Genomic DNA, 57,001 nt, shown 5'->3' with positions numbered 1-57,001 from the left:
TGTTCAGAACAGGAGGTGACGTATGAAACCAGTACCCAACAGTTTCGAACGCAAGATCACGCTCAAGGCGCCGCGTTCGCATGTCTGGCGTGCGTTGGTCGATGCCGAGGCGTTCGGCCAGTGGTTTGGGGTGGCGCTGGAGGGCCGGCGGTTTATTGCCGGTGAATGGACGCAGGGGCAGGTCACGTATCCGGGTTATGAACATGTGTTGTGGAATGTCCTGATCGAACGGGTCGAGCCGCAACAGTTGTTTTCGTTTCGCTGGCATCCGTATGCGGTCAATCCGAAAATTGACTATTCCCAGGAGCCGACCACGCTGGTCAAGTTCGAGCTGCAGGATTACGAGGACGGCACCTTGCTGAAGGTATCTGAATCGGGCTTCGCGCACATTCCCGACATTCGCCAGAAAGAGGCCTATTACATGGACAGTCGTGGCTGGGAAGAGCAGTTGAGCCGGCTTGAACTGTTTCTTGCCGAGAGCGCCAAGGCCCGCGAGCGTGACGGTGGCTGACATTTTCGAACCTTGGCTCAAGCGCTGGGCACTGCTACCGGATGGCGCGCCGATCATCACGCCCGGCAGCCGTTTGTTGCCGGTACGCCTGAACGACAGGCCGGCGATGCTCAAGGTGGCGCTGGATGTTGACGAGAAGTACGGCAATCGGCTGATGACCTGGTGGGACGGTGATGGTGCTGCGCAAGTGTTGGCGCATCACCAGGATGGTCTGCTGATGGAGCGCGCCATGGGCAGCCGATCGCTGATGCACATGGCAATGAATGGCGAAGACGACGAGGCGAGCCGGATTCTGTGTTCGGCGCTGGCGCGATTGCATGCACCGCGTGAAACGCCACCGCCGCCGCTGGTGGAGTTGTGGCCATGGTTTGCTTCGCTGCGCATCGCGGCTGCACAACATGGCGGTCTCTACGCTCTGAGCCTGCAAACCGCGGAGAACTTGCTCGCCAACCCACAGGATGTCGTGGTGCTGCACGGCGACATGCATCACGACAATGTGCTGGATTTCCAATCGCGTGGCTGGCTGGCCGTTGATCCGAAACGGGTCAAGGGCGAGCGCGGTTTTGATTACGCCAACCTGATTTGCAACCCGGACTTGCCGACAGCCACCGATCCCCAGCGCTTTCGCCGGCAGCTGGATGTGATTGTCGAGGCTGCCGGACTTGATCGACGCAGGCTGCTGCAATGGGTGCTGGCGTTCGCCGGTTTGTCCGCAGCCTGGTTTTTGGAGGATGACGCGCTGGAACAGGCCTCGGGGCAACTGAAAGTCGCGCAAATCGCGACTGCCATCCTTGGTGCCTGACACAGCTAGGGGTTTTCGGAAGGGTTGCTATGGCGAATGTCTTACACGCACTGGTAGCTTTTACGACTATTGCCGATTGGATCCACTGCGTAATCTACACACATCAACTGAGACACAGGGAGTGTTTCAGGATCAAGGATGATCGACCATTTGCAAGGATCGCTGCCGACAGGGAGTCGATAATGGTCTTGGGAAAAACCCGCTTCGGCGGGTTTTTTTTCGCCTGCATGTAGGAGCTGCCGCAGGCTGCGATCTTTTGATTTTGCTTTTAAAAGCCAAAGGTCAAAAGATCGCAGCCTGCGGCAGCTCCTACACTGGTTTGTGAGTTACGAGGCGATCAACTGCCGCAGGACGTAATGCAAAATCCCGCCCGACTTGAAGTACTCCACCTCATTCAACGTATCGATCCGGCACAGCACCTCGATCTTCTCTTGGCGCCCGTCCTCACGGGTAATCACCAGCGGCAGATTCATCCGCGGTGTCAGCTCGACCCCGGTCAGACCCAGAATCTCAAACGTTTCCTTGCCGGTCAGGTTGAGGCTCTTGCGGTTCTGATCAAGCTTGAACTGCAGCGGCAGCACACCCATGCCCACCAGGTTGGAACGGTGAATCCGCTCGAAGCTTTCGGCGATCACCGCTTTGACCCCCAGCAGATTGGTGCCTTTCGCCGCCCAGTCACGGCTGGAGCCGGTGCCGTACTCTTGCCCGGCAATCACCACCAGTGGCGTTCCCGAAGCCTGGTACTTCATCGCTGCATCGTAGATCGCCAGTTTCTCGCCAGTGGGAATGTAGATCGTGTTGCCACCTTCTTCGCCACCGAGCATTTCATTGCGGATGCGGATATTGGCAAAGGTGCCACGCATCATCACTTCATGATTGCCGCGCCGTGAGCCGTAGGAGTTGAAGTCCCGTGGCTCGACGCCTTTTTCGCGCAGATAACGCCCGGCCGGGCTGTCAGCCTTGATGTTGCCGGCGGGGGAGATGTGATCGGTGGTGACCGAATCACCGAGCAGGGCCAGCACCCGTGCACCTTTGACATCTTGGATTTCCGGCAGCGGCCCGGAAATATCATCGAAAAACGGTGGATGCTGAATGTAGGTCGAATTGTCCTGCCACACATACGTTGCCGCTTGTGGCACCTCGATCGCCTGCCACTGCTCATCCCCGGCAAACACTTCGGCGTATTCCTTGTGGAACATCGCCGTGTTGACCTGACTCACCGCGTCGGCGATCTCTTTACTCGATGGCCAGATATCGCGCAGGTACACCGGGTTGCCTTGCGGGTCCTCGCCCAGCGGTTCGCTGCTGATGTCGCTGCGCACGCTGCCGGCCAGGGCGTAGGCGACCACCAGCGGTGGTGAGGCCAGCCAGTTGGTTTTCACCAGCGGATGTACGCGGCCTTCAAAGTTACGGTTGCCGGATAGCACCGATGCCACGGTCAGGTCGGCTTTCTGGATAGCTTTCTCGATCGGCTCCGGCAGCGGCCCGGAGTTGCCGATGCAGGTGGTGCAGCCGTAACCGACCAGGGAAAAGCCGAGCTGATCAAGATATTGCGTCAGCCCCGCAGCCTTGTAGTAGTCGGTGACCACTTTCGAACCCGGTGCCAGCGAGCTCTTGACCCACGGTTTGCGCGTCAGGCCTTTCTCCACGGCTTTTTTCGCCAGCAGGCCGGCGGCCATCATCACGCTCGGATTGGAGGTGTTGGTGCAAGAGGTGATCGCGGCGATCACTACCGCGCCGTTTTTCAGGCGATAGGTGTGGCCTTCGTATTCGTATTCGGTTTCGCCGACCAGATCGGCATTGCCCACCGCAACGCCGCCACCGCCCTCACTCTCCAGGCGCCCTTCTTCCTTACTGGTGGGTTTGAATTGCAGATCGATGAAGTCGCTGAAGGCTTGCGGAACATTCGGCAGCGAGACGCGATCCTGCGGGCGCTTTGGCCCTGCAAGGCTGGCTTCGACGCTGCCCATGTCCAGCGCGAGGCTGTCGGTAAATACCGGCTCTTGACCGGGCAGACGCCACAAGCCTTGAGCCTTGGTGTACGCCTCGACCAGTTTCACCACTTCCGGCGGTCGGCCGGACAGGCGCAAATATTCCAGAGTCACGTCATCGACCGGGAAGAAGCCGCACGTCGCGCCATATTCCGGGGCCATGTTGGCGATGGTCGCGCGGTCGGCCAGCGGTAGATCAGCGAGACCGTCGCCGTAGAACTCGACGAATTTGCCGACCACGCCTTTCTTGCGCAGCATTTGCGTGACGGTCAGCACCAAGTCGGTGGCGGTGATGCCTTCCTTGAGTTTGCCGGTCAGCTTGAAGCCGATCACTTCCGGAATCAGCATTGACACCGGTTGCCCGAGCATCGCCGCTTCCGCCTCGATCCCGCCGACGCCCCAGCCGAGTACGCCGAGGCCGTTGATCATGGTGGTGTGCGAATCGGTGCCGACCAGCGTGTCCGGGAATGCGTAAGTGCGGCCGTCCTCAACCTTGGTCCACACGGTGCGGCCGAGGTATTCGAGGTTGACCTGATGGCAGATGCCGGTGCCCGGCGGCACCACGCTGAAATTGTCAAAAGCGCTCTGGCCCCAACGCAGGAAGGCGTAACGTTCGCCGTTGCGCTGCATTTCGATGTCGACGTTCTGCTCGAACGCGCTGGCGGTGGCGAACTTGTCGACCATCACCGAGTGGTCGATTACCAGATCCACCGGTGACAACGGATTGATTCGCTGCGGATCGCCGCCGGCCTTGGCCATCGCTGCGCGCATGGCGGCGAGGTCGACCACGGCGGGCACGCCGGTGAAGTCCTGCATCAATACGCGGGCAGGGCGGTACTGGATTTCGCGGTCGGAGCGGCGCTCCTTGAGCCAGGCGGCAATCGCCTTGAGGTCGGCGCCGGTGACCGTTTTTTCGTCTTCCCAGCGCAGCAGGTTTTCCAGCAGGACTTTCAGCGACATGGGCAGCTTGTCGAGATCGCCCAGGCTTTTGGCGGCATCCGGCAAACTGAAATAGTGGTAGGTCTTGTCGTCGATTTGCAGGGTTTTGAGCGTTTTCAGACTATCGAGGGACGGCATTACAATCACTCCTTTGAATCCGCACGGCTACGGATCGGGGGACGAATAGAGCTTTAAACCTAGCCCTGTTTTAGGTAGCTGGCTAATAACTGGACTCTATGAGCGGAACCAAGGTTCCGACATCGGCTATCATGCGCCGGTTTTCGTGACAGGCGTTGCTTCAACGCAAGGCCTGAGCATCGCGCAGCGGCCGAATGATCGCCCGCTGCCCAGGAGTAAGAATGAACACCCTATTCATGCATTGCCGGCCAGGCTTCGAAGGCGAAGTCTGTTCGGAGATTTCCGACCTCGCCGCCCAACTCAACGTGGCCGGCTACGCCAAGGCCAAAGCGGCCACTGCGTGTGCCGAGTTTGTCTGCACCGAAGAAGACGGCGCCGAGCGCCTGATGCGCGGTCAGCGTTTCGCCGAACTGATCTTCCCGCGCCAATGGGCGCGCGGGGTTTTCATCGATCTGCCGGAAACCGATCGTATCAGCGTGATCCTCGCGCACATGGCCGACTTCCCGGTGTGCGGCAGCCTGTGGCTGGAGGTGGTCGACACCAACGACGGTAAGGAACTGTCGAACTTCTGCAAGAAATTCGAAGGCCCGTTGCGCAAGGCGCTGACCGGCGCCGGCAAATTGGTGGATGACGCGAACAAGCCGCGCCTGCTACTGACCTTCAAGAGCGGTCGTGAGGTGTTTCTGGGTATGGCCGATGCCGGTAACTCGGCGATGTGGCCAATGGGCATTCCGCGTCTGAAGTTCCCGCGTGAAGCGCCAAGCCGCTCGACGCTGAAACTGGAAGAGGCCTGGCACCACTTTATCCCGCGTGATCAGTGGGAAGATCGTCTGCACAGCGACATGACCGGTGTTGACCTCGGCGCCGCGCCGGGCGGCTGGACCTGGCAACTGGTCAATCGCGGCATGCTGGTGACTGCCATCGACAACGGTCCGATGGCCGAAAGCCTGATGGACACCGGTCTGGTTCAGCATTTGATGGCCGACGGTTTCACCTTCAAGCCCAAGCAACCGGTGGACTGGATGGTCTGCGACATCGTCGAGAAACCGGCGCGTAACGCCGCGATGCTGGAAGAGTGGATCGGCGAGGGGCATTGCCGCGAGGCAGTGGTCAACCTGAAGTTGCCGATGAAGCAGCGTTACGCCGAAGTGAAGCGCTTGCTCGAGCGCATTGCCGATGGTTTCAAGGCGCGCGGGATCAAGGTCGATATCGGTTGCAAACAGCTGTATCACGACCGCGAGGAAGTAACCTGCCACTTGCGTCGTCACGACACCAAGAAGCCCAAATCACGCTGACACAACACATAACCCCTGTAGGAGCTGCCGCAGGCTGCGATCTTTTGATCTTAAAAAGCAAAGATCGCAGCCTGCGGCAGCTCCTACACAGGGTGTGGCGTAACTCCACAGATGACCGAATACCCGGCAATGCGCGACAATGCCGGCCAGTTTCAGGAGTGAATCATGAGTGAAATGATCGATACCCCGGTCGACGGCACCCTCGACGCCACCGGCCTCAATTGTCCGGAACCGGTGATGATGCTGCACCAGCACATCCGTGATCTGGTGCCCGGCGGCCTGCTCAAGGTGATCGCCACCGACCCCTCGACCAAACGCGATATCCCCAAGTTCTGCGTGTTTCTCGACCATGAACTGGTGAGCCAGCACGAAGAGGCCGGTACTTACCTGTACTGGATCCGCAAGAAACACGCGTAACAGCGGCTACACCCAAAACAATTGTGGGAGCCAGCCTGCTGGCGATAGCGGTAGTCGATTCAACATTGCTGTTGACTGACTGTCCGCCATCGCCAGCAGGCTGGCTCCCACATTTTTTTGTCTTGCGTTAGGGGCTCAACCTGCCGAGCGACTGATCCGAATACGCTTGCGCGCACTGCGCGTCAGGCGGATCGACAGCATCAGCGCCGCACAGCTCAGGCCAACGATCAGACCTTGCCACAAGCCGCTCGGGCCGCGTGGCTCACCGAGCCAGTCGGTCAGGCCGAGGGCGTAACCCACCGGCAAACCAATGCCCCAATAGGCAAACAGGGTCAGGATCATCGTCACCCGCGTGTCCTGATAGCCACGCAGCGCGCCTGCAGCGGTGACCTGGATCGCGTCGGAAAACTGAAACAGCGCCGAATACACAATCAGCATCGCCGCAATGTGAATCACCGTCGGGTCAGCGGTGTAGATCGCCGCAATCGGCTCACGCAGCATCAGCATCATGCTCGCCGACAGGCAGGCGTAGGCCAGCGCGGTGCCCATGCCGACGCCCGCGGCAAAGCGTGCTTCACGTGGCTCTTCGCGGCCCAATGCCTGACCGACGCGCACGGTAACGGCCATGCCCAGCGAGTAGGGAATCATGAACACCAGCGAGCTGACGTTGAGTGCAATCTGGTGCCCGGCCACTACGGTGGCGCCAAGGCTGCCGATCAACAGGGCGATCACGGCAAAAATGCTCGACTCGGCGAACACGGCGATGCCGATTGGCAGGCCAATCGTCAACAGACGCTTGATCACCGCCCATTGTGGCCAGTCGAAACGGCTGAAGATTTCGCTCGAACGATAGGCCGGCGCCCAGCGTTCATAACCGGCCAGCCCCAGTGCCATCACCCACATCACGATGGCCGTGGCCCAACCGCAACCGACGCCGCCCATCGCCGGCACACCGAAGTGGCCATAGATGAAGATGTAGTTCAGCGGAATGTTCAGCGCCAGACCGCACAGGCCCAGCACCATGGCCGGGCGGGTACGACCGATGCCGTCACTGGTGCAGCGCAGCACGTGATAGAACGCCACTGCCGGCAAGCCGCTGGCGATGCCATGCAGGTATTGCATGCACGGGCCGATCAGCTCGGGATCGACGTTCATCAAATGCAGCACCGGCTCGGCGGCCACCAGCATGGCGGTGGCGATCAGTCCGACCACCAGCGCCAGCCACAGCGCCTGCCGCACTAGCGGGCCGATTTCGCTATGGGTACCGGCGCCGAAACGTTGGGCGACTTTCGGTGTGGTTGCCAGCAGAGTGCCGGTCATCAGCAGGAACACCGGCACCCAGATCGAGTTGCCCAGTGCCACGGCGGCCAGATCCTTCGGCCCGACGCGGCCAGCCATTACCGCATCGACGAAGCCCATGGCCGTGGTCGCCAGTTGCGCGATGATGATCGGCAACGCCAGGGCGAGCAGGTTCTTGAACTCCAGGCGAATCCGCGCGGGGCGGGTGAGGGAGACGGCGACAGGTTGATCAGTTACAGAATTCACGGGCAAAACGTCCACAGGTGTTGATGCGCAAGGCGCCGCATTCTACGCCGCTGACGCCTTGGTCAGGAAAAATCCTCTGTTGCGGATTTGTAAGCGCAAAGCTTGCTGGCCCGGCGACCGATCTGCACCTAAACTGCCGATCCGCCAAAGGAGCCCGCCATGCTGATTGTTGCCGACGAAAATATCCCGCTGCTCGATGCCTTTTTTGCCGGTTTCGGCGAAATCCGTCGGGTGCCGGGCCGTTCCATCGACCGAGCGACGGTCGAGCAGGCCGACGTGTTACTCGTGCGCTCGGTGACCAAGGTCAACCGCGCGTTGCTGGAGGGCAGCAAGGTGCGCTTCGTCGGCACCTGCACCATCGGGACTGATCATCTGGATCTCGACTACTTCAATGAGGCCGGCATCACCTGGTCGAGTGCACCCGGCTGCAATGCCCGGGGCGTGGTCGATTACGTGCTGGGCAGTCTGATGACCCTCGCCGAAATCGAAGGTGTCGATCTCACCCAGCGGACTTACGGTGTCGTTGGCGCCGGTGAGGTGGGAGGGCGCCTGATCAAGGTTCTGAAAGGGTTGGGCTGGAACGTCAAAGTCTGCGATCCGCCGCGTCAGGCTGCCGAGGGCGGCGATTACGTGAGCCTGGAGCAAATCATCGAGCAATGCGACGTGATCAGTCTGCATACGCCGCTCACACGCAGTGGCACCGGTGCGACCTGGCATTTGTTTGATCAGCAGCGTTTGCAGCAACTCAAGCCCGGTGCGTGGCTGATCAACGCGGCGCGGGGTCCGGTGGTGGATAACGCCGCGCTGCGCGAAGTGCTGCTGGAGCGTGAAGACCTGCAAGCCGTCCTCGATGTCTGGGAGGCCGAGCCTGAGGTTGACGTGACGCTGGCCGAACTTTGCGTACTGGCCACGCCGCACATTGCCGGTTACAGCCTCGACGGGAAACAGCGCGGAACGGCGCAGATTTATCAGGCTTACTGCGCATTCATCGGCCAGCCAGCAAGCATTCAACTCAGTGAGCTGCTGCCGGCGCCGTGGTTGTCGCAAGTGACCCTGCATGGCGACAGCGATCCGGCCTGGGCGCTGGCGATGTTGTGCCGGGGCGTGTACGACCCGCGCCGCGATGATGCGGATTTTCGCCGCAGCCTTGTAGGTAATGTCGGCGAGCAGCGGGCGGCGTTCGATGTGTTGCGCAAACAGTATCCAGTGCGGCGCGAGATTGAAGGGCTGAAGGTGCGGATTGAAGGGGATTCGCCGGCGTTGGCGAGGATTGTGGCGGCGCTGGGGGCGGTGGCTGTCTAGCACCCGAGTTGGCCCCTTCGCGAGCAGGCTCGTTCCCACTGGGGATTCTCAGTGAATGAGAGATCCATGTGGGAGCGAACCTGCTCGCGAAGGTCGCGCCAAAAGTCCACGGATCTGCAGGCAGAAAAAACCCGGCCAAAGGGGCCGGGTCAGGAAGACGGTGGCTTTATCACTTTTGTTCGACAGGCTTGACCAAGCGCTTGTCCAGCTCGCGGCACGCGTCCTGGATCATGTCTTCAGTGATCGGTACTTCACGCCCATCCTTATCGATAATCGAGCAACCCAGAGGTTGGCCGGGCTTGGTGCGGATCACTTCAATCTTGTCTTCGCTGCTGTGTTGCAAGGACATGGCCTGTCTCCTCATCAGGTTGTTTACCCAGATTAAAACCGCCACATGACCAGGCTGTGACAGCGCCTGTCGATCCGTCATGAGCGGCCATTCCAGTCCAACAGAAATGACCGTTCGTCTCAACCTTGACGTTAGACCGATAGCAACTATGGCCTAGTCTTTGGGGGCATATTTAACCTGACTCATTGTGATTTACAGAGTTCCACCCCCAAAGAAGGTTTACGCTAGCCCTTTCATCAACACGGATGTGTACCTGAATGACCCCGAAGCTTTCTTCACGACACCGTCGCGCGCTGCGTCTGACCAGTCGATTTCTGGCCCCTTACCGCTGGCAAGTCATCGCTGCGCTGCTGGCGCTGATCGTCACCGCCGCCGTCACGTTGTCGATGGGGCAGGGGATCAAACTGTTGGTCGACCGTGGCTTCATGACCCAGTCGCCGCACCAGCTCAACCAGAGCATCGGTATCTTCATGCTGATGGTGCTGGGTTTGGCCGTTGGCACTTTTGCCCGGTTCTACTGGGTGTCGTGGATCGGCGAGCGCTGCGTGGCCGACATCCGCCGCGAGGTGTTCAACCATCTGGTCTATCTGCACCCCGGCTTTTACGAGAACAACCGCAGTTCGGAGATCCAGTCGCGGCTGACTGCCGACACGACGCTGTTGCAATCGGTGATCGGCTCGTCGCTGTCGATGTTCCTGCGCAACCTGTTGATGGTGATTGGCGGTGTCATCCTGCTGTTTGTCACCAATGCCAAACTCACCAGCATCGTGGTGATTGCCTTGCCCTTCGTGGTCGCGCCGATCCTGATTTTCGGCCGGCGCGTGCGCAATCTGTCGCGGCTGAGCCAGGACCGGGTCGCCGATATTGGCAGCTACGTGTCGGAAACCCTCGGCCAGATCAAAACCGTGCAGGCCTACAACCACCAGGTCCAGGATGAGCGGCGTTTCGCGACAACGGTCGAAGACGCGTTCGACACCGCGCGCAAACGCATCTTTCAGCGCTCATGGATGATCACCATGGTGATCGTGCTGGTGCTCGGCGCAGTGGCGGTGATGTTGTGGGTCGGTGGCATGGACGTGATCGCCGGGCGCATCACCGGTGGCGAACTGGCTGCGTTTGTCTTTTACAGCCTGATTGTCGGCAGTGCCATTGGCACCTTGAGCGAAGTGATTGGCGAACTGCAGCGCGCGGCCGGAGCCGCCGAGCGCATCGCTGAATTGTTGGGTTCGGAAAATATCATCCAGCCGCCCACCACCGGGCTGGTGACTCTGCCGGAGCGCGTGCGGGGTGAATTGCAATTGCAGGACGTGCGCTTTTCCTACCCATCGCGTCCTGAAAGCTACGCGGTCAATGGCTTGAATCTGACCATTCGGGCCGGCGAGACGCTGGCGCTGGTGGGGCCGTCCGGCGCCGGCAAGTCCACGGTGTATGACTTGCTCTTGCGTTTTTATGACCCGTTGGAAGGACAAATCCTCATCGATGGTGTGCCGCTGACCCGTCTCGACCCGCTGGACCTGCGCCGTCACTTTGCGTTGGTATCGCAGTCACCCGCGCTGTTTTTTGGCAGCGTTGAAGAGAACATTCGTTACGGCAATCCGGGGGCGACGCTGGAGCAGGTCAAGGACGCGGCAAAAATTGCTCATGCTCACGACTTCATCGAGAAAATGCCCAACGGTTACCAGACCCATCTCGGCGATGGTGGACTCGGTCTTTCCGGTGGTCAGCGTCAGCGTCTGGCGATCGCTCGGGCGTTGCTGGTCGACGCACCGATCCTGCTGCTGGACGAAGCCACCAGTGCCCTTGATGCGCAGAGTGAGCATCTGATTCAGGAAGCGCTGCCGAGCCTGATGCAGAACCGCACCACGCTGGTGATCGCGCATCGACTGGCCACAGTTAAAAACGCTGACCGGATTGCGGTGATGGATCAGGGCAAGCTTGTGGCCATCGGTACCCATCAGGAACTGATTGCCAGCAATCCGCTGTATGCGCGGTTGGCGGCGTTGCAGTTCAATGATGGTCACGCGGTGGCTGTGTAGGAGCTGCCGGAGGCTGCGATCTTTTGATGTAAAAATGCCCGCATGAAAATGCGGGCATTTTTGTTTGAATCAGAATCAAAAAGATCGTCCGAACGCGGCCCGAACCTTCGGCAGCTCCTACTTAACCGGCGTTACCGGTTACTGATCATCAAAATACCGCTCATGCCAGTCCACCAGCGGCTGTGGCGAGTTGAGCTTCTGGCCATAGATTACCGAGTACGACAACACGTTCTGCACATACTGGCGGGTTTCATCGAACGGGATGCTTTCCACCCAGACGTCGAAGCTCAGATGATCGGCGCCCCGCAGCCATTGACGCACGCGTCCCGGGCCGGCGTTGTAGGCTGCTGAGGCGAGGACACGGTTGCCGTTGAACTGACTGTGCACCTGGCTCAGGTAAGCGGCGCCAAGCTGGATGTTCTTGTCCGGATCGAGCACCTGCTGCGGTGAGGCCAGCGGGATGCTGAACTTGCGCGCGGTTTCCTTGGCGGTGCCGGGCATCAACTGCATCAGGCCACTGGCGCCGACGCCGGAACGGGCGTCGTCCATGAAGGCGCTTTCCTGACGGGTGATGGCAAACACCCAACTGGAATGCAGGCCACGGACCTTGGCTTCACGCACGAGCGTTTCGCGGTGGGCCATCGGGAAGCGGATATCCAGATCGTCCCAGTATTGCGCCTGACTGATGGTGCGGATCGCCGGGAAATACCATTTCAGGTCGTAAGCGAGTTTGGCCTGGGCAACCATTTCATCGCGATTGAAATGGCGGCTGACGTGATACCACTCGCGACGACCGTCGACGATCTGCCCGCGGGCATGGAATTCCAGCGCGCGGCGTACGCCCGGCGTGTTGCGCACTTTGTTGATCAGCGCCTGGCTCAGCACCAATGGCTTGTTGTTGAGCGAGTAGGGCGACTGCGAGCGGTCAGCGGCGAGGAAACCGTAGAAGTCCCGTTCCCGCGCCAGGTTTTTGTACAGGGTTTGCGCTTGCGGGTTCTGCGGCTGGGCCAGTTCAAGGCTACGCGCCTGCCAGTAGCGCCAGCGGTTGGTGGTGGCCAGGTCTTGCGGGAGACGCTTGGTCAGTTCGTATGCGTCGTCCCAGCGAGCGAGGCGCAGCAATAGGCGCAAACGCCATTCCGAGACGGTGTTGTCGCGCAACTCCGGGTCGTATTTGGTCATCACGTCTAGCGCGCGGCTGTCGAAACGGCGAGCGAGGGTCAGGCCGATTTCCCGGGCAATCGCGACTTTTTCGTCACGGGAGAAATGCATGCTGCTGGCGTAACCGTCGAGCAGGGCCATGGCCTTGTCCGGATCCTGACGTGCCAGTCGGCGCAGGCCGAGGCTGACCACATCGGACATCGGCTCATCGGCCGGGGTGAAGCGCGAAGGCTGATTCAGCAACTCCGGTTTTTGCGCCACATCCACCAGCAAACGACCGCGTGGGGCGAGGGTGGTCAGGCCGTTGACCAGGCTGTTGGCCAGTGGATAGTTGCGTGTCTGCGCGGCGAGTTTGGTGCGCTCCCAGCGTTTTTGTTCGGTGAGCTGGCCGTCGGCGGCCCAGATGCCGAACAGCGCGTCACACGCGGCGGGTTGCGATTTGCCGGTCAGCCACAGTTTGTCAGCGTTGGCGTAACCCTCGGCCTTGTGTCCGCTGCTGATCTGGTACTGCGCATTCAGGCAGTCCAGTTCAGTGAAATTGAGTTTCGGGTCGTAATATTTAACGAAGGTTGCCCAGTCGCCACGGTCGGCGAGCCAGCGCAACCAGCGCAGTTTCATCCAGTTGGCCTGGGGCAGGTCGCCGTGTTCGGCGAGGAACTTCTCGATTTCCGCATTGCTCGCGGTTTTCAACCGCGCGGTCAGTTCGTCGTAGGCCAGGTACGGTTCCAGCGGGTAATCGGCCAAGGCCTGGCTGTAACGGAAATACGGGCCGGTATCGCCCTTGGCCAGGGCGCGCTTGGCTTCATCGTAATACTGACGTTGGGTGGACAGGTCCACCGCCTGGGCGGATTGAGCGGCAGCGGCGGTAAGTAGCAAGCAGGACAAGACACTGAAAAGGCGACTGCGCATGAGACATCCGGGCAGAGAAATCATGACAAGTGCCGACCTCGATCAGCACTGAATTGTCTGTAGCTTAGCCTTTTGCCAGCAAGCGGCGAAAGCTTTGCGGGCCTCGCAGCACAAGTTCGCAACAATTGTTATGCAGAGTGCATCGACAGACAAATTGCCGGCCTGCTGAAGCCCTAACTCAGGTAGAATGCGCGCCCGGTTTTTGGAGAAGCTCATGACCCTGCTCAAATTCAGCGATGTGTCCCTTGCGTTCGGCGCTATGCCGTTGTTGGACAAGGTGTCCTGGCAGATCGCCCGTGGTGAGCGGGTGTGCATCATCGGCCGCAACGGCACTGGCAAGTCCAGCATGATGAAACTGGTCAAGGGCGACCAGAAGCCCGATGACGGCTCGGTGTGGCGTGCCCCCGGTCTGAAAATCGGCGAATTGCCGCAAGAACTGCCGGTGGCCGACGAGCGGACCGTATTCGATGTGGTGGCTGAAGGCCTCGACGGCGTCGGTGCGTTGCTCGCCGAATACCATCACCTGAGCCAGAACATTGTCACCGACGCCGATCTGGACAAGCTGATGCACGTTCAGCACGACCTCGAAGCCCGTGATGGCTGGCGCTTGCAGACCCTCGTCGACAGCACCCTGAGCCGCCTGCAACTGCCGGCCGACAAGACCCTCGCCGAACTGTCCGGCGGCTGGCGTCGTCGCGTGTTGCTGGCGCAGGCGCTGGTGTCCGAGCCGGATCTGCTGCTGCTCGACGAACCGACCAACCACCTGGACATCGGTGCGATTGCCTGGCTCGAAGAAGCCCTGAAAGATTTCCAGGGCGCCGTGCTGTTCATCACGCACGACCGTTCCTTCCTGCAAAACCTGGCCACGCGCATCCTCGAACTGGATCGTGGCGGCCTGATCGACTGGAACGGCGACTACGCCAGTTTCCTCGTGCACAAAGAAGCCGCGCTGGCCGCTGAAGAAACTGCCAACGCGCTGTTCGATAAGCGTCTGGCCCAGGAAGAAGTGTGGATCCGTCAAGGCATCAAGGCCCGGCGTACCCGTAACGAAGGTCGCGTCCGCGCCCTGAAAGCCCTGCGCGTTGAGCGCAGCGAGCGTCGTGAGCGCACCGGCAAGGCCAACATTCAACTGGAAACCGCCGACAAGTCCGGCAAGCAGGTGATGGTGCTCGAAGATGTGAGCTTTGCGCATCCGGGCGGGCCGTTCCTGATCAAGGACTTCTCGATGGTCCTGCAGCGCGGCGACCGTATCGGTCTGCTCGGCGCCAACGGTACCGGCAAGACCACCCTGCTGAAACTGATGCTCAGCGGTCTGCAACCGACCAGCGGCAAAGTGGAAGAGGGCACGCGGATCGACGTGGCCTACTTCGACCAGTTGCGTCATCAGCTGGATCTGGAAAAGACCGTGATCGACAACGTCGCCGAAGGTCGCGACTTCATCGATATCGACGGCCAGAGCCGTCACGTGCTGAGTTACCTCGGCGACTTCCTGTTCAGCCCGCAGCGTGCTCGTACGCCGGTCAAGGCGCTGTCCGGTGGTGAGCGTGCACGTCTGTTGCTGGCCAAACTGTTCAGCAAGCCGGCGAACCTGCTGGTCCTCGACGAACCGACCAACGACCTCGACGTGGAAACTCTCGAACTGCTCGAAGAAGTGCTGCTGACCTTCAACGGCACCGTGCTGATGGTCAGCCACGACCGGGCATTCCTCGACAACGTGGTCACCAGCACCCTGGTCTTCGAAGGTGAAGGCAAGGTGCGTGAATACGTCGGCGGCTATCAGGACTGGATCCGTCAGGGCGGCTCACCGCGCCTGTTGGGCGTGACTGAAAGCAAATCGGGCAAGGCTGACCTGAATTCGGCTGTGGTCACCGCTGAGCCTGCTGTGGTTGCTGCGCCTGCCGCTGCAGCCCCGGCTGCCAAGAAAAAGCTGAGCTACAAACTGCAGCGCGAGCTGGAAGCATTGCCGGGCGATATCGACGCCAAGGAACAGCAGATCGCTGCGGTAGAAGCCGAAATGGCTGAAGGCGGTTTCTATCAACGTCCGCCGGCAGAAACGGCCAAGGTGATTGCTTCGCTGGAGCAGTTGCAGGCTGAGCTGGATGCGCTGGTGGAGCGTTGGGCCGAGCTGGATGCCTGATTGATCCGGTAACGAAAAAGCCCGGCCTCATTTGCGTGAGGCCGGGCTTTTTGTAGGAGCTGCCGAAGGATCAGCGTTTGACCAGGTGTACCGCCAATACATCGCATGGCGCGCCGTGCAGTACGTCGTTCGCGGTCGAGCCGAGCAACAGCGCCAGACCATGACGGCCATGGCTGCCGACCACGATCAGATCGCAGGTGTTTTCCTTGGCGAAATGATGGATTTCCTGGCGTGGCTGGCCATAGGTCAGGTGGCAGTTGGCACCTTCAAGTTCTGCATATTTGGCTTTCAAGCGCTCAAGTCGTTCCTTGGCCTGATCGAACTGCTGCTGTTGCAGTTGTGACAGATCCATCGGCACGTCGCCGCCGAACGCCATGGCCATCGGTTCGACGATATGCACCAGCGACAGCTTGGCGCCATTGCTCGTCGACAGCTCGCGGGCGCGGTGAATCACAGGGTCGCACTCTTCGGTCAGGTCTACGGCGACCAGGATATGGGTGTAGGGCATGAGGTGCTCCTCGTGACGGTTCGATATTGTTAAGTATGGCTGGTTTCAAGCGTATTGGTTCCAAAGTGACACAATGCGCTCACCAAGAATTGGGAATAGAGATATGACGGTCTGGTTAGTGGTGTCAATCCTGCTGGTGGTTTTAAGTCCCCTGGCGTGGTTACGCCCATCGCGTGCGCAAAGCGGTCGCATCGCGCTGCGCATGGAGGCTCGACGCATGGGGCTGGCCATGCAGCTGGCACCTCAGGAGTGGCCGCACTGGCTGGCACAGGAGCCGCCGAACCCGTGTGCGCAATATCATCGGCCGCGCCGCGGTAAAGAACCTGCCTGCTGGACTTACTGGCAGAAAACACCGGGTGTGTGGGTCAATCAGTGGCAGGAAGTCTGTGAGGACCGTGCGCTGCTCAATCATTTCGAAAAGTTGCCGGGCAACGTCTTCAAGATCGAGGCCGACAAGCAGATGATCGCCTTGTACTGGGGCGAGAAGGGCGAAGCCACGGTTTTGCAGGATATCGACGCGACTCTGAAAGCGCTGGCGTAACGCGCGGACTTTTCGCACTGCAACGGTGTGAAACGTCCGGCAGACGCGCAATAAAAAGCCCGACATGATTCATCGGGCGGGGTGGCCAGGCAGGCCGGAAACCTTTTTTTATGCTGACGGGGTCGGCACATCTCTCGGTAGTCCACCCAGCGTAGCCCTTTAAACAAGGGCTGCCGCGAATTAGGGCGACTTTTCTAACTATTGATTCTATGAATGGCTTCACATGCAGACGCGTGTTGCGGGTCTTCGTCTTACAGAAATGACCGCAAAGTCGCATTTCAACCCGTATTTTGGGCGATTGACAATTGTCGGAAATTCCGTAAAGGTGACGTACCCAAATCAAACGGGCGTATGAATTGAGCGTTTGTCTTACAGACCGCTCCTACAGAATCCCGACTATCGCGTTGGCGGGTGTGCCGGGTGGATTGGCGTTAGCATCGACGAAAAAGCGTCCTGCCGAGCCATTCGCCTGCGTCCGACGTGTACTGTTCAGCTTCCATATCGTGGAGATCAGTTGATGATTTACGAAGGTAAAGCCATCACGGTTAAAGCTCTTGAAAGTGGCATCGTCGAATTGAAATTCGACCTCAAGGGTGAGTCCGTCAACAAGTTCAACCGTCTAACCCTGAACGAACTGCGTCAGGCCGTAGACACCATCAAGGCAGATGCTTCGATCAAGGGCGTGATCGTCAGCAGTGGCAAGGACGTGTTCATCGTCGGCGCCGACATCACCGAATTTGTCGACAACTTCAAGCTGCCGGATGCCGAGCTGGTTGCTGGCAATCTCGAAGCCAACAAGATCTTCAGCGATTTCGAAGACCTCAACGTCCCGACCGTAGCGGCCATCAACGGCATCGCGCTGGGCGGTGGTCTGGAAATGTGCCTGGCGGCTGACTATCGCGTCATGTCGACCAAGGCCAAGATCGGTCTGCCGGAAGTCAAACTGGGCATCTACCCAGGTTTCGGCGGCACCGTGCGTCTGCCGCGTCTGATCGGTGTCGACAACGCCATCGAGTGGATTGCCGCTGGTAAGGAAAACCGCCCTGAAGACGCCCTGAAAGTCAGCGCCGTCGACGCCGTAGTTGCTCCAGAGAAGCTGCAGGAAGCTGCCCTTGAACTGATCAAGCGCGCCATCTCCGGCGAGTTCGACTTCAAGGCCAAGCGTCAGCCGAAACTTGAAAAACTCAAATTGAACGCCATTGAACAGATGATGGCTTTCGAAACCGCCAAAGGTTTCGTCGCCGGTCAAGCTGGCCCGAACTACCCGGCGCCGGTTGAAGCGATCAAGACCATCCAGAAAGCCGCAAACTTCGGTCGTGACAAGGCGCTGGAAGTCGAAGCCGCCGGTTTCGTCAAGCTGGCCAAGACCTCTGCCGCGCAAAGCTTGATCGGTCTGTTCCTGAACGATCAGGAACTGAAGAAAAAGGCCAAGGCCTACGACGAAATCGCCAAAGACGTGAAGCAGGCAGCCGTACTCGGCGCCGGCATCATGGGTGGCGGTATCGCTTATCAGTCGGCTTCCAAAGGTACGCCGATCCTGATGAAGGACATCAACGAGCACGGTATCGAGCAGGGTCTGGCTGAAGCCGCCAAACTGCTGGTTGGCCGCGTTGATAAAGGTCGCATGACCGCTGCGAAAATGGCTGAAGTGCTCAACGGCATTCGTCCGACCCTGTCCTACGGCGACTTCGGTCACGTTGACCTGGTGGTTGAAGCAGTTGTCGAGAACCCGAAGGTCAAGCAAGCCGTGCTGGCTGAAGTCGAAGCGCAGGTCAAAGAGGACACCATCCTCGCGTCCAACACCTCGACCATTTCCATCAGTTTGCTGGCCAAGGCCCTCAAGCGTCCGGAAAACTTCGTCGGCATGCACTTCTTCAACCCGGTGCACATGATGCCGCTGGTGGAAGTGATCCGTGGCGAGAAGTCCAGCGAACTGGCCGTTGCCACCACCGTTGCCTACGCCAAGAAAATGGGCAAGAACCCAATCGTGGTCAATGACTGCCCGGGCTTCCTCGTTAACCGCGTACTGTTCCCGTACTTCGGCGGTTTCGCCAAGCTGGTCAGCGCCGGTGTGGACTTCGTCCGTATCGACAAGGTCATGGAAAAATTCGGCTGGCCGATGGGCCCGGCATACCTGATGGACGTGGTCGGCATCGACACCGGTCACCACGGTCGTGACGTGATGGCTGAAGGTTTCCCGGACCGCATGAAGGATGACCGTCGTTCGGCCATCGACGTGCTGTACGAAGCCAAGCGCCTGGGTCAGAAGAACGGCAAGGGCTTCTACGCCTACGAGGCCGACAAGAAAGGCAAGCAGAAGAAAGTAGCCGATCCATCGGTGCTGGAAGTGCTCAAGCCGATCGTTTACGAGCAGCGCGAAGTCACTGACGAAGACATCATCAACTGGATGATGATCCCGCTGTGCCTGGAAACCGTGCGTTGCCTGGAAGACGGCATCGTTGAAACCGCCGCCGAAGCCGACATGGGTCTGGTCTACGGTATCGGTTTCCCTCCATTCCGTGGCGGTGCGCTGCGCTACATCGATTCGATCGGTGTTGCCGAGTTCGTTGCCCTGGCTGACCAGTACGCTGATTTGGGCGCGCTGTACCACCCGACCGCGAAGCTGCGCGAAATGGCCAAAAACGGCCAGAGCTTCTTCGGTTAAGCGCCCCCAACTAGAGTGAGAGTGAACTTATGAGCTTGAATCCTAGAGACGTCGTGATTGTCGACTTCGGTCGTACTCCGATGGGCCGCTCCAAGGGCGGCATGCACCGCAACACCCGCGCCGAAGACATGTCGGCGCACCTGATCAGCAAATTGCTGGAACGCAACGCCAAGGTCGATCCTGCAGAAGTCGAGGACGTGATCTGGGGCTGTGTGAACCAGACCCTGGAGCAGGGCTGGAACATCGCGCGCATGGCGTCGCTGATGACGCAGATCCCGCACACTTCGGCCGGCCAGACCGTCAGCCGTCTGTGCGGCTCGTCGATGAGCGCGCTGCACACCGCTGCGCAAGCGATCATGACCGGCAACGGTGACGTATTCGTGGTTGGCGGCGTCGAGCATATGGGTCACGTGAGCATGATGCACGGTGTCGATCCGAACCCGCACATGTCGCTGTACGCGGCGAAAGCCTCGGGCATGATGGGCCTGACCGCTGAAATGCTTGGCAAAATGCACGGCATCACTCGCGAGCAGCAGGACGCTTTCGGCGTGCGTTCCCACCAGTTGGCCCACAAGGCAACCGTGGAAGGCAAGTTCAAAGACGAAATCATCCCGATGCAGGGCTACGACGAGAACGGTTTCCTGAAACTGTTCGACTACGACGAAACCATTCGTCCGGAAACCACCCTGGAAAGTCTGGCGGCCCTCAAGCCTGCCTTCAATCCAAAGGGCGGCACCGTGACTGCTGGTACTTCGTCGCAGATCACCGATGGTGCCTCGTGCATGATCGTGATGTCGGCGCAGCGTGCGCAGGACCTGGGTATCCAGCCAATGGCGGTTATCCGTTCGATGGCAGTGGCGGGTGTGGATCCGGCGATCATGGGCTATGGTCCAGTTCCGGCGACACAAAAAGCCCTGAAGCGTGCGGGTCTTGGCATCAACGATATCGACTTCTTCGAACTCAACGAAGCTTTCGCCGCACAGGCCCTGCCAGTGCTGAAAGATTTGAAAGTGCTCGACAAGATGAACGAGAAGGTTAACCTGCACGGCGGCGCGATCGCCCTGGGTCACCCGTTCGGTTGCTCCGGTGCCCGTATTTCCGGCACCTTGCTGAACGTGATGAAGCAGAATAGCGGCACCTTCGGGGTGGCCACTATGTGCATTGGTCTCGGCCAAGGCATCTCCACCGTCTTCGAACGCGTTTAAGCGTCTCGTCGATGGAAGCCGGGGCCAAGTGCCCCGGTTTTTGTTTTTGTGGGTTTATTTTGTTTTTATTTTTGAAAAAATTTGAGTGAGGGCCGAAGCATGCCGATACAACCTGGGCTCTACCAACATTACAAAGGTCCGCAGTACCGCGTATTCAGTGTTGCGCGGCATTCCGAGACCGAAGAAGAAGTGGTCTTTTACCAAGCCCTGTATGGCGATTACGGCTTTTGGGTGCGCCCTCTGAGCATGTTTGTCGAGTCAGTCGAGGTTGACGGCGAGCAGGTGCCACGCTTTGCTTTGGTGCAAGCCGAACCGAGCCTTTTTTCCAAGGCATGAGGCGAGTGCGCACAGAACCCTGTGCTTGACCTCACCTTGTATCAACTATATATAGCGGTGCCGCGTCAGGCGCCAACCGCCTTTCACTTCTAGAATTCAGGAATTTTCTGATCCATGGGCAAATCGCTGGTCATTGTGGAATCCCCGGCTAAGGCCAAGACCATCAACAAGTATCTGGGTAACCAATACGTGGTGAAGTCGAGTATCGGCCATATCCGAGACCTGCCCACCAGCGGTTCGGCTAGCGCCAGCAAAGAGCCAGCCGCCAAGCGCGGCAAGGCTGCCGCGGGCGAAGGTCCGGTGCTCACGCCGAAAGAGAAAGCGCGCAAGCAGCTCGTCTCGCGTATGGGTGTCGATCCCGATCATGGCTGGAAAGCCCAGTACGAGATCCTCCCGGGTAAAGAGAAGGTCATCGAAGAGCTGCGCCGGCTCGCCAAGGATGCTGACACCATCTATCTCGCAACCGACTTGGATCGCGAGGGGGAAGCCATTGCCTGGCATCTGCGCGAAGCCATCGGTGGTGACGACAGCCGCTACAAGCGCGTGGTGTTCAACGAAATCACCAAGAAGGCGATTCAGGAAGCTTTCTCGGAACCGGGTGAGCTGGACATCGATCGCGTCAATGCTCAACAGGCGCGTCGCTTCCTCGACCGTGTTGTGGGTTACATGGTCTCGCCGCTGCTGTGGGCGAAGATTGCCCGTGGCCTGTCTGCCGGTCGTGTGCAATCGGTTGCCGTGAAGCTGGTGGTTGAGCGTGAGCGCGAAATCCGTGCGTTCAATCCGGAAGAGTACTGGGAAGTGCACGCCGATCTCGGCACCACCAAAGGCTCGACCGTGCGTTTCGAAGTAGCTCGCGAGAAAGGCGAAGCTTTCAAGCCGCTCAACGAAGCCCAGGCCATGGCCGCGCTGGAGAAGCTCAAGTCTTCCAGCTACAGCATCGTCAAGCGCGAAGACAAGCCGACCAGCAGCAAGCCTTCGGCGCCGTTCATCACGTCAACCCTGCAACAGGCTGCGAGCAACCGCCTGGGCTTCGGCGTGAAGAAAACCATGATGATGGCCCAGCGTCTGTACGAAGCCGGCTACATCACTTATATGCGTACCGACTCGACCAACCTCTCGGCTGATGCCGTGGCGATGGCGCGTACTTACATCGAAGACGAGTTCGGCAAGAAGTACCTGCCGGAAACGCCGAACGTCTACAGCAGCAAGGAAGGCGCACAAGAGGCTCACGAAGCGATTCGTCCTTCTGACGCCAACACCACGCCAAGCAAGCTGGCGGGTATGGAGCGTGACGCTGAGCGTCTCTATGAGCTGATCTGGCGTCAGTTCCTCGCTTGCCAGATGCTGCCGGCACAATACCTGTCGACCACCGTCAGTGTAGGCGCGGGTGACTTCGAGCTGCGCGCCAAGGGCCGTATCCTCAAGTTTGACGGTTACACCCGCGTCATGCCGCAGATTGCCAAGCCAGGTGACGACGACGTTCTGCCTGACATGGCGCAAGGCGACGTGATGAAACTGATCAAGCTCGATCCGTCGCAGCACTTCACCAAGCCACCGGCCCGTTACTCGGAAGCCAGTCTGGTTAAAGAAATGGAAAAGCGCGGTATCGGTCGTCCTTCGACGTACGCCGCGATCATTTCGACCATTCAGGATCGCGGTTACGTGACCCTGCACAACCGTCGTTTCTACTCGGAAAAGATGGGCGACATCGTCACCGAGCGTCTGTCGGAAAGCTTCTCGAACCTGATGGACTACGGTTTTACCGCCGGCATGGAAGAGAATCTCGATGACGTGGCGCAGGGCGAGCGCGACTGGAAAAACGTACTGGACGAGTTCTACGGCGATTTCAAAAAGAAACTCGAAGTAGCCGAAAACCCGGACAGCGGCATGCGTGCCAACCAGCCGGTCATGACCGATATTCCGTGCACCACTTGTGGTCGTCCGATGCAGATCCGTACCGCCTCGACCGGTGTGTTCCTCGGTTGCTCGGGCTACAGCCTGCCGCCGAAAGAACGCTGCAAGGCCACGGTCAACCTGGTGCCGGGCGATGAAATTGCCGCGGACGACGAGGGTGAGTCCGAGTCGCTGGTCCTGCGTGGCAAGCATCGTTGCCCGATCTGCAGTACGGCGATGGACGCTTACCTGCTCGACGAGAAGCGTAAGCTGCACATCTGCGGTAACAACCCGGATTGCGCCGGCTATGAAATCGAAGAAGGCAGCTATCGCATCAAGGGCTACGAAGGTCCGAGCCTGGAATGCGACAAGTGCGGCAGCGAGATGCAGCTCAAGACTGGCCGTTTCGGCAAGTTTTTCGGTTGCACCAACCCGACCTGCAAGAACACCCGCAAACTGCTGAAGAGCGGTGACGCGGCGCCGCCGAAGATGGACCCGGTGAAGATGCCTGAGCTGAAATGCGAAAAGGTCAACGACACCTACATCCTGCGCGACGGTGCGTCCGGTCTGTTCCTGGCGGCCAGCCAGTTCCCGAAAAACCGCGAGACCCGTGCTCCGCTGGTGATCGAGATTCTGCCGCACAAGGATGAGATCGATCCGAAGTACCACTTCCTGTGCGAAGCGCCGCAGAAGGATCCTGATGGTCTGCCAGCGGTGATCCGCTACAGCCGCAAGACCAAGGAGCAATACGTGCAGACCGAAGTCGACGGCAAGCCTACCGGTTGGAAGGCTTACTACGACGGGGGCAAGTGGACGGTTGAAGACAAGCGTACGAAGGCCAAGGCTGAGTAAGCATTAGCCTGAAACTGAAAGGCCGCATGAGCACCCTCGGGTTTTCATGCGGCCTTTTTGTTTTGTACTTGCGGTGTTATCGGCTGATCCACGACACTGTCCGGCCCGTGTGAAGCAATTATTTCGTAGTGGAGACTGCCGTCATGGCCCACGAACTCTATACCCGCACCAACCAGAAGATCTATTTCGCCGGCCTGTCGCTCGAAGCTCTGGCTCGTGCTGAAGAAGGGCGTGCGATGAATTCGCTGGCGTTGATTCAGGCTGGGCGTGAATCGGCGTTGTTTCACCTGTATGGCGCCTTGCTGGGGCTCTGTCATGAGATCGCTGGTTTCTATCGTCTGCCGCAGGCCAATGCACCGCGCGCCGAGATGCTGCTAACGCGCGAAGTCCTCGAGTCGATCGCGATTCCAGAGTTGGCCGAGATGGTCGAACTCGCGGGTAACTCTGAAACCTGGCTGGCAAAACTGCTGGCTGCGCACTCGGCGCTGTTTCAGCCGCCACGGGTGCCACACAAGCCCAAAGGGGATGTGACGCAACCGCTGATTCAGGCGATTAACCTGGATGAAGAGGAGGCGCCAGAAGAGTTGAGTCGAGAGGAGCTGGAGAGCTGGCGGCAGAATCTGAAAGGCTTGGCGATTCGCTTTCGCGAAGGCTTGAACGAGTGCTGAGGACGATTGACACGGTGGCAATCTGAAACATGCTGCTGGTCAAGATCTCGAGCGAAGCCTGAATGATGTCTATATAATCCCTGCCTTTCGTGGAGAACAGACCTTTATGCCAACGTCCTTTCTAGAAATTGTCGAGTTACCAGACGGCCGAATCGAGCTGCGCAGGGCTGAGGACGAGGGTTCTTTGGTGACGCTGGATTTCTCCGAGGATGCCAAGGCGTTCCTGCAAGGTCAGCATGTGGAAATCGCCAAAGCGATGTTGAGCGTCGGCGTGCAGATGGCCGGTCGAATGGTCGAAGGCGAGTTTGATAAGGAAGAGGGGCCGCGGGTTCTTCATTGATCCCCGCCTTTCTGCTTTTTGACGTGACCGCTTCAGATCGGCTTCTCTGTCCCTGGAGAAGCCCTGCGCTTCACACAGCGCGTATACCAACCATCAACCCAAACGAATGTTCAGGCTCTGAGCTTCGCCCGTGCGTGCGGCGCTGATCAGTTGTTGCCGCGAGTTGGCGTTTAGCGGATTGAGCCAGGTGACCACAGTGTGACTGCGACCCAGCCGTAGAGCTTCGCACGCCAGTTGCTGAGCGCTTTGGGCGCCCCGTGGTTGCAGTAGCAGAATACGTTCGCGGTTCAGGCCGGCATCCCGCAGCCAGGTCTGGGTCAGGCTGGCAGGTGGTGCGATCAATGTCAGCCAGCGCGCGTCCTGGTCTTCACTGAGCTCGCGAAGAATCGGGGCGAGCAGGCTCAGGCAGTTCCCGGCAGCACCACGCAGTGACAGCTCACTGAATACTTCGGGTTCGGCATTCCAGGGGCGTTCGACCACGTCTTTCAGGATCGGCGCCATCGGTTGCGCCAGAAACGCTTCGAATAAAGGCAGTTGTGTTTGCTGAGGGGTGTGTGGGAACTGCATAAAGCCTCCAATTAGCGGCGGATGACGCCGACACTCAAGCCTTCGATCACCAGTTCCTGATCTTTCAGGTCGACTTCGATAGGGGCGAACTCGGGGTTTTCGGCAATCAGCCAGACCTTGCTGCCTTCACGCTTGAAGCGTTTGACCGTCACTTCGTCGCCGATACGGGCAACGACGACCTGGCCATTACGTGCTTCGCGGGTGGTGTGCACGGCGAGGAGGTCACCGTCGAAAATGCCGATGTCCTTCATGCTCATGCCATGTACGCGCAAAAGATAGTCGGCGCGCGGATGGAAGAAGGCCGGGTTGATATTGCAGGACTCTTCGATGTGCTGCTGGGCGAGGATCGGCGCGCCGGCAGCAACCCGACCAATGATTGGCAGGGTAGAGTCGTCGGCCTTGGCTTCAAAGCCGGGTATGCGAATACCGCGAGAAGCGCCCGGTGTCATCTCGATGGCGCCTTTTCGGGCCAGTGCCTTGAGATGCTCTTCAGCCGCGTTCGGCGACTTGAAGCCCAGTTCCTGAGCGATTTCCGCACGGGTTGGCGGGTAGCCGTTGTCTTCTAGGCAGCGTTTGATAAAGGCCAGAATCTCGGCTTGGCGTGGCGTCAGCTTTAGCATATTGATCGCTCTGTCTTTTTATACAGTGACTGGGATTATATACAGTGAAGCGTCCTTGGCAATGCCCGTTTTTTTGCAGGCCGCCGGACGGTCAACAGGCTTGCTTATTAATGCATCGGTCTTGTGTGGTTAAATAGCTGACCGACCATTCCCAAAACGAACCGGCAGGCTTGACAAGGCACAGGCTGAAACGTATGTTTCAAACAAGTGTTTGTCAGGCGGAGTAGCCATGGCCCAGTCGGAAACCGTTGAACGCATTCTTGATGCTGCCGAGCAGTTGTTCGCGGAGAAAGGTTTCGCCGAAACCTCATTGCGTTTGATCACCAGCAAGGCCGGCGTCAACCTGGCAGCGGTGAACTATCACTTCGGCTCGAAAAAAGCGCTGATTCAAGCGGTTTTCTCGCGCTTCCTCGGCCCGTTCTGCATCAGCCTCGACAAAGAGCTGGAGCGACGTCAGGCCAAGCCTGAAAACAAGCCGACGCTTGAAGATCTGCTGGAAATCCTCGTCGAGCAAGCCCTCGTGGTCCAGCCGCGCAGTGGTAACGACCTGTCGATCTTCATGCGTCTGCTCGGCCTCGCGTTCAGCCAGAGCCAGGGCCACTTGCGCCGTTATCTGGAAGACATGTACGGCAAGGTGTTCCGTCGCTACATGCTGCTGGTCAATGAGGCTGCGCCACGCATTCCACCGATCGAGCTGTTCTGGCGTGTGCACTTCATGCTCGGCGCTGCGGCGTTCAGCATGTCTGGCATCAAGGCGTTGCGCGCGATCGCCGAGACCGATTTCGGCGTCAACACCTCCATTGAGCAAGTGATGCGCCTGATGGTGCCGTTCCTCGCTGCGGGCATGCGCGCCGAAACCGGCGTCACCGACGCCGCCATGGCCACAGCACAACTGCGTCCGCGCAGCAAATCAACGCCGGTCGCCGCCAAGGTTTAACCGCGCACGGGTGGGCGCGGCAGCTTGTATCCGCTAAGCTAGCCGCCCATGCCGACTCTCGTTCTGAACCCGAAATCCATAGAAATTGCCGACCTGCCGAGCATTGCTCACGGTAGCGATTTGCTGTGGATCGGGTTTTTCGTTTTCAAGGAATTTCTATGACTGCTGGCCTGCAAGGCTCGTTGATGGTGGACGTCGCCGGTACCTGGCTGACGGCCGAAGATCGCCAATTGTTGCGTCAGCCCGAAGTGGGTGGCCTGATCATTTTCGCGCGCAACATTGAGCATCCGCGTCAGGTGCGTGAATTGAGTGCGGCGATCCGCGCGGTTCGCCCTGATCTGTTGCTGGCAGTGGATCAAGAGGGTGGTCGTGTACAGCGCCTGCGGCAGGGCTTCGTCCGTCTGCCGGCCATGCGTGCCATCGCCGACAATCCGAATGCCGAATACCTCGCCGAGCAATGTGGCTGGATCATGGCCACGGAAGTACTGGCGGTCGGACTGGACCTCAGCTTCGCCCCGGTGCTCGATCTCGATTATCAACGCAGCGCCGTGGTCGGCACCCGTGCGTTCGAGGGTGACCCAGAGCGTGCTGCGTTGCTGGCGGGGGCGTTCATTCGCGGCATGAACAGTGCTGGAATGGCCGCTACCGGCAAGCACTTCCCGGGCCACGGCTGGGCCGAAGCCGATTCCCATGTGGCGATCCCGAATGACGAGCGCAGCCTCGACGAGATCCGCGCCAACGACCTTGTACCCTTCGCCAAACTCAGCAAACAACTGGCCGCTGTGATGCCGGCCCACGTTATCTACCCGCAAGTCGACTCGCAGCCTGCCGGCTTTTCGCGGCGCTGGTTGCAGGACATTCTGCGCGGCGAATTGCAGTTCGATGGCGTGATCTTCAGCGACGATCTGTCGATGGCTGGAGCCCACGTGGTCGGCGACGCCGCCAGTCGCATCGAGGCGGCGCTGACTGCTGGCTGCGACATGGGCCTGGTGTGCAACGACCGCGCTGCTGCTGAGCTGGCCCTCAGTGCCGCGCAACGCATGAAGGTCAAGCCATCCGCGCGCATCGCGCGTATGCGCGGCCAGGCGTTCGCCAGTACCGATTACCGTCAGGATCCGCGCTGGCTCACCGCAATCGGCGCGCTCAAAGACGCTCAACTGATCGATTAAGGATTTCTGCTATGACGGTTTACGCAATCATCGGTGGCACCGGCCTGACCCAGCTCGAAGGCTTGACTATTCGCCAATCGCTGGCAGTGGACACGCCCTACGGTGCGCCATCGGCCGAGGTGCAGATCGGCGAGTACGCCGGCAAGGAAGTACTGTTCCTCGCCCGTCACGGCCACCCACATCGCTTTCCGCCGCACAAGGTTAACTACCGCGCCAACCTCTGGGCGTTGAAGCAGGCCGGTGCCGAAGCGATCATCGCCGTTAACGCGGTGGGCGGTATTCACCCGGCGATGGGCACTGGGCATTTCTGCGTGCCGCACCAGATCGTCGACTACACCAGCGGGCGTGAGCACACTTTTTTTGCCGATGATCTGGAGCACGTCACCCACATCGACTTCAGCTTCCCCTACAGCGAGCCACTGCGCCAGCAATTGATTGCGGCGGTGGCTGCCGAAGGTTGCGAGTACAGCGATCAAGGCGTGTATGCCTGTACTCAGGGTCCGCGTCTGGAAACCGTGGCGGAGATCGTGCGTCTGGAGCGCGATGGCTGCGACATCGTTGGCATGACCGGCATGCCGGAAGCGGCGCTGGCGCGTGAGCTGGATCTGGATTACGCCTGCCTGGCGCTGGTGGTGAATCCGGCGGCGGGCAAGACCACCGAAGTGATCACCATGGCCGAAATCGAGCAGGCGCTGCATGACGGCATGGGCAAGGTGAAGTCGGCGTTGGCGCGAGTGCTCAAGGGCTGAGGCTGACCGAGACCGGGTTGGCTCCATCGCTGGCTTGCCAGCTCCCACAGGTATCGAGTTGAAACACAGTTTTGTGTACGACTCATAACCCTGTGGGAGCTGGCTTTCCAGCAATAACTTCCTGACTGACACCGAAAAACTCAACGCTTGTCGAGCTTGTCCGGCAACGGCGCAAACAGCGCTTCAATATCATCACTCTGCAACTTCCAGTCCCCGGCCTTGCGCCCATCCAGCACGCCTGCCGCCAAGTCGGATTTTTCCTTTTGCAGGTGTTGAATCTTCTCTTCCACGGTGCCCCGGGCAATCATCTTGTAGACGAATACCGGTTTCTCCTGGCCGATTCGATACGCGCGATCCGTCGCCTGATTCTCGGTCGCCGGGTTCCACCACGGGTCGTAGTGAATCACCGTATCCGCCTCGGTCAGGTTCAAGCCGACACCGCCAGCCTTCAGGCTGATCAGAAAGATCTGACGCTTGCCGCTCTGGAATTCCTTCACCGGCGTACGCCGATCCCGAGTCTGGCCGGTCAGCAGTGCGTAGGCGACATTGCGTTTTTTCAGCTCGTCCTCGATCAATGACAGCATCGAGGTGAATTGCGAAAACAGCAGAATCCGCCGACCTTCCTCAAACAGCTCTTCGAGCATTTCCATCAAGCTGTCGAGTTTGCCCGAAGTGCTGCCGCGAGCGGGCAGGGTGGCGTCATTGACCAGGCGCAGATCGCAGCAGACCTGACGCAGTTTGAGCAGTGCCTCAAGAATGATGATCTGGCTGCGCGCCACGCCTTTGCGGGTGATCTCGTCGCGGACCTTCTTGTCCATCGCCAGGCGCATGGTTTCATACACATCGCGCTGCGCTTCGTTGAGATCGACCCAATGGATGATCTCGGTTTTCGGCGGCAACTCGGTAGCCACTTGTTCCTTGGTGCGGCGCAGCAGAAACGGTTTTATCCGACCGTTCAGGTGTTGAAGTCTGACTTCGCTGCCGCGCTTTTCAATCGGCACGCGGTAATCGGCGTTGAAGCTTTTTACGTCGCCGAGCCAGCCCGGCAGCAGGAAGTGAAACAGCGACCACAGCTCGCCCAGGTGGTTTTCCAGCGGCGTACCGCTGAGACACAAGCGCTGGCGCGCATTCAGCTCGCGCGCCGCTTGTGCGGCTTTGCTGTTCGGGTTCTTGATGTACTGCGCTTCATCTAGCACCAACACATGCAGCGGCTGCTTGGTCAGGCGCTCGACGTCCTTGGGCAGCAGTGCGTAAGTGGTGAGGATCAGGTCGAAATCCGCCAGATTGTCGAAATGCTTTTTACGGCTGGCACCGTACAGTGCCACGACTTTCAGTTGCGGCGTGAAGTGCGCCGCCTCATCGAGCCAGTTCGGAATCAGACTGGTCGGCATCACCACCATGCACGGGCGATCGAGGCGTCCGGCGTTTTTCTCGCTGAGAATATGCGCCAGGGTCTGTAGGGTTTTACCCAGCCCCATGTCATCCGCGAGAATCCCGCCGACTTCCAGTTGCCGCAGCGATTGCATCCAGCTCAAACCTTCGAGCTGGTACGGGCGCAGCGTCGCGTTCAAACCTTGCGGCGCTTCGGCGCTGAAATCACGAATATCCCGCAGGCGCTGAGCGAACGTGCGGATCTGCTCGCCACCCTCCCACAGCAGCGGAAGGCCTTCCAGCGAATTCAGGCGGGTGGCATCGGCCTTGCTCAGACGCAGTGTGGTTTCACCCGGTTCCTGCAGATAAAACTCGCCAAGCGTCATCAATACCGGTTTCAAGCGCCCGAGCGGCAAAGCCACCTGCAACGGCCCGTGCTCGCTGTTACGTTGCGGAATATTCACCAGAATCAGCTCGTCATCGCGGCGGCGCGCCAGGCGTTCCGGATTGAGGATTTCCGCGTGCGAGCGCATCAGGTTGAGCAGGATCGGCAACAGGCTCAGGCGTTCACCGTTGACGATGATCCCCAGTTCCAGGTCAAACCAATCACGCTCCGGCGCCTGCTCGACGGTAGCGTACCAGTCATCCACGGCGGTCAGGTCGAAGCCGAATTCCTCATCGATCTGCAGCTCCCAGCCTTGGCTGCGCAGTTTCGGCAGGTCGTTGAGGGTGAACGTCAGCCAAGCGCTGTCATTGACCATCTCGTACAGCTCGCCGGCGCTTTCCGGCAGGGCTTTGCTCTGGCGGGTGGCGATGCGGAAGCCGAGGATGCGCAACTGTTCGCGGTAGGACTGCTCGACGTCCGGGTGACGTTTGACTCGCAGCGTCTGGCTTTCCTGGCGAATCAGGATGTCGCTGTTCTTCTGCCCGCTGACGTACTCGTCGAGGTAGCTGAACGACAGCGCCGCGCGATGCTGAATGTAGCGCTGCATCTTGCCGTTGCGCGGTTCGAAAGCGCTGAATTCGACACTGGCCAGCCACAGCCGCGGCAACGGCTGCACGTTGTCGACCAGCACTTGTGGTGGCGCCTTCGGGCTGCGGTTTTCCAGCACGGCTTGCAGCTTCTCCAACAGCTCAGCGTCTTTGGCGGCGGCGGGGTAATCGAGGGTTTCCTGCACTTTCAGCAGCACCGCTGCGCAGTGCTTGCAGTTGCTGCGAACCGGACACGTGCAGCTGGCATCAACCAGCAGCAAGGTACCTTTGGCGGATTCGCGAAGCTGGATGGTCTGGCGGTAAACGTTGCCGCCAGAACCTTCGCAACTGGCGGTGATGGTCGCATCGCCGACCTGGGCGATGCGTACCCGGTTTTCCAGGGCGTAGCGGCGGCCACGCTCCAGGCTCTGTTCCTTGAATCGGCTGACCCAGGAGGGTGCCAACGGTTTACTCAGGGGCGGGGACATAAGGACTTCGATCAGTCCGGAATGGCTTCAGGCGCTTCCCGTGGCGCAGGCGCGGTCAGGGAAGTGATCTTGATCAGCAGGGCCAGATGGCCGTTGTCCAGATAGTTGAGTTGGCCGTTCTTGGTGTGGCTGTCCTGTTTCAGACGCTCACTGGCGGTGACCAGGCCATTGGCGTCGATTTGATTGACCCAGAAGTCGGCGTTCACATCGGTGAAGCGCCCCAGTTTCATTTCCAGCGTACCCTCGATCGGGAACTGGCCGAATTGCTCCTGGCCGTCGCTGACCGCGACTTTTGCCGGTGCTTCGCCAAGGGTTTGCTGCCAGGCCTTGTGCATCAGCACGCTGTAGTCGCCGCTGGCGGTGAGCTTGGTGACAACGTCATTCAATGCAGGCGTGCGCTTGCTGTCGTCGCCCAAACGTTGAGCGCCAGCGGCCCAGTCTTCCGGCGCGGCACGGCTGACGATAGCCGGCACGGCGTTCTGGCGCACCAGAATCATTTCGACCTGATACAGGTCATCGGCGAAAACCGAAGGGGCTACCAAGGCAAGTAGCAAAGTCACTGAGCGGAACAGGCGCATTGGGCGTCCTTCAAACAGATTTCGGGAGGAGGCGCTCAAACAGCGCCTCTACAGTATTAAAGCGCTCTTCCGGACGTTCCATCGGAACCTGGAACTTGAACATCGTGGCGCCTTCGAATTTGTAGCGTTTGGGCTGGCTCTGGATCAGTTTGATCAGCGTCATCGGGTCGACCGGGGTCTGTGCTTCAAACTCGATGCGTCCACCTTGTGGCCCACCATCAACCTTCTTGATACCCAGTTGTTCAGCCTGCAATTTCAGCGCGGTGATGCGCACCAGATTCTTCGTCGGCTCCGGCAGCAGGCCGAAACGGTCGATCATCTCGACTTGCAGATCCTTCAGGCCTTCCTCGTCGGTGGCCGAAGCGATGCGTTTGTACAGAATCAGACGCGCGTGAACATCCGGCAGGTAGTCTTCCGGAATCAGTGCAGGCACCCGCAGATTAACTTCCGGGCCACCACCCAGCGGTTGATCGAGGTTCGGTTGCTCGCCCTTGCGGATCGATTTCACCGCGCGCTCGAGCATTTCCATGTACAGGGTGAAACCCACAGCCTGAATCTGCCCGCTCTGGCCATCGCCGAGCAGTTCGCCAGCGCCACGGATTTCCAGGTCGTTGGTCGCCAGCACGAAACCGGCGCCGAGGTCCTGAGTATTGGCGATCGCCTCCAGACGCTTTTCCGCGTCCGAAGTGATTTGCTGACGCGGCGGGGTCAGCAGGTAGGCGTAAGCCTGGTGGTGGCTGCGGCCGACTCGACCACGCAACTGGTGCAGTTGCGCGAGGCCGAACTTGTCGGCGCGCTCGATGATGATGGTGTTGGCGCTCGGCACGTCGATGCCGGTCTCGATGATGGTCGAGGCGATCAGCACGTTGAAGCGCTTGTGATAGAAGTCGCTCATCACCTGTTCGAGTTCGCGCTCGCGCATCTGCCCGTGACCGATGCCGATGCGGGCTTCCGGCACCAGTTCGGCGAGATCGGCGGCGCACTTCTCGATGGTTTTCACATCGTTGTGCAGGTAGTAAACCTGGCCGCCGCGCAGCAGTTCGCGGAGCAGGGCCTCTTTGACCGTGCTCTTGTTCTGCTCCATGACGAATGTGCGCACCGACAGGCGTCGCGCCGGCGGCGTGGCGATGATCGACAGATCGCGCATGCCCGACACCGCCATGTTCAGCGTGCGCGGAATCGGCGTGGCGGTCAGGGTGAGAATGTCGACTTCACTGCGCAGGGCTTTGAGCTGTTCTTTCTGGCGGACACCGAAGCGGTGTTCTTCGTCGATGATCACCAGCCCGAGGTTTTTGATCTTCACGTCGTCGGACAGCAGCTTGTGCGTGCCGATGACGATGTCGATTTTGCCTTCGGCCAGATCGGCGATCGCCGCGTTCACTTCCTTGGCCGATTTGAAGCGGCTCATCACTTCCACGGTCACCGGCCAGTCGGCGAAGCGGTCGCGGAAGCTGTTGTAGTGCTGTTGGGCGAGCAGGGTGGTCGGCACCAGAATCGCCACTTGGCGACCGCCGTGCACGGCGATGAACGCCGCGCGCATGGCCACTTCGGTCTTGCCGAAACCGACGTCGCCGCAGACCAGTCGATCCATCGGTTTCGGCGCGAGCATGTCTTCGCGCACGGCCTCGATGGTCGATTGTTGATCCGGGGTTTCTTCGAACGGGAAACCGGCGCTGAACGTCGCGTAATCGGCTTTCGGGTCGGCGAATGCATAGCCTTCGCGAGCGGCGCGACGGGCATAGATGTCGAGCAATTCAGCGGCAACGTCACGCACCTGTTCGGCGGCTTTGCGCTTGGCTTTCTGCCACGTCTCGGAGCCGAGGCGATGCAGCGGGGCCAGCGAGTCGTCGCTGCCGGTGTAGCGCGCGATCAGATGCAGGTTGGCCACCGGCACATAAAGCTTGGCATTCTCGGCGTATTCGAGGGTGAGGAATTCGGCCGCCTGATTGTCGATTTCCAGAATCGTCAGGCCCAGATAACGCCCGACACCGTGATCGATGTGCACCACCGGTGCGCCTTCGCGCAGCTCGGTGAGGTTCTTGATCACCGCGTCATTGCTGACGTCGCTGCGTTTCTCGCGACGACGACGTTGCATCACGCGCTGACCGAACAGCGGGCTTTCCGCGACCAGTGCCAGCGCCGGGTCATCCAGCATCAGGCCTTCGTCGAGCGGGGCAATGGTGATCGCCAGGCGATCCTTGCTGGCGACGAAATCAGGCCAGCTGTCGACGGTTTTCGGTCGTAGCTTCAGGCGTTCGAGCAACTCCAGCAACACTTCGCGACGACCCGCCGATTCGGCGGTGAACAGCACGCGGCCGGGGAACTCATCGAGAAATGCCGACAGCGCGGCCAGCGGTTGTGTGGCTTTGGCTTCGATCGCCAGATTCGGCAGAGCCTGTGCCGGGAAGCGCTCGCGGCCGACACCGGTTTCCACGTCTTGCTGGCTGGCAACCACCCGTGGCCAGCTCTTCAGGCGGGCGAAGCAGTCTTCCACCGGCAGGAACAGTTCTGCTGGTGGCAATAAAGGACGCGATGGGTCGACGCGGCGCTCTTCATAACGATTGCGCACGTCGTTCCAGAAGTTTTCTGCCGCTTGCTCGATACCCGGCAACGAGAACACTTGCGTGTCTTGGGGCAGATAATCGAACAGGGTCGAGGTTTCATCGAAGAACAGCGGCAGGTAGTACTCGATGCCGGCCGGGGTAATCCCGCTGCTCAGATCCTGAAAGATCGGGCAGCGACGGAAGTCGACGTCAAAGCGCTCGCGAAAGCGCGCCTTGAAGCGGGTGACTGCATCTTTTTGCAGCGGGAACTCGCGCGCCGGCAGCAGCTTGACCGATTCGACCTTGTCGATGGAACGCTGGTTTTCCGGATCGAAGGTACGCAGGGTTTCGATTTCGTCGTCGAACAGGTCGATGCGGTAGGGCAGTTTGCTGCCCATCGGGAACAGGTCGATCAGCGCACCGCGGACGGTGAACTCGCCGTGCTCATACACCGTGTCAACGTAGCGATAGCCGCTGGCTTCGAGCCGCGAACGCATCTGTTCGACATCGAGTTTCTGTCCGACATCGAGTACCAGACTGCTGCCGAGCAGGAACTTGGTCGGCGCCAAACGGTGCAGGGCCGTGGTAATCGGCACCACCAGCACGCCATGCGCCAGCTCCGGCAGCCTGTATAAGCTGGCGATGCGCTGGGAAATGATGTCCTGGTGCGGCGAGAACAGATCGTAGGGCAGGGTTTCCCAGTCGGGAAAATGCAGAACGGGCAAATCCGGGGCGAAGAAACTCAGCTCCTGTTCCAGTCGTTCAGCGCTTTGGCTGTCGGCGGTCAGTAGCAGGGTGAAGCGCTTGGCAGCGCTGGCAGCCTCGGCAATCGCCAGGCTGAGGGCAGCACCGGGCAGATTGCCCCAATGCTGTTTACCTGCCTCGGCAGGGAGTAGCGGTAGACGCAGAACGGGCACGGAAGGTTGAGCTCCAGGCTTTGCGACAAAGTCGGTAATTGTAGCGGCGTCCGGTGCCGCCTGTCAGTTGCAGACTACGTCTATCTTCGATGTTTGCGAGAAATGTAGTGGTAACCATAAAAACCAGCGGTTTTTTAGCGATTATGTAGTGCCAAAAGTGGCTGGTGTTACGGAGGGTTACAGACATCGTCTAACAGTCGTCGAAAAATTGACTGCGCTGAAAGCCCCGGTTTTACTGGGCTGGCGCGAGGCGTAATTTTTTTGAACGGGATTTTGTTACCGATTTCGCGACAAGCGCGCATTGCTGAATGAGGTTGTCGGCGGCATAATGTAGCCCCTTTTTTCTGCCCCTACATGTGGAAGGTTACCGTGACTCAGAAGCCCGACCAGTGTCTTGGTGAATGGATCGACCGTGAAGCACTCGCAGAAGCGATGATTCCGCTTATCGGTCAGCTCTACCGCAATAACAACGTGGTGAGCTCGATCTATGGCCGCAGCCTGATCAACCAGTCTGTCATCGCGATTCTCAAAGCTCACCGCTTTGCTCGCCACCGTTCTTCCGACGACAGCGAACTCTCCGTCCACGAAACATTCCCACTGCTCAAAGCCATGAGCGAGCTCAAGCTCGGCGCGGCTTCGGTAGATCTGGGCAAGTTGGCGTTCAAATTCCGCAACGAAGGCAATGGCCGCAGCGCCGAGCAGTTCGTTCGTGAAGAAATGGCTGATGTGGTTGGCCAGCAAAACGCTTCCGCACGTAAAGGCACCGACGTTGTGCTGTACGGCTTCGGTCGTATCGGCCGTCTGCTGGCGCGCATCCTGATCGAGAAAACCGGTGGTGGCGACGGTCTGCGTCTGCGCGCCATCGTGGTGCGCAAAGGCGCCGACAACGACCTGACCAAACGCGCCAGCCTGCTGCGTCGTGATTCGGTACACGGTTCGTTCAACGGCACCATCACCATCGACGAAGAAAACAACACCATCACCGCCAACGGTAACCTGATCCAGGTGATCTACGCGAAGAACCCGACCGAGGTGGATTACACCCAGTACGGCATCAAAGACGCGCTGCTGGTGGACAACACCGGTGTATGGCGTGACGCCGATGGCCTGGGTCAGCACCTGGCCTGCCCGGGTATCGACCGCGTTGTTCTGACCGCGCCTGGCAAAGGCAAGCTGAAGAACATCGTTCACGGTATCAACCACAGCGAAATCACCGCTGACGACAAGATCGTGTCCGCCGCTTCCTGCACCACCAACGCCATCGTGCCGGTGCTCAAAGCTGTGAATGACAAGTTCGGCATCATCAACGGTCACGTCGAAACCGTTCACTCGTACACCAACGACCAGAACCTGATCGACAACTTCCACAAGGGCGATCGCCGTGGCCGTAGCGCCGCGCTGAACATGGTAATCACCGAGACCGGTGCTGCTACCGCTGCTGCCAAGGCCCTGCCTGAGCTGGCCGGCAAGCTGACCGGTAACGCGATCCGTGTTCCGACGCCGAACGTGTCGATGGCCATTCTCAACCTGAACCTTGAGAAAGCCGCCACCCGTGAAGAGATGAACGAGTACCTGCGCTACATGGCGCTGCACTCCGATCTGCACAAGCAAATCGACTTCGTCAACTCGCAGGAAGTGGTTTCGACTGACTTCGTGGGCTCGCGCCACGCTGGCGTGGTCGACGCTGAAGCGACCATCGTTCAGGACAACCGCGTTGTTCTGTACGTCTGGTACGACAACGAGTTCGGCTACAGCTGCCAGGTGGTTCGTGTGATGGAAGACATGGCCGGTGTAAACCCGCCAGCGTTCCCGCGCTAAGCACTCGCTGCGAATGAAAACGCCCCGACTTAGGTCGGGGCGTTTTTGTTTGGGGACATGCAAAAGATCGCAGCCTTCGGCAGTTCCTACAGGAGATCGCATTTGATTCTGTAGGAGCTGCCGAAGGCTGCGATCTTTGCTTTGTGGCCTCATCGCCAGCAGGCTGGCTCCCATACTGGATCTGCGTCGATCACAACTCCCCTGTGGGACCTAGCCTGCTAGCGATAGCAATTTATCCTGCGCCGCCGGGTATGGCCGCTTGCGCAGTACGCAGCTCATGCTTGTTGCCACGGAACAACACCAGCGTCGCAATCAACCCCAATACCGCCGCGCCACTGAGCCAGATCCCCGGTGCAGCCTTGTTATCCAGCACATGAATCAAATATGTACACGCCGCCGGGGTAAACCCGCCGAATGTCGCTGTCGCCAGGCTATAGGCCAGCGAGAACCCGGTCGTGCGCACTTCCACCGGCATGATCTCGGTCAGTGCCACCACCATCGCGCCGTTGTACGAGCCGTACAGGAACGACAGCCACAACTCGACGATCAGCAAATGGCTGAAGCTCGGGTTCGCCACCAGCCACGACAGCGCCGGGTAGGCGGTCAGGATTGCCAGAATCGTCGCGGCCAGCAGTAGGGGTTTGCGGCCGATCTTGTCAGACACCGAGCCCATCACCGGCAACCAGAAGAAGTTCGACAGACCGATGCAAACCGTCACCAGCAATGCGTCGAAGTCCGACAGGTGCAGCTCAGCCTTGCCGAACGTCGGGGTGTACGCGGTGATCAGGTAGAAAGACACCGTGGTCATCACCACCAGCGCCATGCCGGCGATGACGATGCCAAAGTTCTGACCGATCGAACGAACAATTTCCCGCAGGGTAGGGCGGTGTTTTCTGGCCTGGAACTCCGGCGTTTCCTCCAGCGAGCGGCGAATAACGAAGATTACCGGCACAATCATGCAGCCGATCAGGAACGGCACGCGCCAGCCCCAGTCACCCATTTGTTCCGGGCTCAACCAATGATTGAGACCGACACCGAGCAATCCGGCGAAGACCACCGCCGCCTGCTGACTCGCAGATTGCCAGCTGACGAAGAAGCCCTTGCGGCCCGGTGTGGCGATCTCTGCCAGATAGACAGATACACCGCCCAGCTCGACGCCGGCCGAAAAGCCTTGTAGCAAGCGACCGAACAGTACGATCAGTGGCGCGGCGACGCCGAGCATGGCGTAGCCCGGCACGCAGGCAATCAGCACCGTACCGGCAGCCATCAACGCCAGCGTGATAATCAGCCCTTGGCGACGGCCATGACGGTCAATGTAGGCGCCGAGGAAAATCGCCCCGAGCGGTCGCATCAGGAAGCCGGCACCAAAGGTTGCCAGTGAAAGCATCAGCGAGGCGAAGGCGCTGTCGGTGGGGAAGAAGGTCTTGGCAATGGCCGTGGCGTAGAAGCCGTAGACCATGAAGTCGAACATTTCGAGGAAGTTGCCGCTGACAACGCGAAAAATCGCTTTGCCTTTGCCCGTGGTGGAGGACATGTTCAGGTACTCACTATTGGATTTGTATAAAGATGTTGCAGATCCTTTAATTCATAATGGCCGTCGCGGTTTTGCGGAGAGATGAATAATTGTTCACTGGACGGTTACTTGGGCTTGTGATGTTGGCTGGCGGGTTGGCCGGCTGCGGTAATGGTGATGCCATGGAGAGTTTCGGTGGGCCGACCATGGGCAGCACCTATTCGATCAAATACGTGCGCCACACCGGCCTGGCAGATTCCGCGCAAGTTCGCCGGGAAGTGGAAGGCATCCTCGGCGAAGTCGACCGACAACTTTCCACCTACCGCCAGGATTCGGACATTGAGCGCTTCAACGCCTTGCCGGCCAACAGCTGTCAGACAATGCCCGCGCCGGTGCTTGACCTGGTCCGCAAAGGCGAGCAGCTCTCAACGCAAAGCGAAGGTTCCTACGACCTGACCGTCGAACCGCTGATGAATCTCTGGGGATTCGGCCCGCAAGGTCGTGAAGAGAAAGTCCCCGACGCCGCCACACTGGCCGAGGTGATGCAGCGCGTCGGCCACCAGCATCTGCATATCAATGGCGATCAGTTGTGCAAAGACGCCGCCGTCGAAGTCGACTTCAACAGCATCGCCGCCGGTTATGCCGTCGACACCATCGCGGCCCGGCTCGACGCCATGGGCATTCATGATTATCTGGCCGAGGCCACGGGTGAGCTCAAGGCCAAAGGCAAAAAGCTCGACGGCTCGTCTTGGCGTATTGCGCTGGAGGAGCCACGTGACGATCAGCAGGTCGCGGAGCGCATCATCGATGTCGACGGCTACGGTGTTTCCACCTCCGGTGATTACCGCAACTATTTCCTGCAGGACGGCCGACGTTATTCCCACACCTTCGATGCGCGTACCGGTGCACCGGTCCTACACGATCTGGCGTCAGTCACGGTGATTCATCCTTCAGCGTTGATGGCCGATGGACTATCGACGCTGTTGCTGATTCTCGGCCCGGAAAGGGCGTGGGACTATGCCGAAAAACATGACATTGGTGCATTCTTTGTGATTCGTGCCGATACAGGTTTTGTCGTCCGCACCAACACGGCTTTTGAACGCCTTAGTGGCGCAAAAACTGACTGAGAACAATACGAAAGCTGGCGTTGTAGTGCAGGCAAAACTAGCCTACGACGCGACCAAGGGTTAATGTGCGCGGCGTTGACGCTTCTATAGACTGTGTCCGGGTTCTTGATTGACCCCCAATTGTTCCTTCGCGCCGCCGTTCGGCGTGATTTAGCCGCCGGTGCTGCTGGCACCGCGGCCTGTTCTGAGGAGTACGCATGGCTGTCTACAACTACGACGTGGTGGTGCTGGGTTCCGGCCCGGCGGGAGAAGGCGCGGCAATGAACGCCGCCAAAGCAGGGCGCAAGGTCGCGATGGTCGACAGCCGTCGCCAGGTCGGCGGCAACTGCACCCACCTCGGCACCATCCCGTCCAAGGCACTGCGTCACTCGGTGCGGCAGATCATGCAGTTCAACACCAACCCGATGTTCCGGGCGATCGGCGAGCCGCGCTGGTTCTCCTTTCCGGACGTGCTGAAAAGCGCCGAGAAAGTCATTTCCAAGCAAGTCGCTTCGCGTACCGGCTACTACGCCCGTAACCGCGTCGACGTGTTCTTCGGCACCGGCAGCTTCGCCGACGAGCAAACCATTGAAGTGGTTTGCGCTAACGGCGTGGTCGAGAAACTGGTGGCCAAGCACATCATCATCGCCACCGGTTCGCGCCCGTATCGCCCGGCGGACATCGATTTCCACCACCCGCGTATCTACGATAGCGATACCATCCTCAGCCTCAACCACACCCCGCGCAAACTGATCGTTTACGGCGCCGGCGTGATCGGTTGCGAATACGCCTCGATCTTCAGCGGTCTGGGTGTACTGGTCGAGCTGGTCGACAACCGTGGTCAGTTGCTGAGCTTCCTCGACTCGGAAATCTCCCAGGCGTTGAGCTACCACTTCAGCAACAACAACATCACCGTGCGCCACAACGAAGATTACGATCGCGTTGAAGGCGTCGACAATGGTGTGATCCTGCATCTTAAGTCCGGCAAGAAGATCAAGGCCGACGCCTTGCTCTGGTGCAATGGCCGTACCGGTAACACCGACCAGCTCGGTCTGGAGAACATCGGGGTCAAGGTCAACAGCCGTGGCCAGATCGAAGTCGACGAGGCTTACCGCACCTGCGTACCGAACATCTACGGTGCCGGTGACGTGATCGGCTGGCCGAGCCTGGCCAGTGCCGCCCACGACCAGGGCCGTTCGGCCGCTGGCAGCATCGTTGATAACGGCAGCTGGCGCTTCGTCAATGACGTGCCGACCGGCATCTACACCATTCCGGAGATCAGCTCGATCGGCAAGAACGAGCAGGAACTGACCCAGGCCAAAGTGCCGTACGAAGTCGGCAAGGCGTTCTTCAAGAGCATGGCGCGTGCGCAGATCGCCGGCGAGCCGCAAGGCATGCTGAAGATCCTGTTCCACCGTGAAACCCTGGAAGTGCTGGGCGTTCACTGCTTCGGTTATCAGGCGTCGGAGATCGTTCACATCGGTCAGGCGATCATGAGCCAGCCGGGTGAGTTGAATACCCTGAAGTACTTCGTCAACACCACGTTCAACTACCCGACCATGGCCGAAGCCTATCGGGTAGCGGCGTACGACGGCCTCAACCGGCTTTTTTGACGGGCTCCGGCCGGTGGCCTGAGCCGGCCGGGGAGACCGATTTCAGCAATTCTCGAGGGTGGCAGTGGCCAAACCGGGAAAGTCTGTAATCAGGCTGTCAACGCCGAAGTCGGCGAGTCTGCGCATCAGTGCAGGCTCGTTGACGGTCCACACCGACACATGCAGCCCCTGACGCTGCGCCTTCTGCAGGCGTTCCGGCGTACACAGCGTCCAGTTCAACGCCAGAATCTCACAGCCATAGCTGGCCGCGACCTTCAACGGGTCGAGCCAGGCGTATTCGGCGACCAGTCCGCGTGACACATCCGGCACCAGATCCAGCGCCGCTTTCAGCACTTCCCGCGAACTCGAGGTGATCGTCACCTTGTCGAGCAGGCCGTGGCGTTGAGCCATTTCCCGAATCGCCAGCACGGTGGTCGCCGCGCGCGTGCGCGAAGCGCTTTTGACTTCCAGTTGCCAGTGCTCGAAATCGCATTTTTCGAACAACTCTTCCAGGGTCGGAATCGGGCACGGCTTGATCCAGCCCGGGCCGCCCTTACGCGCGTCGTAGGTCACCAGTTCAGCCGCGGTGTGTTCGACGACTTTGCCGCGCCGCTCCGTGGTGCGTTTTAGGGTCGGATCGTGGATGACCATCAACTCGCCGTCCTTGGACAGGTGCAGATCCAGTTCGCAGCGGCGCACGCCGTGCTTGAGACATTCCTGAAAACTGCTCAGGGTGTTTTCCGGTGCTTCGCCCTTGGCGCCGCGGTGGCCGTAGATGAGGGTCACGGTTCTTCCTTAAGTTAAATGCCTGATTCGTTCTGTTCGCGGGCCAGACGTCGTTCCTGGGCCTGCTTCTGCAAAATATAGCGGGCGAGCAACTGGCGCTGGGCATCGGTCAGGTGTTCGAACTCGGTACCGATGTCATAGCCTTCGCCCTTGCGGTCGCAATGGGTGACGCGGGCGCGCAGCAGCAGGCCCAGCGCTTGCGGCATCAGCACCAGTTTCACCGACAGGTGTGCACCGGTGGCAATCGGCGTCGGGTGCTGAAAGTCGATCCCGCCTTCGGAGATGATCACCGGTTGCGGCTCGCCGATATGGCCGAGCACGGTCAGGGCGACCACCTGGCTGAGCAGGTCGATGCGTTTGTTCTGGGATTTCAGGAATGCGGCAATGGCCCGGTCGCGCTCGCTGATCTGGCGCAACAGGTGCTGTGACTCGAATTCGCTCAGGTGCAGTTCGCTGAGCAGGTTGAAGAGCGGGGAAGCATCCTGCAACACTTCCTGGCCTGCGGCTTCGGGAGCAGACAGGGGCCGAATTTCCAGTGCGATCGTGTCCTCGATACGGTAGTATTCGCGGCGATCTTCTTCATCTAATGTCGACATGGCGAACCCATGGTAGCGGCGGTGGTCTGAGTGTAAAGCTGGTTATCGACCCCCGCCACAAGGACGTTCCTTTTCCCTCCGAACAAGCCCCGACATGTTCAGACCTCTCTTCGTATTTATCGGCACGCGTTATACCCGTGCAAAGCGTCGCAATCATTTTGTGTCATTCATTTCCCTGACTTCGATGATCGGGCTCGCCCTGGGCGTGGTCGTGATGATCGTCGTGTTGTCGGTGATGAATGGCTTCGATCATGAGATGCGCACCCGCGTGCTGGGCATGGTGCCCCACGCGACCATTGAATCCACTGACCCCATCAACGATTGGCAAAGCCTGGCGACCCAGGTCAAGCAGAACCCGCAGGTAACGGCGGTAGCGCCGTTCACGCAAATGCAGGGCTTGCTGACCAATAACGGTCAGGTGTCCAAGGTGTTGCTCAACGCCATCGATCCTGCGCTCGAGCGCAATGTGTCGATCATCGACAACTTCATGAAGCAGGGCAAACTCGACGATCTGACGCCGGGCAGCTTCGGCATCGTTATCGGCGACAAGGCTGCGACCAAGCTCGGCGTGGGCATCGGTGACAAGGTCACCTTCGTCGCGCCGGAGGTCAGCGTAACCCCGGCCGGGATGTTCCCGCGCATGAAACGCTTCACGGTAGTCGGCATTTTCCATGTCGGCGCCGGGGAGCTTGATGGCTACCTGGGCGTCACCAACCTGCAGGATCTGGCGAAGATGCACCGCTGGAAGCCTGATCAGGTGCAGGGTATCCGCCTGAAGTTCGATGACCTGTTCCAGGCGCCGCGTGTGGCATGGAACATCGCCCAGCAGCTTGGCGAAGACCACTACTACGCCCGCGACTGGACCCGCACCCACGGCAACCTGTATCAGGCGATCCGTATGGAAAAAGCCATGATCGGCCTGCTGTTGTTGCTGATCGTCGCCGTCGCTGCGTTCAACATCATTTCCACGCTGGTGATGGTGGTCAACGACAAGAAGGGCGACATCGCCATTCTGCGCACACTGGGCGCGACGCCGGGCACGATCATGCGTACGTTCATGGTGCAAGGCACGGTGATCGGTGTGGTCGGCACGGCGATTGGCGCGGTGGTCGGCATTTTCGCCGCACTGAATGTCAGCGCGGCGATTTCGGCACTGGAAGGCCTGATTGGCCACAAGTTCCTTAGTGCTGACGTGTATTTCATTGATTATCTTCCGTCGCAGGTGCAGAGCCAGGATGTGGTCATGGTCTGCGCGGCTGCGTTGGTCCTGAGTTTCCTCGCCACCCTGTATCCAGCCTGGCGTGCCGCGCGCACCCAGCCGGCGGAGGCGCTACGTTATGAGTGAGTCGGGCATGAGTGAACAAGCAATCCTGAGCTGCCGCAACCTGGGCAAATCCTACGAGGAAGGTCCGGAATCGGTAGAAGTACTGGCCGGCCTGCAACTGGAATTACACCCGGGCGAGCGTGTGGCGATCGTCGGCACCTCGGGTTCGGGCAAAAGTACGTTGCTCAACCTGCTCGGTGGTCTGGATACGCCGACCAAGGGCAGCGTCTGGCTCGACGGTGAAGAGCTGTCGGCGCTGAGCGAGAAGAAGCGTGGCCTGCTGCGTAACCGTGCGCTCGGTTTCGTTTACCAGTTCCACCACTTGCTGCCGGAATTCACCGCCCTGGAAAACGTCTGCATGCCGCTGCTGATCGGCAAGACGCCGATCCCGGAAGCCCGTCAGCGCGCCACGGCATTGCTGGAGCGCGTCGGCCTCGGTCATCGTCTGGAGCACAAACCGGCCGAGCTGTCCGGTGGTGAACGTCAGCGTGTGGCCATCGCCCGCGCCTTGGTGAACAAGCCGGGTCTGGTGATGCTGGATGAGCCAACGGGCAACCTCGACTCCCACACTGCCCAGGGCATTCAGGATTTGATGCTGGAACTCAGCACCTCGATGCGCACGGCGTTCCTGGTGGTGACCCACGACATGAACCTGGCTCGCCAGATGGATCGCGTATTGCACCTGCAAGAAGGTCGCCTGACGCCCATCTGATTGGCTGAAACCCGACGTCTGTAAAGGCGTCGGGTCTTTTATTTTTATACGGTGCCCCAGCGAATGTTCAGACCGTTATCGATCTTTATCGGCACGCGCTATACCCGCGCCAAGCGCCGCAATCGCTTTGTTTCGTTCATTTCGATGACCTCGATGATCGGCCTCGCCCTCGGCGTGCTGGCGATGATCGTGGTGTTGTCGGTAATGAACGGCTTCCAGCGCGAAATGAGCTCGCGCATCCTCGGCATGGTGCCCCACGCGACCATCGTTGGCGTCAAGCCGATCGATGACTGGCAGCCGGTGGCCGCCGCCGCGATGAAAAATCCTGAAGTGACTGCCGCCGTGCCGTTCACTGAGATGGAAGGCATGCTGTCCTACAAGGGCTTGATGCAGCCGATCCAGATCAGCGGCGTCGATCCTGCGCAGGAAGGCAAGGTGTCGATTGTTGCCCAGCACATCGTCCAGGGGCGCCTGGATGCCTTGAAACCCGGCGAGTTCGGCGTGGTGATTGGCGAAATCACCGCCCGCCGTTTCCGTCTCAATGTTGGCGACAAGATCACCCTGATCGTCCCGGAAGTCAGTACCGCGCCGGGCGGGATCACCCCGCGTATGCAGCGTCTGAACGTGGTCGGCGTGTTCAAGGTTGGCGCTGAACTGGACGGCTCCATGGGCCTGATCCACGTGGCTGATGCGGCGACCATGCAGCATTGGGAACCGAATCAGGTGCAGAGCGTGCGTCTGGCGGTCAAGGATCTGTACGCCGCGCCGAAAGTCTCCTCGGACATCGCCGCCGGTTTGGGCGCCGAGTTCAGGGCCGACGACTGGACCCACACCCAGGGCAGTCTGTTCAGCGCGATGAAAATGGAAAAAACCATGATCGGCCTGCTGTTGCTGATGATCGTCGCGGTGGCGGCGTTCAACATCATCGCGACCCTGATCATGGTGGTGAACGACAAGGGCGCGGACATCGCGATCCTGCGCACGATCGGTGCCACGCCACGACAGATCATGGCGATCTTCATGGTCCAGGGCACGGTGATCGGCATTGTCGGCACCATCATTGGCGGCGTGCTTGGCGTGATTGCGGCGCTGAATGTCAGTGAGCTGGTTGGTTGGGTCGAGCGGGTGACCGGGCAGCATATCTTCAGTTCGGATGTGTATTTCGTCAGCAATCTGCCTTCTGAATTGCAGGGCGGGGATGTGCTGTTGATTTGCTCGGCGGGCTTTATTCTGAGCTTCCTGGCGACGGTGTATCCGGCCTGGCGGGCGGCGAAGATCGAGCCGGCTCACGCCCTGAGATATTCGTAAGCCTCTCGACCGCCATCGCTAGCAGGCTAGCTCCCACAGGGGATTTGCATACGACACAGATCCAGTGTGGTGATGGCTCCACACTGGATTGAGTTGAACCACAGATTTTCGGTCAGCACTGATCCAGTGTGGGAGCGAGCCTGCTCGCGAAAGGGTCAGCGCTGCCAGCCTCAATCTCCCTTGGGCAACTCAATCACAAACCGCGTCCATCCCGCCTCTGATTCGCAATGAATCTGCCCGCCATGGGCGCGGATGATCGACTGAGTAATCGCCAACCCCAACCCCGCATGCTCACTGCTGCCTTCCTGCCGCGCCGGATCCGCCCGATAAAACCGGTCGAACAAGCGTGGCAGCAGCTGCGCAGAAATCCCCTCGCCACTGTTTTCGATTGAAACGCGCACAGCGCTCGGTTGATCAACGATCCGCAAGCTCAGATAGCCCTCAGCCGGGGTAAAGCGCAGCGCGTTATCCAGCAAATTCGACAAGGCCCGGCGCAACATACTGCGATCACCCTCGATCCGCGCCTTGCCCTCTCGGCTCAGTTTGACCTTGGCGTCCTCCGCCAGCGGTGCAAAAAACTCCAGCAACACATCGCTCTCATCGGCCAGTTCCAGCGGTTCACGCTTGGGCATCAGCAAACCGTGGTCAGCCTTGGCCAGATACAACATGTCGTTGACCAGTTGCGCCATCCATTGCAGCTCTTCGAGGTTGCTGTGCAGCGCTTCGCGGTAATCCTCGATCGGCCGGGGGCGGGTGAGGGTGACTTGAGTGTGGGTGAGCAGGTTCGACAGCGGTGTGCGCAGTTCATGGGCGATGTCGGCGGAAAACGCCGAGAGGCGCTGAAACGAGTCGTCGAGGCGTGCGAGCATGGCATTGAAGCTGTGGGCCATTTCCGCAAGCTCGGGCGGCATTTGCGCTTCCGGCAGTCGGGCATTCAACGATTGTGCGGAAATCCCACGGGCAACTGCACTCATGCGCCGCAACGGACGCAAGCCGCTGCGGGCAGCCCAGGCGCCGAGCAAGGCCGTGGCCAGCGCCGAGAGGCCGACGGTCAGCCAGATCAGGTGCTGCATGCGTTGCAGGAAGTGTTGGTGATGGGTGATGTCCAGCAGCAAGGTCAATTGCGGCGACTCGGCCTTGTCGGGGTAGAGCGGGGCGTTGAGCACGCGATAGTCCGTGCCGGCGTGACTGATGGTCGACAGGCCGGATTGTGACGGCAAATCCTCGGGGATCTGCGTCGAACTGTCGTACCAGCGTTGGCCGTCGCGGCCGGTGATGCGCAGCGACAGATCGGCCTGACGGCTCAGCTCATCCGCCAGCCGCGCCTCGCGTTGACCGGGTTGAACATCCTGCAGGGCGCGGCGCAGGCCGATCAGCCTGGCATCCAGTTGTTGCTGGTCGAGTTCGATGAAGTGCGCTTCGCTGGCGCGATTGAACAGCACGCCGGCGAACAGTGAAACCACCGCAGTGCACGCAGCAAACAACAAGGCCAGGCGCGAACTGAGGGACAGCCGGCGCATCAGGCGCCACGCTCTTCGAGCACGTAACCCATGCCGCGCACGGTGTGGATCAGTTTGTTGGGGAACTCATCGTCGATCTTCAGGCGCAAACGGCGGATCGCCACTTCGATGACATTGGTGTCGCTGTCGAAATTCATATCCCAGACCTGTGAGGCGATCAGCGATTTCGGCAGCACTTCGCCTTGGCGACGCAGGAGCATTTCCAGTAGCGCGAATTCCTTGGCGGTCAGGTCGATGCGCTGGCCACTGCGTTCGACCCGGCGGCGAATCAGGTCCAGGCGCAGATCGGCCAATTGCAGGCTGGTTTCCTGTGGTGTGGCGCTGCCGCGACGCAACAGGCTGCGCACCCGCGCCAGCAGTTCGGAGAAGGCAAACGGTTTGACTAGATAGTCGTCGGCGCCCAGTTCGAGGCCATGAACCCGGTCTTCCACAGCGTCTTTCGCCGTCAGAAAAAGTACCGGCGTTTCCAGCCCGGCGTTGCGCACCGCTTGCAGGATCTGCCAGCCACTGCGCCCCGGCAGCATCACATCAAGGATCAGCAGCGCGTAATCGCCGCTCAGTGCCAGTTGCTGACCGCTGTTGCCGTCGGCCACCAGTTCCGTGTTGAAGCCGGCCTCGGTCAGGCCCTGGCGCAGGTATTGGCCGGTTTTTGCTTGGTCTTCGACGATCAACAATTTCATGGGCGACTCGGGTGGTAGTAACTAAGGCTTTATACCGTGAGCGCGTGCGGTGAGCGCCAACCTGACAAAGTTGTAATCTGCCTGTCAGGTAGATGCCAGCGCAGGCCGGCTAAAGTTTCCCACAGGCTGAACCTTATCTTGTTGGAGAACGACCATGTTTTTACGCCAATTCCTGACGTTGGCTGCCTGTCTGTTGGCGCTGAGTTCGCCAGTGTGGGCCGCGCCAGCTCACACCTACGATTTTGGCCAGCCAGCACCGGCCGCCAAAGCCACGCGCAGCATTGAGGTGGTAATGGGCGATATGTCCTTCGATCCCAAGGCCATTCAGATCAAGGCCGGTGAGACGGTTCGTTTTGTCCTGGTGAATAAAGGCCAGTTGTTGCACGAATTCAACCTCGGTGACGCGGCGATGCATGCCCAGCACCAGCAGGAAATGTTGCAGATGCAGCAAAGCGGCATGCTTACGCCCTCCGGCATGAAAGAAATGTCCCACGATATGGCCGGCATGGATCACGCAGCGATGGGCCATGGCATGAAGCACGACGACCCGAACAGCGTGCTGGTCGAGCCGGGCAAAACTGCTGAGCTGACCTGGACGTTCAGCAAGGCCACCCGCCTGGAATTTGCCTGCAATATTCCCGGGCATTATCAGGCCGGCATGGTCGGCAAACTGACTGTCAGTCAGTAAGCACTCAAAGGCGCGGGCAAAGGCTGGTAGAATCCGCTGATTCTTCAGTCAGGTTTCCGCCATGCATCCCGCAGCCGAACATTCGCCGCTGGGCAAATCCAGCGAATACATCGCCACGTACACGCCGTCCTTGCTGTTCCCGATTCCGCGCACCGCGAAATGGGCCGAGCTGGGCCTGACCGCCGACACCCTGCCGTATAAAGGTGTGGATTTCTGGAACTGCTTCGAGCTGTCGTGGCTGCTGCCTTCGGGCAAGCCGGTGGTGGCGATCGGCGAATTCAGCATTCCGGCGGATTCGCCGAATATCATCGAGTCGAAGTCGTTCAAGTTGTACCTGAACTCGCTGAACCAGACGCCGTTTGCCGACGTTGCGAGCCTGGAAGCGACGCTGGTCAAGGATTTGTCCGCCGCCGCCGGCAAACCGGTGGGCGTGCGGGTTCGCAGCCTGAAGGACGTTGAAGCCGAAGGCGTCGTGGCGTTGCCCGGCGTGTGCATTGATGATCTGGATATCAGCGTCAGCAACTACGAGCATCCACGACCGGAACTGCTGCGTTGCGATGAGTCGCGGATTGTCGAGGAGAGCGTGCACAGCCATCTGCTCAAATCCAACTGCCCGGTAACCAGTCAACCGGACTGGGGCAGTGTGGTGGTGGAGTACCGTGGTTCGGCACTGGATCACGCCAGTTTGCTGGAGTACATCGTCAGCTTCCGTCAGCACTCAGACTTCCATGAGCAATGTGTGGAGCGGATTTTCCTCGACCTGCAGCGTTTGTTGAAACCAGAAAAACTGACGGTATTTGCACGTTATGTGCGTCGCGGTGGCCTGGACATCAACCCGTACCGCAGCACTGAAAGCGTACAACTGCCGAACCATCGGTTGGTACGCCAATAAAGATCCAGAATGTGCGATATCCAATGTGGGAGCGAGCCTGCTCGCGAATGCGGTGTGTCATTCAAGGATGATGTCGATTGACACGACGCCTTCGCGAGCAGGCTCGCTCCCACAGGGGCTGTGTTTCAAGTCCGGAAATGAAAAAGCCCTGCCAGTGATGGCAGGGCTTTTTGCGTTTCTGTGGGAATCAGATCCCCATGCTACCTAGCGCATTAACAATATTGCGCAGAGTGCCGGCAATGGCCGGGTGTTCGACTTCGAAGCGTTCGACCGCGAGGTTCACGCCGTCGGCGATGCTGACGTCTTGCGTGGCAGTCTCCAGTTGAATTTCGGATTCAATCTGCGCCATCAGCGCATGCAAATCCTCACGCTCGGCTTCCGACAGTGGCGGATTCTGCTCCAGCTGCTCGCGCAGGGTATCGAGCTGTTTTTGCAGTTCTTGGGCGGGCATGGTGTTTTCCTTTTATCAATAGGCACTGGCATTGACCGCAGCCGCGCGCCAAAGGTCTATGGCTGACCTTTAGATTAATCCACTCCCGGCAAACCTGCATGATCCCGATCAGGGCTTTTCGCCTTTGAGGCGGCGCAGGCTGATGTCCGCCAGGCAGGTGTCGAGTTCGCCCAGATGATCGATCACCGAGTGCACGCCCAGCCCGAATAACTGCACGGTGGCCTTGCCACGCAGGTGTTCGCGTTCTTTCTGGCTCAAGGCTTGCCATTCGTGGGGGGCCACGCCGCACAGTGAGCCGCAAGAGGCAAGGCCGATGGTCCACAGCCCGGCGTTCAGGCCGGCCTGCAACAGGCGTGGTTCGCCACTGACCAGCACGCAGCCGTCTAGGCTGCCGACGTTCAAGTCCATCAAGGCTTGCCAGCAGGCGTTCGGGGCGGGCCATGGGTTGATTGTTGCCGAATGTTGCACTGGTTTGATCCACGCCGGCAGTGAGGCCGATAAGGCTTGCGCGAGGGGCGTGGGCAGTTCATCCAGCCAGGCGCAGGGAATCTGCTGACGCTGCAGGCTGCGCAGGCTGTCGAGTGCGCCCGGTGTCGCCTCGGCATGCTCGGGCAGGGCGATCGTCTGTTGCCGGGCGCGGGCGCCGAAATCCACCAGACAGCCGCTGAGTCCAAACAGTACGGCCGTCAGGCTGGGCGCGGCGACGGGCAAGGTTTCGGCGTGTGTCATGGCAACGTCCCTGAAATAACGATCAGGCTAGGGTGTGTCGGTGACAGTTGGATGACAGCTGTGTGAAGGGCGACGCGCGAAGCGTCCTACAGACTGCTTCATTGCGCAGACTGTCCAAACGGGCTTTTGCGCTTATACTAGCGACCGAATACCCGGACCCAGAGGTCCGCGACAGTACAATTCCAAGGAGTTTTTCTATGCGCTGGAGCAATCCGCTCGCTCAGCTTTGTGTATGTGCCGGCCTGTTGCTGGCCCCGTTTGCCTCTCAGGCGGCAACGGAAGAAGACCCTTGGGAAAGCGTCAACCGTCCGATCTTCCAGTTCAACGACTTCGTCGACACCTACGCGCTGAAGCCATTGGCGCAGGGCTATGAGTTCGTTACACCGCAGTTTCTCGAAGACGGCATTCACAACATGTTCCGCAACGTCGGTGACGTCACCAACCTTGCCAACAATATCCTGCAGGCCAAACCGGCTGCCGCGGGTGTCGACACGGCACGTCTGATCTTCAACACCACCTTCGGTCTGCTCGGCTTCTTCGACGTCGGCACCAAAATGGGCCTGAACCGCAGCGATGAAGACTTCGGTCAGACCCTCGGTTACTGGGGCGTCGGCAGCGGTCCGTATGTAATGCTGCCATTACTCGGCCCAAGCACCCTGCGTGATGCGCCGTCGAAATACGTCGACGGCTACACCGGTATGTACCACTACATCGACGACGTACCTGCGCGTAACTCGATCTTCGGTCTGAACATCGTCGACACCCGCGCCAGCCTGCTGTCGAGCGAGAAACTGATCAGCGGCGACAAGTACACATTTATCCGCAACGCTTACTTGCAGAACCGCGAGTTCAAAGTGAAGGATGGCCAGGTTGTAGACGATTTTTAATCTCGACCGGTAAAAAGAAAGGCGACCTCAGGGTCGCCTTTTTTGTATGTAGCTATTTCATCTCCAGAATGGTCAGACCGAGCCTCTGGCTGTCGCCGTCCTGCGCCTTGACCCAGACCACTTCGGTCTCGGCTTCAAGGCCGCTGAGCGCCGCATGGTCTGAATCGATGCGCACGCTCAGACGGTCACCGACCGCGAACTGGCGCGGCGCTTCGACCTGCATGCCGCTGCTGGAGAGATCAATGCACACCCCTGAAATCTGATCGCCTGCATGAATCAACACGACATCGGCATCGACCCGCATGCGGATGAAATCGCGCTTTTCGCTGTAGTCCCGACCGGTTTGACTCATAGGTTCGTCCTTCCATTGGGTTACGGTTTGAGCCGTTCTTATAACTCTCGGTGATTTGACAAGTAAAGTCGTCAAGCGACCATCGGCGCATGCTTGAAACGCTCTGCGGATGGGAGTACCGTCTGCGCCTTAGAAGGGCACCTCTGGTGTAACCGCGTTTGCAGCCAATGCTCGAAAGCGGTGCAGTAGAGAGGCTAGAAAGCGAATCCAGTAGTCTGCGCAGGGCCCGATGCCCCGCCAACTACGCCAACCTAATTCTGGCGCCGTTTGCCCACATGCCAAAAACCAGTGCCACGCTGCTGATAATCGATGATGACGAAGTAGTGCGCGCGAGCCTCGCGGCCTATTTGGAAGACAGTGGTTTCAGCGTCCTGCAGGCCAGCAACGGCCAACAGGGTCTTCAGGTATTCGAGCAAGAAAAGCCCGACTTGGTCATCTGCGATCTGCGCATGCCGCAGATGGGCGGTCTCGAACTGATCCGTCAGGTCACCGAGCTGTCACCGCAGACACCGGTGATCGTGGTGTCGGGTGCCGGTGTAATGAACGACGCGGTCGAGGCCCTGCGCCTGGGCGCGGCGGATTACCTGATCAAGCCTCTCGAAGATCTGGCTGTGCTCGAGCACTCCGTGCGCCGGGCCCTGGATCGTGCGCGCCTGCTGGTGGAAAATCAGCGCTACCGCGAGAAGCTGGAAAAGGCCAATCGCGAGCTTGAGGCCAGCCTGAACCTGCTCCAGGAAGACCAGAACGCCGGTCGCCAGGTGCAGATGAACATGTTGCCGGAAAGCCCGTGGAGCATCGACGAGTTCAAGTTCGCGCACCAGATCATCCCGTCGTTGTACCTGTCGGGTGATTTTGTCGACTATTTCCGGGTCGACGAGCGCCGGGTCGCGTTTTACCTGGCGGACGTATCCGGGCATGGCGCCTCTTCAGCCTTCGTCACCGTGCTGCTGAAATTCATGACCACGCGCTTGCTGTTCGAATCCAAGCGCAACGGCACATTGCCGGAATTCAAGCCTTCGGAAGTCCTTGGTCATATCAACCGGGGGCTGATCAGTTGTAAGCTGGGTAAACACGTCACAATGGTCGGTGGAGTCATCGACGAGGAGACCGGTTTGTTGACCTATAGCATCGGCGGCCATCTGCCGTTGCCTGTGTTGTACACGCCTGACAGTGTTCGTTATCTCGAAGGACGTGGTCTGCCGGTGGGCCTCTTCAATGAAGCCACCTACGAAGATCACGTGCTTGAGCTGCCGCCGACGTTCAGCCTGACGCTGATGTCTGATGGCATTCTGGATCTTTTACCAGAACCTACGCTCAAAGAAAAAGAAGCTGCTTTGCCCGAGCGGGTGAAGTCGGCGGGCGGCAGCCTGGATGGTCTGCGGCAAGTGTTTGGATTGGCCACGCTAGGGGAGATGCCGGATGATATCGCCCTGTTGGTGTTGAGCAGGAATCTTTAATGAGTACCGGTAGAATCCAGTTCGCCGAGCAGGACGGCACCTTCGTCCTGAAGTTCGTCGGTGAAGTTCGCCTGACCCTGTGTTCGGCGTTGGATGCGACTATTGAGAAAATCTTCACCGCGCTGAATTTCAACGCGATCGTGATCGATTTGACCGAAACCCGCAGCATCGACAGCACGACATTGGGCCTGCTGGCCAAACTGTCGATCCTGTCGCGGCAGAAGGTCGGCCTGTTGCCGACCGTCGTCACCACCCACGAAGACATCACCCGGCTGCTGCAGTCGATGGGTTTCGAGCAGGTGTTCAACATCGTCAACCACCCGGTGCCATGCCCGGAGTGCCTGGATGACCTGCCGGATCAGGACCAGTCGGAAGAAGTGGTGCGGATCAAGGTGCTTGAAGCGCACAAGATCCTCATGGGCCTGAACGACTCCAATCGTGAAGCGTTCCATGACCTGGTCAATGCCCTGGAGCGGCATTAAGTGATGTCGGGCCTGCTGGCCCCATCGCTAGCAGGCTAGCTCCCACAGATTTTTCATTCGACTCACCATTGTGATCTCCCCACAAATCCCCTGTGGGAGCTAGCCTGCTAGCGATTTGCGGTGGCAAATGCCCCCCGATTCTCCGGCACAAACAAAAAGGGCGAACCCTCACAGGTTCGCCCTTTTTGCATTTCGCTAACTCAAATCACAGCTTGGCCTGCAACAGCGCCTCAAGCTTCTCCTGGTCGCGAGCGAACTGACGAATGCCCTCAGCCAGTTTCTCGGTGGCCATTGCATCTTCGTTGGACAACCAGCGGAATTGCGCTTCATTGAGGCTCAGACGGGCTTCACCGGCGTTGCCCGGTGCCAGTTTGCGCTCCAGCTTGCCGGTATCGGCCGCCAGCTTGTCGATCAGGTCCGGGCTGATGGTCAGGCGGTCGCAGCCGGCCAGTTGCTCGATCTGGTTGAGGTTGCGGAAGCTCGCGCCCATGACCACGGTCTTGTAGTCATTGGACTTGTAGTAGTTGTAGATGCGGGTGACCGACTGCACGCCCGGATCATCAGCGCCGGTGTAGTCGTTGCCGTTGGCCTTCTTGTACCAATCGTAGATGCGGCCCACGAATGGCGAAATCAGGAACACACCCGCGTCAGCGCAGGCGGCGGCCTGAGCGAAGGAGAACAGCAGGGTCAGGTTGGTCTGGATGCCTTCCTTCTCCAGCACTTCGGCGGCGCGGATGCCTTCCCAGGTCGAGGCGATCTTGATCAGTACGCGGTCACGGCCAACGCCGGCCTTGTCGTACAGCTCGATCAAGCGATGCGCGCGTTTCAGCACGGCATCTTTGTCGAACGACAGACGCGCATCCACTTCAGTGGAGATACGGCCCGGGATCACTTTGAGAATTTCCTGGCCGACTGCGACGCCGAAACGGTCGCTGGCCAGGCCGACATCGCCTTTGCAGTCGCTGACGCAAGCATTCAGCAGTTCGGCGTAGGCCGGAATGGCTGCCGCTTTGAGCAGCAGGGACGGGTTGGTGGTGGCGTCGACCGGTTTGACTCGGGCGATCGCTTCGAAGTCGCCGGTGTCGGCAACCACGGTGGTGAATTGTTTGAGTTGTTCCAGCTTGGAAGTCATGGGCGTGCTCTGTCCTATGGGTCTGATGACATTACCCGAGCGCTGACAGCCACTCAAGGGTAGGTGCGTGTATCGATGGCCCCTGCGGCAACAACCTGAAAACAATTGTTTGAAAGGCGGGGCGAGGTATCGATGAATACGATGCCAAAACAGCCAACAGGTTCAAAGCAACCGACCTGCGTACGGGCCGGTTGTGCATGTGCTACTGGGCGTTCAACAAGGCTTCGACCGACATGCGCGCCGGTTTTGGCTGGCCGTCCGAGGTCAGCAGGCCAAAGTTCTTCTCGCGATCGTTGCTGCCGGAATCACTGTTCTTCCATTCATAGATGGAGGTCAGCGGGATCTTGAGTTTTTTAACATCGCCAATAAACGCGTTGATCTTGCTCGCTTGCCCTTCAGGCCCGCCATTGGAGCCGAGCGCCGAGATGCCCCATTCACTGATGACCCCGGGCAGATGGAAGTTCTGCTGAATGAAGTTCTGCGCGTTGCTGATCTGCGTGGCGGTCATGCCGTAGGGGTGATAGGACACGGCGCTCAGGCATTTGGGGTATTCGCTGACGATGCGGTTCAGCGCCACGGTGGAAGCCGAGCCTGCGCTAGGCGGGCGGGCGAAGCCGTAACCGATCACCGGCGTCGATGGCGGCTGCTCCTGCAGCGCCTTGCACACGCCGCTCATGAACGGCACAAACGTGGTGTCGAAATTGCGCGTCGGCCAATAGGTTTCCAGATCGGGTTCATTCCACAACTCGATCGCCACCAGTTGCGCGCTGTACGACTGTTGCAGCCCGGTCACGGCTTTAGCGAAGCCTTCACCGGCAGTGGTCAGCTCGGTGCTCGAGGTGGCCGGCAACGGCTTGATCGCGCGGACCGTCAGTAACACCGGCAGGCCTGCAGACTGGGCTGCTGCAAAGGCATCGCTGACCTGTTTCTGATAAGCCTTGGCCGTCAGGCTGTCGCTCCACACACCGAAGCGGACAAAACCGAAGCCGGCCGATTTGATCTGCGCGGCGTCGGCGGCTGTGAAGTTCTGGATCTTCACTTGTACGCCGATGTTCTTGGCCGGAAGGTTGGGAAACAGTTCGCTGGCGTGAACCTGAGTCGTCGCGCCTGCCACCATCAGTGCCAATGCGCCAAGATTTTTGAGATGTACTGATTTCATGTCTGCTCTCCCGAAGAGAAGTGACAACTGCGAATAAATGATCTCTTTTCTCAAGTTTCGAGTGAGGTGCTGGCACTTAGTGCGCGAATGTTATTTTTTGTCGGAAAACCCGTGCTCGAAAATCACAGTTATTTTTAGTCCGCTAATTGTGGTTGGGGAGCTTTTAAACGCTGTGGTACTTAATACTTCGGTACTAACAGGGCGAATCTATTTCTGAGTGAAAAAAGATCTTGAGGGTTCATTCAAATGCTCTCGGGATGTTGGCCGTTTGACATTACACAGGAAAGTAAAACCTTGTTCAGAAAGATCCTTGTTGTCTGCGTGGGCAATATATGCCGGAGTCCGACGGCAGAACTGTTGTTGCGTAAC

The 57,001-nt window shown here is 59.4% G+C and carries 49 protein-coding genes and 1 pseudogene (1 of these 50 only partly in view); 29 read left to right on the top strand and 21 right to left on the bottom strand.

The genetic code is table 11. The features are described 5' to 3' along the window. The first annotated feature begins 22 nt into the window (after nt 1–22). Together BK670_RS17060 and BK670_RS17055 are read left to right on the top strand one after the other, a co-directional pair. Nucleotides 23–511 (top strand): SRPBCC family protein, encoded by a 489-nt coding sequence (locus BK670_RS17060; RefSeq protein WP_123451320.1) that lies wholly within the window; start codon nt 23–25, stop codon nt 509–511. A 1-nt stretch (nt 512) separates the two neighbouring features. Further along, nucleotides 513–1,313 (top strand): aminoglycoside phosphotransferase family protein, encoded by an 801-nt coding sequence (locus BK670_RS17055; RefSeq protein ID WP_185036790.1) that lies wholly within the window; start codon nt 513–515, stop codon nt 1,311–1,313. 326 nt (nt 1,314–1,639) lie between these two features. On the opposite strand, the gene acnA is transcribed toward BK670_RS17055, so the two are convergent. After that, complete coding sequence (gene acnA / locus BK670_RS17045; protein WP_123451314.1) at nt 1,640–4,381, bottom strand: aconitate hydratase AcnA; 2,742 nt, start codon at nt 4,379–4,381, stop codon at nt 1,640–1,642. Nucleotides 4,382–4,602: 221 nt separating this feature from the next. Between acnA and rlmM the strand changes: the two genes are divergently transcribed. Further along, nucleotides 4,603–5,676, top strand: a complete 1,074-nt coding sequence (gene rlmM / locus BK670_RS17040) for a 23S rRNA (cytidine(2498)-2'-O)-methyltransferase RlmM (RefSeq protein ID WP_123451312.1) — start codon at nt 4,603–4,605, stop codon at nt 5,674–5,676. Nucleotides 5,677–5,841: 165 nt separating this feature from the next. After that, nucleotides 5,842–6,093 (top strand): sulfurtransferase TusA, encoded by a 252-nt coding sequence (gene tusA, locus BK670_RS17035; RefSeq protein WP_007910424.1) that lies wholly within the window; start codon nt 5,842–5,844, stop codon nt 6,091–6,093. Between the two features lie 135 nt (nt 6,094–6,228). On the opposite strand, the gene BK670_RS17030 is transcribed toward tusA, so the two are convergent. After that, nucleotides 6,229–7,638, bottom strand: a complete 1,410-nt coding sequence (locus BK670_RS17030; RefSeq protein WP_123451310.1) for an MATE family efflux transporter — start codon at nt 7,636–7,638, stop codon at nt 6,229–6,231. A 159-nt stretch (nt 7,639–7,797) separates the two neighbouring features. Here BK670_RS17030 and pdxB point away from each other — a divergent pair, with 159 nt between their 5' ends. After that, the gene (gene pdxB, locus BK670_RS17025; protein WP_123451308.1) at nt 7,798–8,940 is read left to right on the top strand and encodes a 4-phosphoerythronate dehydrogenase PdxB; all 1,143 of its coding nucleotides are present in this window, start codon (nt 7,798–7,800) and stop codon (nt 8,938–8,940) included. A gap of 169 nt (nt 8,941–9,109) precedes the next feature. Here the strand turns inward: pdxB and BK670_RS17020 are convergent, their stop codons facing one another. After that, the gene (locus tag BK670_RS17020; RefSeq protein WP_123451306.1) at nt 9,110–9,289 is read right to left on the bottom strand and encodes a PA1571 family protein; all 180 of its coding nucleotides are present in this window, start codon (nt 9,287–9,289) and stop codon (nt 9,110–9,112) included. 257 nt (nt 9,290–9,546) lie between these two features. On the opposite strand from BK670_RS17020, the gene BK670_RS17015 reads away from it, so the two are divergent. After that, complete coding sequence (locus BK670_RS17015; protein ID WP_123451304.1) at nt 9,547–11,325, top strand: ABC transporter transmembrane domain-containing protein; 1,779 nt, start codon at nt 9,547–9,549, stop codon at nt 11,323–11,325. Between the two features lie 138 nt (nt 11,326–11,463). On the opposite strand, the gene BK670_RS17010 is transcribed toward BK670_RS17015, so the two are convergent. Further along, nucleotides 11,464–13,392 (bottom strand): transglycosylase SLT domain-containing protein, encoded by a 1,929-nt coding sequence (locus tag BK670_RS17010; RefSeq protein WP_123451303.1) that lies wholly within the window; start codon nt 13,390–13,392, stop codon nt 11,464–11,466. Nucleotides 13,393–13,606: 214 nt separating this feature from the next. Here BK670_RS17010 and BK670_RS17005 point away from each other — a divergent pair, with 214 nt between their 5' ends. After that, a complete protein-coding gene (locus BK670_RS17005) occupies nt 13,607–15,529 on the top strand; it encodes an ATP-binding cassette domain-containing protein (RefSeq protein WP_123451301.1) in 1,923 nt (640 codons plus the stop codon). A gap of 70 nt (nt 15,530–15,599) precedes the next feature. Here the strand turns inward: BK670_RS17005 and BK670_RS17000 are convergent, their stop codons facing one another. After that, the gene (locus BK670_RS17000; protein WP_123451299.1) at nt 15,600–16,037 is read right to left on the bottom strand and encodes a universal stress protein; all 438 of its coding nucleotides are present in this window, start codon (nt 16,035–16,037) and stop codon (nt 15,600–15,602) included. A 103-nt stretch (nt 16,038–16,140) separates the two neighbouring features. Here BK670_RS17000 and BK670_RS16995 point away from each other — a divergent pair, with 103 nt between their 5' ends. The 7 genes from BK670_RS16995 (at nt 16,141) to BK670_RS16960 (ending at nt 24,537) form a co-directional block, all read left to right on the top strand. Further along, on the top strand, nt 16,141–16,578 hold the full coding sequence (locus tag BK670_RS16995) for a hypothetical protein (protein ID WP_123451297.1): 438 nt from the start codon (nt 16,141–16,143) through the stop codon (nt 16,576–16,578). Nucleotides 16,579–17,095: 517 nt separating this feature from the next. Then, a complete protein-coding gene (fadB, locus tag BK670_RS16985; RefSeq protein ID WP_123451295.1) occupies nt 17,096–19,243 on the top strand; it encodes a fatty acid oxidation complex subunit alpha FadB in 2,148 nt (715 codons plus the stop codon). 29 nt (nt 19,244–19,272) lie between these two features. Beyond that, nucleotides 19,273–20,448 carry an acetyl-CoA C-acyltransferase FadA gene (gene fadA, locus BK670_RS16980; protein ID WP_007910465.1) on the top strand — a complete coding sequence of 392 codons (1,176 nt, stop codon included), beginning with the start codon at nt 19,273–19,275 and terminating at the stop codon, nt 20,446–20,448. Between the two features lie 99 nt (nt 20,449–20,547). After that, nucleotides 20,548–20,784: a DUF1653 domain-containing protein gene (locus BK670_RS16975; RefSeq protein WP_007961814.1), complete on the top strand. Its 237-nt coding sequence runs from the start codon at nt 20,548–20,550 to the stop codon at nt 20,782–20,784. Between the two features lie 114 nt (nt 20,785–20,898). Then, a complete protein-coding gene (gene topA / locus BK670_RS16970) occupies nt 20,899–23,529 on the top strand; it encodes a type I DNA topoisomerase (protein ID WP_123451292.1) in 2,631 nt (876 codons plus the stop codon). A 143-nt stretch (nt 23,530–23,672) separates the two neighbouring features. Further along, the gene (locus BK670_RS16965; protein ID WP_007910470.1) at nt 23,673–24,197 is read left to right on the top strand and encodes a DUF6586 family protein; all 525 of its coding nucleotides are present in this window, start codon (nt 23,673–23,675) and stop codon (nt 24,195–24,197) included. A 106-nt stretch (nt 24,198–24,303) separates the two neighbouring features. Next, entirely contained in the window at nt 24,304–24,537 is a 234-nt protein-coding gene (locus BK670_RS16960) for a hypothetical protein (protein WP_003226592.1), read from the top strand. Nucleotides 24,538–24,630: 93 nt separating this feature from the next. Here the strand turns inward: BK670_RS16960 and sulA are convergent, their stop codons facing one another. Further along, nucleotides 24,631–25,104 carry an SOS-induced cell division inhibitor SulA gene (gene sulA / locus BK670_RS16955; protein ID WP_123451290.1) on the bottom strand — a complete coding sequence of 158 codons (474 nt, stop codon included), beginning with the start codon at nt 25,102–25,104 and terminating at the stop codon, nt 24,631–24,633. 11 nt (nt 25,105–25,115) lie between these two features. Continuing rightward, nucleotides 25,116–25,724: a transcriptional repressor LexA gene (gene lexA / locus BK670_RS16950; RefSeq protein WP_003226590.1), complete on the bottom strand. Its 609-nt coding sequence runs from the start codon at nt 25,722–25,724 to the stop codon at nt 25,116–25,118. A gap of 229 nt (nt 25,725–25,953) precedes the next feature. Here lexA and BK670_RS16945 point away from each other — a divergent pair, with 229 nt between their 5' ends. From BK670_RS16945 to BK670_RS16935, 3 genes are all read left to right on the top strand, one after another. After that, nucleotides 25,954–26,661: a TetR/AcrR family transcriptional regulator gene (locus BK670_RS16945; protein WP_123451288.1), complete on the top strand. Its 708-nt coding sequence runs from the start codon at nt 25,954–25,956 to the stop codon at nt 26,659–26,661. A gap of 158 nt (nt 26,662–26,819) precedes the next feature. Next, nucleotides 26,820–27,830, top strand: a complete 1,011-nt coding sequence (gene nagZ, locus BK670_RS16940; RefSeq protein WP_123451286.1) for a beta-N-acetylhexosaminidase — start codon at nt 26,820–26,822, stop codon at nt 27,828–27,830. 11 nt (nt 27,831–27,841) lie between these two features. Then, on the top strand, nt 27,842–28,579 hold the full coding sequence (locus BK670_RS16935) for an S-methyl-5'-thioinosine phosphorylase (RefSeq protein WP_123451284.1): 738 nt from the start codon (nt 27,842–27,844) through the stop codon (nt 28,577–28,579). 140 nt (nt 28,580–28,719) lie between these two features. Here the strand turns inward: BK670_RS16935 and BK670_RS16930 are convergent, their stop codons facing one another. From BK670_RS16930 to mfd, 3 genes are read right to left on the bottom strand one after another with little or no spacing between them, the layout of a single operon-like run. Further along, nucleotides 28,720–31,410 (bottom strand): DEAD/DEAH box helicase, encoded by a 2,691-nt coding sequence (locus BK670_RS16930; protein ID WP_123451282.1) that lies wholly within the window; start codon nt 31,408–31,410, stop codon nt 28,720–28,722. An 11-nt stretch (nt 31,411–31,421) separates the two neighbouring features. After that, complete coding sequence (locus BK670_RS16925) at nt 31,422–31,988, bottom strand: CsiV family protein (protein ID WP_123451280.1); 567 nt, start codon at nt 31,986–31,988, stop codon at nt 31,422–31,424. 10 nt (nt 31,989–31,998) lie between these two features. After that, nucleotides 31,999–35,448 carry a transcription-repair coupling factor gene (gene mfd, locus BK670_RS16920; RefSeq protein ID WP_123451278.1) on the bottom strand — a complete coding sequence of 1,150 codons (3,450 nt, stop codon included), beginning with the start codon at nt 35,446–35,448 and terminating at the stop codon, nt 31,999–32,001. Nucleotides 35,449–35,802: 354 nt separating this feature from the next. Between mfd and BK670_RS16915 the strand changes: the two genes are divergently transcribed. After that, nucleotides 35,803–37,266 carry a glyceraldehyde-3-phosphate dehydrogenase gene (locus BK670_RS16915; protein WP_123451276.1) on the top strand — a complete coding sequence of 488 codons (1,464 nt, stop codon included), beginning with the start codon at nt 35,803–35,805 and terminating at the stop codon, nt 37,264–37,266. A 232-nt stretch (nt 37,267–37,498) separates the two neighbouring features. Here the strand turns inward: BK670_RS16915 and tcuC are convergent, their stop codons facing one another. After that, nucleotides 37,499–38,800, bottom strand: a complete 1,302-nt coding sequence (gene tcuC, locus BK670_RS16910) for an MFS transporter (protein WP_123451274.1) — start codon at nt 38,798–38,800, stop codon at nt 37,499–37,501. A 119-nt stretch (nt 38,801–38,919) separates the two neighbouring features. On the opposite strand from tcuC, the gene BK670_RS16905 reads away from it, so the two are divergent. Together BK670_RS16905 and sthA are read left to right on the top strand one after the other, a co-directional pair. Then, the gene (locus tag BK670_RS16905; protein WP_185036782.1) at nt 38,920–39,906 is read left to right on the top strand and encodes an FAD:protein FMN transferase; all 987 of its coding nucleotides are present in this window, start codon (nt 38,920–38,922) and stop codon (nt 39,904–39,906) included. A 197-nt stretch (nt 39,907–40,103) separates the two neighbouring features. Further along, nucleotides 40,104–41,498 (top strand): Si-specific NAD(P)(+) transhydrogenase, encoded by a 1,395-nt coding sequence (sthA, locus tag BK670_RS16900; protein WP_016986738.1) that lies wholly within the window; start codon nt 40,104–40,106, stop codon nt 41,496–41,498. 42 nt (nt 41,499–41,540) lie between these two features. Here sthA and BK670_RS16895 read toward each other — a convergent pair whose 3' ends face one another. Both BK670_RS16895 and BK670_RS16890 read right to left on the bottom strand, forming a co-directional pair. Next, nucleotides 41,541–42,263, bottom strand: a complete 723-nt coding sequence (locus BK670_RS16895) for a glycerophosphodiester phosphodiesterase (RefSeq protein ID WP_007910500.1) — start codon at nt 42,261–42,263, stop codon at nt 41,541–41,543. A 14-nt stretch (nt 42,264–42,277) separates the two neighbouring features. Beyond that, on the bottom strand, nt 42,278–42,859 hold the full coding sequence (locus BK670_RS16890; protein WP_007910502.1) for a PilZ domain-containing protein: 582 nt from the start codon (nt 42,857–42,859) through the stop codon (nt 42,278–42,280). A 94-nt stretch (nt 42,860–42,953) separates the two neighbouring features. Here BK670_RS16890 and BK670_RS16885 point away from each other — a divergent pair, with 94 nt between their 5' ends. The 3 genes from BK670_RS16885 to BK670_RS16875 all read left to right on the top strand — a co-directional run bounded on the left by BK670_RS16885 (nt 42,954) and on the right by BK670_RS16875 (nt 46,203). Continuing rightward, nucleotides 42,954–44,204 (top strand): lipoprotein-releasing ABC transporter permease subunit, encoded by a 1,251-nt coding sequence (locus BK670_RS16885; RefSeq protein ID WP_123451270.1) that lies wholly within the window; start codon nt 42,954–42,956, stop codon nt 44,202–44,204. Then, on the top strand, nt 44,197–44,895 hold the full coding sequence (gene lolD, locus BK670_RS16880) for a lipoprotein-releasing ABC transporter ATP-binding protein LolD (protein ID WP_123451267.1): 699 nt from the start codon (nt 44,197–44,199) through the stop codon (nt 44,893–44,895). The genes BK670_RS16885 and lolD overlap by 8 nt, the downstream gene beginning before the upstream one ends. Before the next feature lie 63 nt (nt 44,896–44,958). After that, complete coding sequence (locus tag BK670_RS16875; RefSeq protein ID WP_123451265.1) at nt 44,959–46,203, top strand: lipoprotein-releasing ABC transporter permease subunit; 1,245 nt, start codon at nt 44,959–44,961, stop codon at nt 46,201–46,203. A 170-nt stretch (nt 46,204–46,373) separates the two neighbouring features. On the opposite strand, the gene BK670_RS16870 is transcribed toward BK670_RS16875, so the two are convergent. Together BK670_RS16870 and BK670_RS16865 are read right to left on the bottom strand one after the other, a co-directional pair. Next, entirely contained in the window at nt 46,374–47,723 is a 1,350-nt protein-coding gene (locus tag BK670_RS16870; protein WP_123451263.1) for a heavy metal sensor histidine kinase, read from the bottom strand. After that, complete coding sequence (locus BK670_RS16865) at nt 47,723–48,403, bottom strand: heavy metal response regulator transcription factor (protein WP_123451261.1); 681 nt, start codon at nt 48,401–48,403, stop codon at nt 47,723–47,725. Before BK670_RS16865 ends, BK670_RS16870 begins: the two co-directional genes overlap by 1 nt. Before the next feature lie 154 nt (nt 48,404–48,557). Between BK670_RS16865 and copI the strand changes: the two genes are divergently transcribed. Continuing rightward, on the top strand, nt 48,558–49,091 hold the full coding sequence (gene copI, locus BK670_RS16860; RefSeq protein WP_123451259.1) for a copper-resistant cuproprotein CopI: 534 nt from the start codon (nt 48,558–48,560) through the stop codon (nt 49,089–49,091). 61 nt (nt 49,092–49,152) lie between these two features. After that, nucleotides 49,153–49,983, top strand: a complete 831-nt coding sequence (queF, locus tag BK670_RS16855; RefSeq protein WP_123451257.1) for an NADPH-dependent 7-cyano-7-deazaguanine reductase QueF — start codon at nt 49,153–49,155, stop codon at nt 49,981–49,983. A 26-nt stretch (nt 49,984–50,009) separates the two neighbouring features. On the opposite strand, the pseudogene BK670_RS29980 reads toward queF, so the two are convergent. The 3 genes and pseudogenes from BK670_RS29980 to BK670_RS16840 form a co-directional block, all read right to left on the bottom strand. Then, a pseudogene (locus BK670_RS29980) lies at nt 50,010–50,096 on the bottom strand (metal ABC transporter ATP-binding protein); the annotation flags it as partial. A gap of 74 nt (nt 50,097–50,170) precedes the next feature. Then, complete coding sequence (locus tag BK670_RS16845; protein ID WP_123451255.1) at nt 50,171–50,434, bottom strand: DUF4404 family protein; 264 nt, start codon at nt 50,432–50,434, stop codon at nt 50,171–50,173. 108 nt (nt 50,435–50,542) lie between these two features. Further along, nucleotides 50,543–51,163: an HAD superfamily inactivated hydrolase PcrP gene (locus BK670_RS16840; RefSeq protein ID WP_123451253.1), complete on the bottom strand. Its 621-nt coding sequence runs from the start codon at nt 51,161–51,163 to the stop codon at nt 50,543–50,545. A gap of 197 nt (nt 51,164–51,360) precedes the next feature. Between BK670_RS16840 and BK670_RS16835 the strand changes: the two genes are divergently transcribed. Further along, the gene (locus tag BK670_RS16835; protein ID WP_123451251.1) at nt 51,361–52,050 is read left to right on the top strand and encodes an MlaA family lipoprotein; all 690 of its coding nucleotides are present in this window, start codon (nt 51,361–51,363) and stop codon (nt 52,048–52,050) included. A 52-nt stretch (nt 52,051–52,102) separates the two neighbouring features. On the opposite strand, the gene BK670_RS16830 is transcribed toward BK670_RS16835, so the two are convergent. After that, the gene (locus tag BK670_RS16830) at nt 52,103–52,402 is read right to left on the bottom strand and encodes a PilZ domain-containing protein (RefSeq protein ID WP_123451249.1); all 300 of its coding nucleotides are present in this window, start codon (nt 52,400–52,402) and stop codon (nt 52,103–52,105) included. 275 nt (nt 52,403–52,677) lie between these two features. On the opposite strand from BK670_RS16830, the gene rssB reads away from it, so the two are divergent. Both rssB and rssC read left to right on the top strand, forming a co-directional pair. Further along, nucleotides 52,678–53,859, top strand: a complete 1,182-nt coding sequence (gene rssB / locus BK670_RS16825; protein ID WP_123451247.1) for a two-component system response regulator RssB — start codon at nt 52,678–52,680, stop codon at nt 53,857–53,859. After that, a complete protein-coding gene (gene rssC / locus BK670_RS16820) occupies nt 53,859–54,341 on the top strand; it encodes an anti-sigma factor antagonist RssC (protein WP_003226553.1) in 483 nt (160 codons plus the stop codon). The genes rssB and rssC overlap by 1 nt, the downstream gene beginning before the upstream one ends. 205 nt (nt 54,342–54,546) lie before the next feature. Here the strand turns inward: rssC and tal are convergent, their stop codons facing one another. Then, nucleotides 54,547–55,473, bottom strand: a complete 927-nt coding sequence (gene tal / locus BK670_RS16815; RefSeq protein WP_122842791.1) for a transaldolase — start codon at nt 55,471–55,473, stop codon at nt 54,547–54,549. A 202-nt stretch (nt 55,474–55,675) separates the two neighbouring features. Further along, entirely contained in the window at nt 55,676–56,632 is a 957-nt protein-coding gene (locus tag BK670_RS16810) for a cellulase family glycosylhydrolase (protein ID WP_123451245.1), read from the bottom strand. Nucleotides 56,633–56,926: 294 nt separating this feature from the next. Here BK670_RS16810 and BK670_RS16805 point away from each other — a divergent pair, with 294 nt between their 5' ends. Further along, nucleotides 56,927–57,001: the beginning of a low molecular weight protein-tyrosine-phosphatase gene (locus BK670_RS16805; protein WP_123451409.1), read on the top strand. The gene runs 366 nt beyond the window's last position; the window shows 75 of its 441 coding nt (coding positions 1–75); it begins with the start codon at nt 56,927–56,929; the stop codon falls past the right edge of the window.

This window comes from Pseudomonas fluorescens (assembly GCF_003732425.1).
Taxonomy (GTDB): domain Bacteria; phylum Pseudomonadota; class Gammaproteobacteria; order Pseudomonadales; family Pseudomonadaceae; genus Aquipseudomonas; species Aquipseudomonas fluorescens_BE.
Note: the sequence above shows the minus strand (reverse complement) of the source record. Positions and strands in the feature narration are given on the sequence as shown.

Excerpts from the sequence above, each read along its gene's own strand:
- nagZ (WP_123451286.1), top strand. The coding sequence starts at position 26,820 with ATGACTGCTGGCCTGCAAGGCTCGTTGATGGTGGACGTCGCCGGTACC.
- BK670_RS17005 (WP_123451301.1), top strand. The coding sequence starts at position 13,607 with ATGACCCTGCTCAAATTCAGCGATGTGTCCCTTGCGTTCGGCGCTATG.
- tusA (WP_007910424.1), top strand. The coding sequence starts at position 5,842 with ATGAGTGAAATGATCGATACCCCGGTCGACGGCACCCTCGACGCCACC.
- sulA (WP_123451290.1), bottom strand. The coding sequence starts at position 25,104 with ATGCAGTTCCCACACACCCCTCAGCAAACACAACTGCCTTTATTCGAA.
- rssB (WP_123451247.1), top strand. The coding sequence starts at position 52,678 with ATGCCAAAAACCAGTGCCACGCTGCTGATAATCGATGATGACGAAGTA.
- BK670_RS16830 (WP_123451249.1), bottom strand. The coding sequence starts at position 52,402 with ATGAGTCAAACCGGTCGGGACTACAGCGAAAAGCGCGATTTCATCCGC.
- BK670_RS17010 (WP_123451303.1), bottom strand. The coding sequence starts at position 13,392 with ATGCGCAGTCGCCTTTTCAGTGTCTTGTCCTGCTTGCTACTTACCGCC.
- BK670_RS16965 (WP_007910470.1), top strand. The coding sequence starts at position 23,673 with ATGGCCCACGAACTCTATACCCGCACCAACCAGAAGATCTATTTCGCC.
- lolD (WP_123451267.1), top strand. The coding sequence starts at position 44,197 with ATGAGTGAGTCGGGCATGAGTGAACAAGCAATCCTGAGCTGCCGCAAC.
- acnA (WP_123451314.1), bottom strand. The coding sequence starts at position 4,381 with ATGCCGTCCCTCGATAGTCTGAAAACGCTCAAAACCCTGCAAATCGAC.
- BK670_RS16905 (WP_185036782.1), top strand. The coding sequence starts at position 38,920 with ATGTTGGCTGGCGGGTTGGCCGGCTGCGGTAATGGTGATGCCATGGAG.
- BK670_RS16865 (WP_123451261.1), bottom strand. The coding sequence starts at position 48,403 with ATGAAATTGTTGATCGTCGAAGACCAAGCAAAAACCGGCCAATACCTG.
- BK670_RS16935 (WP_123451284.1), top strand. The coding sequence starts at position 27,842 with ATGACGGTTTACGCAATCATCGGTGGCACCGGCCTGACCCAGCTCGAA.
- rssC (WP_003226553.1), top strand. The coding sequence starts at position 53,859 with ATGAGTACCGGTAGAATCCAGTTCGCCGAGCAGGACGGCACCTTCGTC.
- BK670_RS16925 (WP_123451280.1), bottom strand. The coding sequence starts at position 31,988 with ATGCGCCTGTTCCGCTCAGTGACTTTGCTACTTGCCTTGGTAGCCCCT.
- BK670_RS16840 (WP_123451253.1), bottom strand. The coding sequence starts at position 51,163 with ATGACACACGCCGAAACCTTGCCCGTCGCCGCGCCCAGCCTGACGGCC.
- BK670_RS16835 (WP_123451251.1), top strand. The coding sequence starts at position 51,361 with ATGCGCTGGAGCAATCCGCTCGCTCAGCTTTGTGTATGTGCCGGCCTG.
- BK670_RS16960 (WP_003226592.1), top strand. The coding sequence starts at position 24,304 with ATGCCAACGTCCTTTCTAGAAATTGTCGAGTTACCAGACGGCCGAATC.
- queF (WP_123451257.1), top strand. The coding sequence starts at position 49,153 with ATGCATCCCGCAGCCGAACATTCGCCGCTGGGCAAATCCAGCGAATAC.
- copI (WP_123451259.1), top strand. The coding sequence starts at position 48,558 with ATGTTTTTACGCCAATTCCTGACGTTGGCTGCCTGTCTGTTGGCGCTG.
- sthA (WP_016986738.1), top strand. The coding sequence starts at position 40,104 with ATGGCTGTCTACAACTACGACGTGGTGGTGCTGGGTTCCGGCCCGGCG.
- BK670_RS16810 (WP_123451245.1), bottom strand. The coding sequence starts at position 56,632 with ATGAAATCAGTACATCTCAAAAATCTTGGCGCATTGGCACTGATGGTG.
- tcuC (WP_123451274.1), bottom strand. The coding sequence starts at position 38,800 with ATGTCCTCCACCACGGGCAAAGGCAAAGCGATTTTTCGCGTTGTCAGC.
- lexA (WP_003226590.1), bottom strand. The coding sequence starts at position 25,724 with ATGCTAAAGCTGACGCCACGCCAAGCCGAGATTCTGGCCTTTATCAAA.
- BK670_RS16845 (WP_123451255.1), bottom strand. The coding sequence starts at position 50,434 with ATGCCCGCCCAAGAACTGCAAAAACAGCTCGATACCCTGCGCGAGCAG.
- BK670_RS16975 (WP_007961814.1), top strand. The coding sequence starts at position 20,548 with ATGCCGATACAACCTGGGCTCTACCAACATTACAAAGGTCCGCAGTAC.
- topA (WP_123451292.1), top strand. The coding sequence starts at position 20,899 with ATGGGCAAATCGCTGGTCATTGTGGAATCCCCGGCTAAGGCCAAGACC.
- pdxB (WP_123451308.1), top strand. The coding sequence starts at position 7,798 with ATGCTGATTGTTGCCGACGAAAATATCCCGCTGCTCGATGCCTTTTTT.
- BK670_RS16930 (WP_123451282.1), bottom strand. The coding sequence starts at position 31,410 with ATGTCCCCGCCCCTGAGTAAACCGTTGGCACCCTCCTGGGTCAGCCGA.
- rlmM (WP_123451312.1), top strand. The coding sequence starts at position 4,603 with ATGAACACCCTATTCATGCATTGCCGGCCAGGCTTCGAAGGCGAAGTC.
- BK670_RS16870 (WP_123451263.1), bottom strand. The coding sequence starts at position 47,723 with ATGCGCCGGCTGTCCCTCAGTTCGCGCCTGGCCTTGTTGTTTGCTGCG.
- BK670_RS16945 (WP_123451288.1), top strand. The coding sequence starts at position 25,954 with ATGGCCCAGTCGGAAACCGTTGAACGCATTCTTGATGCTGCCGAGCAG.
- tal (WP_122842791.1), bottom strand. The coding sequence starts at position 55,473 with ATGACTTCCAAGCTGGAACAACTCAAACAATTCACCACCGTGGTTGCC.
- BK670_RS16890 (WP_007910502.1), bottom strand. The coding sequence starts at position 42,859 with ATGTCGACATTAGATGAAGAAGATCGCCGCGAATACTACCGTATCGAG.
- fadA (WP_007910465.1), top strand. The coding sequence starts at position 19,273 with ATGAGCTTGAATCCTAGAGACGTCGTGATTGTCGACTTCGGTCGTACT.
- BK670_RS16915 (WP_123451276.1), top strand. The coding sequence starts at position 35,803 with ATGTGGAAGGTTACCGTGACTCAGAAGCCCGACCAGTGTCTTGGTGAA.
- BK670_RS16995 (WP_123451297.1), top strand. The coding sequence starts at position 16,141 with ATGACGGTCTGGTTAGTGGTGTCAATCCTGCTGGTGGTTTTAAGTCCC.
- fadB (WP_123451295.1), top strand. The coding sequence starts at position 17,096 with ATGATTTACGAAGGTAAAGCCATCACGGTTAAAGCTCTTGAAAGTGGC.
- BK670_RS16875 (WP_123451265.1), top strand. The coding sequence starts at position 44,959 with ATGTTCAGACCGTTATCGATCTTTATCGGCACGCGCTATACCCGCGCC.
- BK670_RS17000 (WP_123451299.1), bottom strand. The coding sequence starts at position 16,037 with ATGCCCTACACCCATATCCTGGTCGCCGTAGACCTGACCGAAGAGTGC.
- BK670_RS16885 (WP_123451270.1), top strand. The coding sequence starts at position 42,954 with ATGTTCAGACCTCTCTTCGTATTTATCGGCACGCGTTATACCCGTGCA.
- BK670_RS17015 (WP_123451304.1), top strand. The coding sequence starts at position 9,547 with ATGACCCCGAAGCTTTCTTCACGACACCGTCGCGCGCTGCGTCTGACC.
- BK670_RS17020 (WP_123451306.1), bottom strand. The coding sequence starts at position 9,289 with ATGTCCTTGCAACACAGCAGCGAAGACAAGATTGAAGTGATCCGCACC.
- BK670_RS17060 (WP_123451320.1), top strand. The coding sequence starts at position 23 with ATGAAACCAGTACCCAACAGTTTCGAACGCAAGATCACGCTCAAGGCG.